Origin of the sequence: Cricetibacter osteomyelitidis, from assembly GCF_004340985.1 — a bacterium.
Classification (GTDB): domain Bacteria; phylum Pseudomonadota; class Gammaproteobacteria; order Enterobacterales; family Pasteurellaceae; genus Cricetibacter; species Cricetibacter osteomyelitidis.
Window position 1 is genome coordinate 1 of sequence record NZ_SLYB01000008.1, and the last position, 57,671, is coordinate 57,671.

Annotated in this window: 59 protein-coding genes and 2 pseudogenes (1 of these 61 running past the window's edge); 23 read left to right on the forward strand and 38 right to left on the reverse strand. The window is 37.8% G+C overall.

Features of this window, described 5'->3' with window-relative positions; translation table 11 throughout:
- Both EDC44_RS05085 and pepP read right to left on the reverse strand, forming a co-directional pair.
- Positions 1–908 (reverse strand): type VI secretion system Vgr family protein (locus EDC44_RS05085; RefSeq protein ID WP_131976038.1); only part of this gene is annotated, 908 nt, incomplete at its 3' end.
- A 131-nt stretch (positions 909–1,039) separates the two neighbouring features.
- On the reverse strand, positions 1,040–2,326 hold the full coding sequence (pepP, locus tag EDC44_RS05090; protein ID WP_131976040.1) for a Xaa-Pro aminopeptidase: 1,287 nt from the start codon (positions 2,324–2,326) through the stop codon (positions 1,040–1,042).
- Positions 2,327–2,642: 316 nt separating this feature from the next.
- Here pepP and EDC44_RS05095 point away from each other — a divergent pair, with 316 nt between their 5' ends.
- Positions 2,643–3,479: a DUF6216 family protein gene (locus tag EDC44_RS05095; RefSeq protein WP_131976042.1), complete on the forward strand. Its 837-nt coding sequence runs from the start codon at positions 2,643–2,645 to the stop codon at positions 3,477–3,479.
- A gap of 114 nt (positions 3,480–3,593) precedes the next feature.
- On the opposite strand, the pseudogene EDC44_RS05100 reads toward EDC44_RS05095, so the two are convergent.
- A pseudogene (locus EDC44_RS05100) lies at positions 3,594–3,804 on the reverse strand (helix-turn-helix domain-containing protein); the annotation flags it as partial.
- A gap of 434 nt (positions 3,805–4,238) precedes the next feature.
- On the opposite strand from EDC44_RS05100, the gene EDC44_RS05105 reads away from it, so the two are divergent.
- Complete coding sequence (locus EDC44_RS05105; RefSeq protein WP_131976044.1) at positions 4,239–5,090, forward strand: class II glutamine amidotransferase; 852 nt, start codon at positions 4,239–4,241, stop codon at positions 5,088–5,090.
- 62 nt (positions 5,091–5,152) lie between these two features.
- Positions 5,153–6,705, forward strand: a pseudogene (locus EDC44_RS05110) (phosphoethanolamine transferase).
- Positions 6,706–6,782: 77 nt separating this feature from the next.
- Here the strand turns inward: EDC44_RS05110 and sodA are convergent.
- The gene (gene sodA, locus EDC44_RS05115) at positions 6,783–7,421 is read right to left on the reverse strand and encodes a superoxide dismutase [Mn] (protein ID WP_131976046.1); all 639 of its coding nucleotides are present in this window, start codon (positions 7,419–7,421) and stop codon (positions 6,783–6,785) included.
- Positions 7,422–7,544: 123 nt separating this feature from the next.
- On the reverse strand, positions 7,545–9,806 hold the full coding sequence (locus tag EDC44_RS05120) for an NADP-dependent malic enzyme (protein ID WP_131976048.1): 2,262 nt from the start codon (positions 9,804–9,806) through the stop codon (positions 7,545–7,547).
- A gap of 119 nt (positions 9,807–9,925) precedes the next feature.
- Between EDC44_RS05120 and rsuA the strand changes: the two genes are divergently transcribed.
- Positions 9,926–10,618 (forward strand): 16S rRNA pseudouridine(516) synthase RsuA, encoded by a 693-nt coding sequence (gene rsuA, locus EDC44_RS05125; protein ID WP_131976050.1) that lies wholly within the window; start codon positions 9,926–9,928, stop codon positions 10,616–10,618.
- A gap of 10 nt (positions 10,619–10,628) precedes the next feature.
- The gene (locus EDC44_RS05130; RefSeq protein ID WP_131976052.1) at positions 10,629–10,859 is read left to right on the forward strand and encodes a zinc ribbon domain-containing protein; all 231 of its coding nucleotides are present in this window, start codon (positions 10,629–10,631) and stop codon (positions 10,857–10,859) included.
- Between the two features lie 46 nt (positions 10,860–10,905).
- Here the strand turns inward: EDC44_RS05130 and nanQ are convergent, their stop codons facing one another.
- On the reverse strand, positions 10,906–11,379 hold the full coding sequence (gene nanQ / locus EDC44_RS05135) for an N-acetylneuraminate anomerase (RefSeq protein ID WP_131976054.1): 474 nt from the start codon (positions 11,377–11,379) through the stop codon (positions 10,906–10,908).
- Positions 11,380–11,422: 43 nt separating this feature from the next.
- The gene (locus EDC44_RS05140; RefSeq protein WP_131976057.1) at positions 11,423–13,405 is read right to left on the reverse strand and encodes a YdgA family protein; all 1,983 of its coding nucleotides are present in this window, start codon (positions 13,403–13,405) and stop codon (positions 11,423–11,425) included.
- Between the two features lie 268 nt (positions 13,406–13,673).
- On the opposite strand from EDC44_RS05140, the gene xerD reads away from it, so the two are divergent.
- The gene (gene xerD, locus EDC44_RS05145; protein WP_131976059.1) at positions 13,674–14,567 is read left to right on the forward strand and encodes a site-specific tyrosine recombinase XerD; all 894 of its coding nucleotides are present in this window, start codon (positions 13,674–13,676) and stop codon (positions 14,565–14,567) included.
- A gap of 23 nt (positions 14,568–14,590) precedes the next feature.
- Positions 14,591–15,184 (forward strand): GDSL-type esterase/lipase family protein, encoded by a 594-nt coding sequence (locus tag EDC44_RS05150; RefSeq protein WP_131976061.1) that lies wholly within the window; start codon positions 14,591–14,593, stop codon positions 15,182–15,184.
- 40 nt (positions 15,185–15,224) lie between these two features.
- Here EDC44_RS05150 and rfbC read toward each other — a convergent pair whose 3' ends face one another.
- From rfbC to EDC44_RS05235, 17 genes are all read right to left on the reverse strand, one after another.
- Positions 15,225–15,767 (reverse strand): dTDP-4-dehydrorhamnose 3,5-epimerase, encoded by a 543-nt coding sequence (gene rfbC / locus EDC44_RS05155; RefSeq protein WP_131976063.1) that lies wholly within the window; start codon positions 15,765–15,767, stop codon positions 15,225–15,227.
- A 16-nt stretch (positions 15,768–15,783) separates the two neighbouring features.
- Complete coding sequence (gene rfbD, locus EDC44_RS05160; RefSeq protein ID WP_131976065.1) at positions 15,784–16,659, reverse strand: dTDP-4-dehydrorhamnose reductase; 876 nt, start codon at positions 16,657–16,659, stop codon at positions 15,784–15,786.
- Complete coding sequence (gene rfbA / locus EDC44_RS05165) at positions 16,659–17,531, reverse strand: glucose-1-phosphate thymidylyltransferase RfbA (RefSeq protein WP_131976067.1); 873 nt, start codon at positions 17,529–17,531, stop codon at positions 16,659–16,661. The genes rfbD and rfbA overlap by 1 nt, the downstream gene beginning before the upstream one ends.
- A 6-nt stretch (positions 17,532–17,537) precedes the next feature.
- Positions 17,538–18,389 (reverse strand): Abi family protein, encoded by an 852-nt coding sequence (locus EDC44_RS05170; protein ID WP_131976069.1) that lies wholly within the window; start codon positions 18,387–18,389, stop codon positions 17,538–17,540.
- A gap of 180 nt (positions 18,390–18,569) precedes the next feature.
- Positions 18,570–19,634 carry a dTDP-glucose 4,6-dehydratase gene (rffG, locus tag EDC44_RS05175; protein WP_131976071.1) on the reverse strand — a complete coding sequence of 355 codons (1,065 nt, stop codon included), beginning with the start codon at positions 19,632–19,634 and terminating at the stop codon, positions 18,570–18,572.
- Positions 19,635–19,700: 66 nt separating this feature from the next.
- Positions 19,701–21,119, reverse strand: a complete 1,419-nt coding sequence (wbaP, locus tag EDC44_RS05180) for an undecaprenyl-phosphate galactose phosphotransferase WbaP (RefSeq protein ID WP_131976073.1) — start codon at positions 21,117–21,119, stop codon at positions 19,701–19,703.
- Between the two features lie 25 nt (positions 21,120–21,144).
- Positions 21,145–22,071 carry a glycosyltransferase family 52 gene (locus EDC44_RS05185; protein WP_131976075.1) on the reverse strand — a complete coding sequence of 309 codons (927 nt, stop codon included), beginning with the start codon at positions 22,069–22,071 and terminating at the stop codon, positions 21,145–21,147.
- Between the two features lie 33 nt (positions 22,072–22,104).
- Positions 22,105–23,202: an EpsG family protein gene (locus EDC44_RS05190; protein ID WP_131976077.1), complete on the reverse strand. Its 1,098-nt coding sequence runs from the start codon at positions 23,200–23,202 to the stop codon at positions 22,105–22,107.
- Positions 23,203–24,093: a glycosyltransferase family 2 protein gene (locus tag EDC44_RS05195; protein WP_131976079.1), complete on the reverse strand. Its 891-nt coding sequence runs from the start codon at positions 24,091–24,093 to the stop codon at positions 23,203–23,205.
- 5 nt (positions 24,094–24,098) lie between these two features.
- Entirely contained in the window at positions 24,099–24,842 is a 744-nt protein-coding gene (locus EDC44_RS05200; RefSeq protein WP_207896724.1) for a glycosyltransferase family 2 protein, read from the reverse strand.
- 75 nt (positions 24,843–24,917) lie between these two features.
- Positions 24,918–25,916 carry a glycosyltransferase family 52 gene (locus EDC44_RS05205; RefSeq protein ID WP_131976081.1) on the reverse strand — a complete coding sequence of 333 codons (999 nt, stop codon included), beginning with the start codon at positions 25,914–25,916 and terminating at the stop codon, positions 24,918–24,920.
- On the reverse strand, positions 25,903–27,120 hold the full coding sequence (locus EDC44_RS05210) for an oligosaccharide flippase family protein (RefSeq protein ID WP_131976083.1): 1,218 nt from the start codon (positions 27,118–27,120) through the stop codon (positions 25,903–25,905). The genes EDC44_RS05205 and EDC44_RS05210 overlap by 14 nt, the downstream gene beginning before the upstream one ends.
- Before the next feature lie 190 nt (positions 27,121–27,310).
- The gene (gene neuC, locus EDC44_RS05215) at positions 27,311–28,462 is read right to left on the reverse strand and encodes a UDP-N-acetylglucosamine 2-epimerase (RefSeq protein ID WP_131976085.1); all 1,152 of its coding nucleotides are present in this window, start codon (positions 28,460–28,462) and stop codon (positions 27,311–27,313) included.
- Positions 28,462–29,724 carry a cytidylyltransferase domain-containing protein gene (locus tag EDC44_RS05220; protein WP_131976087.1) on the reverse strand — a complete coding sequence of 421 codons (1,263 nt, stop codon included), beginning with the start codon at positions 29,722–29,724 and terminating at the stop codon, positions 28,462–28,464. The genes neuC and EDC44_RS05220 overlap by 1 nt, the downstream gene beginning before the upstream one ends.
- 12 nt (positions 29,725–29,736) lie before the next feature.
- Entirely contained in the window at positions 29,737–30,783 is a 1,047-nt protein-coding gene (gene neuB, locus EDC44_RS05225) for an N-acetylneuraminate synthase (protein ID WP_131976089.1), read from the reverse strand.
- The gene (locus EDC44_RS05230) at positions 30,776–31,411 is read right to left on the reverse strand and encodes an acetyltransferase (RefSeq protein ID WP_131976091.1); all 636 of its coding nucleotides are present in this window, start codon (positions 31,409–31,411) and stop codon (positions 30,776–30,778) included. Before EDC44_RS05230 ends, neuB begins: the two co-directional genes overlap by 8 nt.
- A 26-nt stretch (positions 31,412–31,437) precedes the next feature.
- The gene (locus EDC44_RS05235) at positions 31,438–32,577 is read right to left on the reverse strand and encodes an LPS O-antigen chain length determinant protein WzzB (RefSeq protein ID WP_131976093.1); all 1,140 of its coding nucleotides are present in this window, start codon (positions 32,575–32,577) and stop codon (positions 31,438–31,440) included.
- A gap of 452 nt (positions 32,578–33,029) precedes the next feature.
- Here EDC44_RS05235 and infA point away from each other — a divergent pair, with 452 nt between their 5' ends.
- The 13 genes from infA (at position 33,030) to EDC44_RS05300 (ending at position 45,069) form a co-directional block, all read left to right on the forward strand.
- Positions 33,030–33,248 (forward strand): translation initiation factor IF-1, encoded by a 219-nt coding sequence (infA, locus tag EDC44_RS05240; protein WP_065237439.1) that lies wholly within the window; start codon positions 33,030–33,032, stop codon positions 33,246–33,248.
- Positions 33,249–33,333: 85 nt separating this feature from the next.
- On the forward strand, positions 33,334–33,999 hold the full coding sequence (locus EDC44_RS05245) for a trimeric intracellular cation channel family protein (RefSeq protein WP_131976096.1): 666 nt from the start codon (positions 33,334–33,336) through the stop codon (positions 33,997–33,999).
- 11 nt (positions 34,000–34,010) lie between these two features.
- A complete protein-coding gene (gene proA / locus EDC44_RS05250; protein WP_131976098.1) occupies positions 34,011–35,267 on the forward strand; it encodes a glutamate-5-semialdehyde dehydrogenase in 1,257 nt (418 codons plus the stop codon).
- Complete coding sequence (gene priC / locus EDC44_RS05255) at positions 35,260–35,856, forward strand: primosomal replication protein PriC (protein ID WP_279388367.1); 597 nt, start codon at positions 35,260–35,262, stop codon at positions 35,854–35,856. Before proA ends, priC begins: the two co-directional genes overlap by 8 nt.
- 343 nt (positions 35,857–36,199) lie before the next feature.
- Positions 36,200–37,663 carry an ammonia-forming nitrite reductase cytochrome c552 subunit gene (gene nrfA / locus EDC44_RS05260; RefSeq protein WP_424276099.1) on the forward strand — a complete coding sequence of 488 codons (1,464 nt, stop codon included), beginning with the start codon at positions 36,200–36,202 and terminating at the stop codon, positions 37,661–37,663.
- Between the two features lie 87 nt (positions 37,664–37,750).
- On the forward strand, positions 37,751–38,407 hold the full coding sequence (nrfB, locus tag EDC44_RS05265) for a cytochrome c nitrite reductase pentaheme subunit (protein ID WP_131976102.1): 657 nt from the start codon (positions 37,751–37,753) through the stop codon (positions 38,405–38,407).
- Positions 38,404–39,084: a cytochrome c nitrite reductase Fe-S protein gene (gene nrfC, locus EDC44_RS05270; protein ID WP_131976103.1), complete on the forward strand. Its 681-nt coding sequence runs from the start codon at positions 38,404–38,406 to the stop codon at positions 39,082–39,084. The genes nrfB and nrfC overlap by 4 nt, the downstream gene beginning before the upstream one ends.
- Positions 39,084–40,043 (forward strand): cytochrome c nitrite reductase subunit NrfD, encoded by a 960-nt coding sequence (gene nrfD / locus EDC44_RS05275; protein ID WP_165870227.1) that lies wholly within the window; start codon positions 39,084–39,086, stop codon positions 40,041–40,043. The genes nrfC and nrfD overlap by 1 nt, the downstream gene beginning before the upstream one ends.
- 88 nt (positions 40,044–40,131) lie before the next feature.
- The gene (gene nrfE / locus EDC44_RS05280) at positions 40,132–42,066 is read left to right on the forward strand and encodes a heme lyase NrfEFG subunit NrfE (protein ID WP_131976107.1); all 1,935 of its coding nucleotides are present in this window, start codon (positions 40,132–40,134) and stop codon (positions 42,064–42,066) included.
- Entirely contained in the window at positions 42,056–42,583 is a 528-nt protein-coding gene (locus EDC44_RS05285; protein WP_131976109.1) for a DsbE family thiol:disulfide interchange protein, read from the forward strand. The genes nrfE and EDC44_RS05285 overlap by 11 nt, the downstream gene beginning before the upstream one ends.
- Before the next feature lies 1 nt (position 42,584).
- Positions 42,585–43,058, forward strand: a complete 474-nt coding sequence (nrfF, locus tag EDC44_RS05290; RefSeq protein ID WP_131976111.1) for a heme lyase NrfEFG subunit NrfF — start codon at positions 42,585–42,587, stop codon at positions 43,056–43,058.
- Positions 43,058–43,879, forward strand: coding sequence for a TPR domain-containing protein (locus tag EDC44_RS05295; protein ID WP_131976113.1), 822 nt, complete (start codon positions 43,058–43,060; stop codon positions 43,877–43,879). The genes nrfF and EDC44_RS05295 overlap by 1 nt, the downstream gene beginning before the upstream one ends.
- Positions 43,876–45,069 carry a BaiN/RdsA family NAD(P)/FAD-dependent oxidoreductase gene (locus tag EDC44_RS05300; protein ID WP_131976115.1) on the forward strand — a complete coding sequence of 398 codons (1,194 nt, stop codon included), beginning with the start codon at positions 43,876–43,878 and terminating at the stop codon, positions 45,067–45,069. Before EDC44_RS05295 ends, EDC44_RS05300 begins: the two co-directional genes overlap by 4 nt.
- Here the strand turns inward: EDC44_RS05300 and EDC44_RS05305 are convergent.
- The 5 genes from EDC44_RS05305 to EDC44_RS05325 all read right to left on the reverse strand — a co-directional run bounded on the left by EDC44_RS05305 (position 45,058) and on the right by EDC44_RS05325 (position 49,008).
- Positions 45,058–45,627 carry an anthranilate synthase component II gene (locus EDC44_RS05305; protein WP_131976117.1) on the reverse strand — a complete coding sequence of 190 codons (570 nt, stop codon included), beginning with the start codon at positions 45,625–45,627 and terminating at the stop codon, positions 45,058–45,060. The two genes, EDC44_RS05300 and EDC44_RS05305, sit on opposite strands and share 12 nt — an antisense overlap.
- A complete protein-coding gene (locus EDC44_RS05310; RefSeq protein ID WP_131976119.1) occupies positions 45,624–46,196 on the reverse strand; it encodes an aminotransferase class IV family protein in 573 nt (190 codons plus the stop codon). The genes EDC44_RS05305 and EDC44_RS05310 overlap by 4 nt, the downstream gene beginning before the upstream one ends.
- A complete protein-coding gene (locus EDC44_RS05315) occupies positions 46,180–47,109 on the reverse strand; it encodes an aminodeoxychorismate synthase component I (protein ID WP_131976121.1) in 930 nt (309 codons plus the stop codon). The genes EDC44_RS05310 and EDC44_RS05315 overlap by 17 nt, the downstream gene beginning before the upstream one ends.
- A gap of 1 nt (position 47,110) precedes the next feature.
- Positions 47,111–47,650, reverse strand: coding sequence for a methylated-DNA--[protein]-cysteine S-methyltransferase (locus tag EDC44_RS05320; RefSeq protein WP_131976123.1), 540 nt, complete (start codon positions 47,648–47,650; stop codon positions 47,111–47,113).
- Between the two features lie 65 nt (positions 47,651–47,715).
- Positions 47,716–49,008 carry a porin gene (locus EDC44_RS05325; RefSeq protein ID WP_131976125.1) on the reverse strand — a complete coding sequence of 431 codons (1,293 nt, stop codon included), beginning with the start codon at positions 49,006–49,008 and terminating at the stop codon, positions 47,716–47,718.
- Positions 49,009–49,212: 204 nt separating this feature from the next.
- On the opposite strand from EDC44_RS05325, the gene EDC44_RS05330 reads away from it, so the two are divergent.
- A complete protein-coding gene (locus EDC44_RS05330) occupies positions 49,213–49,506 on the forward strand; it encodes a YfcZ/YiiS family protein (protein ID WP_131976127.1) in 294 nt (97 codons plus the stop codon).
- Between the two features lie 68 nt (positions 49,507–49,574).
- On the opposite strand, the gene pfkA is transcribed toward EDC44_RS05330, so the two are convergent.
- From pfkA to ung, 5 genes are all read right to left on the reverse strand, one after another.
- The gene (gene pfkA, locus EDC44_RS05335) at positions 49,575–50,540 is read right to left on the reverse strand and encodes a 6-phosphofructokinase (protein ID WP_131976129.1); all 966 of its coding nucleotides are present in this window, start codon (positions 50,538–50,540) and stop codon (positions 49,575–49,577) included.
- A 132-nt stretch (positions 50,541–50,672) separates the two neighbouring features.
- Positions 50,673–51,572 (reverse strand): cation diffusion facilitator family transporter, encoded by a 900-nt coding sequence (locus EDC44_RS05340; RefSeq protein WP_131976131.1) that lies wholly within the window; start codon positions 51,570–51,572, stop codon positions 50,673–50,675.
- Between the two features lie 15 nt (positions 51,573–51,587).
- Positions 51,588–52,172 (reverse strand): hypothetical protein, encoded by a 585-nt coding sequence (locus EDC44_RS05345; RefSeq protein WP_131976133.1) that lies wholly within the window; start codon positions 52,170–52,172, stop codon positions 51,588–51,590.
- A 3-nt stretch (positions 52,173–52,175) separates the two neighbouring features.
- Positions 52,176–52,952: a peroxide stress protein YaaA gene (gene yaaA / locus EDC44_RS05350; RefSeq protein WP_131976135.1), complete on the reverse strand. Its 777-nt coding sequence runs from the start codon at positions 52,950–52,952 to the stop codon at positions 52,176–52,178.
- Positions 52,953–52,981: 29 nt separating this feature from the next.
- On the reverse strand, positions 52,982–53,656 hold the full coding sequence (ung, locus tag EDC44_RS05355) for a uracil-DNA glycosylase (RefSeq protein ID WP_131976137.1): 675 nt from the start codon (positions 53,654–53,656) through the stop codon (positions 52,982–52,984).
- A gap of 310 nt (positions 53,657–53,966) precedes the next feature.
- Here ung and grcA point away from each other — a divergent pair, with 310 nt between their 5' ends.
- Entirely contained in the window at positions 53,967–54,350 is a 384-nt protein-coding gene (grcA, locus tag EDC44_RS05360; RefSeq protein ID WP_131976139.1) for an autonomous glycyl radical cofactor GrcA, read from the forward strand.
- Between the two features lie 89 nt (positions 54,351–54,439).
- Here grcA and dapA read toward each other — a convergent pair whose 3' ends face one another.
- Positions 54,440–55,333 (reverse strand): 4-hydroxy-tetrahydrodipicolinate synthase, encoded by an 894-nt coding sequence (gene dapA, locus EDC44_RS05365; protein ID WP_131976141.1) that lies wholly within the window; start codon positions 55,331–55,333, stop codon positions 54,440–54,442.
- A gap of 118 nt (positions 55,334–55,451) precedes the next feature.
- Between dapA and bcp the strand changes: the two genes are divergently transcribed.
- Positions 55,452–55,922 carry a thioredoxin-dependent thiol peroxidase gene (gene bcp, locus EDC44_RS05370; RefSeq protein WP_131976143.1) on the forward strand — a complete coding sequence of 157 codons (471 nt, stop codon included), beginning with the start codon at positions 55,452–55,454 and terminating at the stop codon, positions 55,920–55,922.
- A 47-nt stretch (positions 55,923–55,969) separates the two neighbouring features.
- On the opposite strand, the gene rplQ is transcribed toward bcp, so the two are convergent.
- The 3 genes in view from rplQ to rpsD are tightly spaced (at most 46 nt apart) and all read right to left on the reverse strand, a layout consistent with a single transcriptional unit that may run on beyond the window.
- A complete protein-coding gene (gene rplQ / locus EDC44_RS05375) occupies positions 55,970–56,353 on the reverse strand; it encodes a 50S ribosomal protein L17 (RefSeq protein ID WP_131976145.1) in 384 nt (127 codons plus the stop codon).
- 46 nt (positions 56,354–56,399) lie between these two features.
- On the reverse strand, positions 56,400–57,389 hold the full coding sequence (locus EDC44_RS05380; RefSeq protein WP_131976147.1) for a DNA-directed RNA polymerase subunit alpha: 990 nt from the start codon (positions 57,387–57,389) through the stop codon (positions 56,400–56,402).
- Positions 57,390–57,422: 33 nt separating this feature from the next.
- Positions 57,423–57,671 carry the 3' end of a 30S ribosomal protein S4 gene (rpsD, locus tag EDC44_RS05385; protein WP_131976149.1) on the reverse strand. Its footprint extends 372 nt past the window's final position, so only the last 249 of its 621 coding nucleotides appear in the window; the start codon falls outside the window, past its right edge; its stop codon occupies positions 57,423–57,425.

The window sequence follows — 57,671 nt, forward strand, 5'->3', positions numbered from 1 at the left end:
CGATAACCGGGAATCAGGCGTAAATCATCCCCGGTGGCAAGTGCCACTTCCGCTTCGCGCCGTTCGTATTCCAATCGGTAGCGGCTGAACGGTTCTCCCTGTGCGTCTCGTTTATAACGCCCCGGGTAATCGTATTTTTCGTAAATATTGACCGCACTTTCGCCGAGTACGCTAGTTTGCTGCAGGGCATGCCGGTGTTCTTGAGAGTAAGTCGGGTGGGTGAAGGTGTAATCGCGTAGGGTTTGGCGGTTGGTGCCAAGTTTGGCCTGATATGCCCAGTGCCATAAAGCGGCTTCGGGGCGTTCACCGGCAGGGGTGGGGTTATAAAGCAATGTGCCTTTTTCTGGGGCCAATGCGCTATGGTTGCTGAAATGGAGGGTGTGGCCGTCTTCAGTATGCGAAAAATAGTAGTAAGTCCCTTCTTCCGCCGCCAGTCGTTCGATAAAGGCTAAATCCGTTTCCCGGTATTGTACGCAGTATTCCCGTTGCCAATAGCTGTCACTTAAATGAAATTCGACTTGGTTGATATGATTCTTTGAAAGGAGCTGACGCAGGATTTTTTCGCTGTCTTGTTGTTGGAAGATTTTGTTGTCCGATTGATAGGAGGCCCGCACCAAATCCGGCTCGATGACCATGTTATAGCGGGTGCGGGAAAAACCGCTTTCGCCCTGTACCAACTGCGTCACAACCCCGTTAACATAACGCACCGGCTCAATACCTTGCCAGAAAGTCAGTGTGGCCCTGTTGTCCAAAATCTCAGAGAACGACGGTGACGAGTCAAAACTGGCTAATTCCAATTCCAGACGAAAAAGTTGAGAAAGTCCTTCTTTTAATACAAAACTGACGACATCGAATTCGGTAGCGCCGTTCACTTTTAAACTATAGCGGTAGTCGGATTGTTGGGACATTGTATTTTCTTATTTAAGTTCAGTTATTCATAAATTTTTCCAAGTATACATACTCTTTTCGGTGAAAATCCGGACCTCTGCGGACATTTAATTTTTATATTAAAACAGTCAGAAAGTCTAGGTTTTCACGCTTATTGAGCATTCATGATCGCCTCAATATCTGCAATTTCTTTCGGGCAGCCGCTGGTCAGGTTTTTATTGCCATATTCGGTGATCAATAAGTTATCCTCAATTCGTACACCAATGCCTTTGTATTGTTCAGGTACATCCGCATCACTTGCAATATATAGCCCCGGTTCTAATGTGAGCACCATACCAATTTCAAGGGGGCGATCTCGTTCCGTACCGTAATTGCCGACATCATGCACGTCCAGCCCCAGCCAATGTCCTAAACCATGCATATAAAATTGGCGATAAGCTTTTTCAGCAATCAATTGCTCCACATCGCCATTTAAAATGCCCAATCGAACCAAGCCTTCCGTTAATACCTGCACTGCCTTTTCGTTAGCGACTTTGATTGAACTTTGCGGAACCAACCATTTAGTCGCCTCTTTCATTGCATCCAGCACGAGCTGGTAAATTTCGCGTTGCGGCTCGGAAAATTTACCGTTAATCGGAAAAGTACGAGTAATATCACCCGCATAGTGAGCAAACTCCGCCCCTGCGTCAATCAGTAATAAATCGCCGTCTTTTAGGACCTGATCATTTTCGTTATAGTGCAAAATACATGCATTGTCACCGCTAGCCACAATTGAATTATAGGCAGGGAATCTCGCCCCAAAACGGGTAAACTCATGCTGAATTTCACCTTCAATTTCCAGTTCATAACGGTTTGGGCGAGTTTGCTTCATTGCACGAATATGCGCTAAGCCCGAAATATGGCAGGCTTGCTGAATCAAGGCGATTTCGGCAGTCGATTTAATCAAACGCATTTCCGATAACATCGGCTGCCAGTCAATCACTTCTGCAAACTGCTCCGCTACCACGTTATCACCCCATGTTTGCAAACCTTTTGCATAATAACAAGCGGTTAAATTTTGTGTTTTTTCTGCAAAAATACGAGCAATATCCTCAATATCGAACGCCAAATCAACATTCAAGGTTTCGGGCGCTTTTTCCGTTCCCAAGCGGCGGCCGTTCCACGTCTCCATCAGCGGATCTTTTTCGCGCATAAAGATCATACTTTCATTTTTACCCTCTTTTTTAATCAGCAATAATGCTGATTTGGGCTCGGCAAAACCGGTTAAATACCAGAAATAGCTATCCGGACGGAATAAATAATCGCAGTCACTATTACGGCGTTTCTCCGTTTCGGTAAATACCACCAACGCAGAGTTATCCTGCATTTGCTCAAACACGCGATTTCTACGTTCAATAAATTCTTCTCTCGGCAATTTGGCTAGATAGGTAAGATCCATAGTATTCTCCTCTTCAAATGTCCGATTATTCTAACACAAGCAAGCGGTCTGGTTTATTTCAAATTTTATGAAGAAGCTAAAAAAAGTCAGTTTAATTTAAAATACTATCGTAAATTAAACTGACTTTTGGGTGCTTTCTTAATATTTATAAGAAGAGTAAATCTCGCGACTGACCATAAAGTTCTGCCACTTGATAATACCGAGCCATAACGTAATTTCCATTAAAAAAACTTAGGGGTTTAATACTTGTAAAAAATAATTCAGTAAGTAAACTATATACTCTCTTTTTAACATTACTATTTTATTAAGGATTTTTATGCAAGATATTGAAATGATTTTTGGTCTCTTTCAGAAATACTCAAATATAGTTTATTATTTTTTCACTCCATTTATAATATTATTAGTTATTTTTTATTATAAACATCGTGCTAAATCAGCATTTTCTATTATACATAGGATACTTATATTTATAATAGGAAAAGATAGAGTTAATAACGATAAAGAATCTTTGATCAATGATATAATAGAAATTGAAAAATTTAATTTTTATTATAAAACTAATGCGTTAAGCTTAAGGCATAAGCAGGAATTTGAAAGTTGGGTAAGAAAATACGAATTAGATTACAGATTACTATCTAAACTTAAAGAAAATTTTGATATTGAACAACTGAATATTCTTAATATACCAAGCAAAATAAAATTGTTAATTACAATAATAGGATTTAGTATTACTTTTATATGTTTCCTATCTTTTCTACCTATATTAATCAATTTATCCATTGGAAATTTTGCTTTGTTAGAGTTTAAAGACAGCGGAGAAATCTATTGGGTAAGCCATGATGAGGCAAGAAAGTTTAGTTACTCTGACATATTCTATATTTCTAATAATCACAAAAATGAAATAACACCTTATAATTGTGAAGAAAATAAAATAGAAATTAGCATACATTCAAATAATCTAAAAACGCTCTGTGGTTTATTTTTTAATAAAGAAGATAAAGAATTTTTAGATAAGATATTAAGAGAGCAACATATATTCTTTCGTTATTTTATGTTTATATTAACAATTGCTTTATATCTTTTTATTAATTATATATTTAGATTAGCTAATACTAGAGATGCTTACAATATGATAAAAAGAAAAGTTAAATAAAATGTAGAAGATCAAATCTAATCTGACAGTCTGCCATTTAAAACCAAGGTACTGTCAGACTAATTTGAGCTTAACTTATTTCCGACCAAAGGCAAACTTTATAACAGCTTGCTAGATGTTTTCACCCACTCGTTCTTTTATATTCGGTATGTGGCAATTTTAATTAAGTAAGGCTTCGACACCTTCATTTTCAACGGCCTGTTGATAGCGATAGAAGGTATGCGGCTCATTTCCATTACTTTAGCTTGTGAAATATTGTCAAGTTCTTCCGGTAAATTTAATAAACTGATCTCGTGTTTAATCAAAGATTGTTAGAATAAAACATGAGGGTTTCCTTTTTTGTTTAGATTGAATTTCAACACTCATATTCTAAACGGGAAAACTCTCATTTTTTATCATGTAATGGTTTAATCCCCTACAATATTTCAAATACTGTTTTTGATAAACTTTCCCAGAAGACACGCGGCAGATACCCAGTGCGAACGGACGTTGGTCTATCAATCACCGATGCAGTTTGAATTGGAGTAGCCAGTCTTTAATTTGTTGCAGGAACTTGAAGTATTATACCTATTCAACTTTTGGGGGCAGATCACTTTTCTCTCTCCTCTAACCTTGTTCTCCAATTGATAATCAATAGCTATTTTATGTAACATTTTCATCTAAAAATAATCTGCAACTCATATTGAAATTTGCCGATTTATAGTAGAAAATCACCACTAATTATAGGCTTATTTTATTGTTGTAAATTTAGAAGGCATTATGTGTCAGTTATTAGGAATGAATTGTAATACCCCGACGGATATTGTGTTTTCTTTTGAAGGATTCCGCCGCCGTGCGGGGCTGACCGATACCCACACCGACGGGTTCGGAATTGCATTTTTTGAAGGCAAAGGCGTGCGAGTGTTCCGCGACGATAAACCGGGGCATTCGTCAATCATTGCCGATGCGGTAAAACAATATCACATCAAATCATTAAATGTGATAGCCCATATCCGCAAAGCCACCCAAGGCGATGTGAATATCGAGAATACCCATCCGTTTATTCGCGAAATCTGGGGCGAAAACTGGGTGTTTGCTCACAATGGCAACCTAAAAACCCTGCCCGATATGAGCGAATGTTTTTGTCAGCCTATTGGTTCGACAGATTCCGAAGCAGCGTTTTGTTATATTGCAGAACAACTTAAAAATCGTTTCCGTAAAAAACCGACGGAAGAACAACTCTTTGAAACCATTCGTGAAATCACTACGGACTTAGCCAATCGTGGTACCTTTAACTTTATTTTATCCAACGGTGAATGGATGATTGCACACTGCTCAACCAATTTGCATTATCTCACCCGCCAAGCTCCTTTTGGTAAAGCTCAACGCATTGATGACGACGGAGTGATCGATTTCAGCAACTATGCGAAAGACGGCGATAAAGTCACCATTATTTCCACCTTTCCGCTCACAAAAAACGAGCAATGGACCAAAATGGAACACGGCGGTTTCGTATTCTTTAAAGACGGCGTGAAGGTGCGTGAAATCGTGGGCGTGGCAAAAGCAGTGGAAAATGACGGCACATTAGGCGAGGCTGCTTATACTAATTGTAGTCAGGCATTAGCGGCATAATATTTTATTTTCATTAATTTCCTCTATATAATAGCGGCTTATCTGTTTAAGCCGCTATTTTTATGATGAACAAAAACCTAAAACTCGCACTCGGCACAGTGTTGCTGATTTTTATTTTGATAGCATTAAGTTTTCTTATGCTGCAAGGCTCGGGGCTTTACCCTATTCCCGGTCCGCGTGATATTTTACTGCTTGCGATTTTAATCGCCATTTTGTCATCATCTAAAAAAGCCTTCTATTGGCTGTTATTACCCGTAGCGTTACTCAATGCTTTATACACACCGGTAGGATTAAATTTCGGCAAACCAAGCTATTCTTATATTATGTCGCTATTCGCCACCGATGCGATGGAAAGCAAAGAATTTCTGCAACAAATTCCTTTCACTAGCTATTTATCTGCCGTTGCGATTCCGATTTTATTGATTTTATTTAGAAAAATCAGCGAAAAGTGCGGTGTGTTTTTATATAAAAATAAGCTGTTTCTCTGCCTTGCCATTGTGTTCGCAATGTGGGATCTTGCCCCGATGAAATTTATTCAAACCGGGTATAAAGCCAGCGTGGAAGTGGGCACCGAGCTTGATCGGCTCAACAGCTTTAAAATTAATTCGGAATGGGGGCTTTCCGCACTCTCTCACAGCAAATACGATGATTACGTGCTGATTATCGGCGAAAGCGCCCGCAAAGATTATCATCATGCTTATGGTTATCCGGTGAAAAACACACCGTTTATGGACAATGCTAAAGGCGAATTGGTGGACGGTTTCACATCGGCAGGTACAAATACGGTCAGTTCTCTGCATTTAATGCTCACAAAACCGGATACGCAAAACTGGCAGCCGAACTACAACTTAAACGTGGTGGATTTGGTGAAATCCGCCGGAATCCAAACCTATTGGCTGTCAAATCAAGGCGCTTTCGGCGAATATGACACACCGGTTTCGGTGATTGCCAACCAAAGTCAATACCGTGTATTTTTGAAAATCGGTGGCTACGCGTCTAACAATAAAAGCGATATGGAATTATTGCCGGAATTGCAAAAAGTATTGCATAACAATGAATTGGAAAAACGCTTTATTGTGTTGCATTTATACGGTTCGCATCCGATGGCTTGTGATCGATTGAAATCCGACAATTACCCGACTATTTTTGATGAAAATCAATTAGATATCAAACATCATTATATCAACTGCTATATTTCATCCATTAAGAAAACCGATGATTTACTGGCTACGGTTTATGCCATGTTGAAAGAAAATCAAGAAAAAACCGGCAGAACCTTCTCAATGCTGTATTTTTCCGATCACGGAATGGCACATAATTACGAAGGCAAAAGCATTATCATTAATAACAGCTATTTCAGTAAGTTGCATTTTGATGTGCCGTTATTTAAGATTTCATCGGATGATAATCGGCAAAAAATCCACCGCACTTTAAATCCGGTTTGAATTTCACTGACGACATTGCCCGTTGGATCGGCATTGAAAACCCGAAACTGAATCACCAAGCGGATTTATTTAACGGCAAAAATGATCCCGATGATTATGGTTTAAAAGAAAAAATCGAAGGCTTTACCCACCCGATCGATCCTGCGATAGATATTACGCCGACACCTTAAAAATAATAAAAGTACAAAAAAGTGCGGTCTGAAATTAAAAAATTTTCAGACCGCACTTATTTTTTCGTCAGCTTAAATTATTTCGCTAAGCCTTTTGCCAAACGTTCTGCGGCAAAATCCCAGTTTACTACGTTCCAGAATTCTTTGATGTAGTCCGGACGGCGGTTTTGAAATTTCAAGTAGTACGCATGTTCCCAAACGTCTAAACCGATAATCGGGAAACCTTCGCAGCCGGCAATCGCTTTCCCCATTAACGGGGAATCTTGGTTAGCGGTAGAAACAACGACTAATTTACCTTCTTCGGTTAAAATTAACCATGCCCAACCGGAACCGAAACGGGTTGTTGCCGCTTTTTCAAATTCTGCTTTAAAAGCCTCTACCGAACCGAAATCACGTTCAATTAAGGCTTTTAATTCGCCTTGTAATTCAGTGCCTTTTTTCAAACCTTTCCAGAATAAAGTATGATTTGCATGACCGCCTACATTGTTGCGTAATACGGTTAATTTATCTGCAGGCACTTTATCTAATTGTTTCAATAACTTACCTGGGCAACCTGTCGCTAATTCAGCTAACTCAGGTAATGTTTCTAATGCGGCATTTGCATTATTCACATAAGCTTGGTGGTGTTTGCTGTGGTGGATTTCCATGGTTTGTGCATCGAAATGCGGTTCTAACGCATCATAAGCGTAGCCTAATTCAGGTAATTGATACGCCATTTTTATGTCCTCTCGTTATTTAAAAAATTAACATTATCTTAACAAATTCTTGATTAAGATCAAGGAATAATTAGGATATACCAATCGGTATTCCCTATTATTCCTATATGATTTTACCTTGAATTAGGCTTTCACTGCCGCTACTGCAATCATGTTAATGATACGACGCACAGACGCCACCGGAGTCAACACGTGAGCCGGTTTATCCACACCCATTAAGATCGGACCGATCGTAATCGGCGTTTCAACACCTTGCAACAAGTTCAAGCTGATACGGGCCACTTCCATATTCGGCATAATCAACAAGTTTGCCGCACCTTTTAACGGGCTATCCGGCATCATTTGTTTACGGTTTTCTTCCGATAACGCCACATCTGCGTGCATTTCGCCGTCGATAATCAAATCCGGCGCTTTGGCTTTCACAAGCGCTAAAACTTTACGCATTTTCACCGCACTTTCATCTTCCCAAGTGCCGTAATTGGAATGAGAAATCAACGCCACTTGCGCTTCGATACCGAAACGACGCACTTCTTCTGCCGCGGATAAAGTAATATCTGCCAATTCTTCCGCTGTCGGATTCAAGTTCACAAAGGTATCGGCAATAAACAAGTTGCCTTGTTTTAATACTAGGCCGTTTACCGTTGCTAAAGTGGAATGACCGGCTTTTGCACCAATTACTTTGCGGATCACTTTTAAATGCGAACCGTAAGTGCCCATTAAACCGCACAACATCGCATCCACTTTTCCTAAACGCAGTAATGTTGCTCCGATAACTGTCGGATTAGTACGCATATCACGTTGAGCAGACACCGGGGTTACGCCGTTGCGTTTGCCGAGCTTGTAATATTCTTCCCAACATTCCTGATGAAACTCATTGTGTTCTACATCAATAATTTCATAATCCGTGCCGGCTTTAATTTGCAAGCCGAGTGATTTTGCCCGTTGCTCGATAACCGCCGGACGGCCGATCAATACCGGTTTGGCAATACCTAAAGACACCACTTCTTGTACCGCGTGCAATACGCGTGGCTCTTCACCGTCGGTTAATAACACACGTTTTGGATTTTCTTTCGCCTGTTCAAAGACAGGTTTCATAAACAAACTGGTTTTGTACACAAATTGAGAAAGCTGTTCGATATAAGCATTAAAATCCAAAATCGGACGTTGTGCCACACCAGAGTCCATTGCCGCTTTCGCCACTGCCGGTGCAATACGTACGATCAGACGCGGGTCGAACGGTTTTGGAATCACATAATCCGGACCAAAAGTCACTTCTGTATCGCCATAAGCAGAGGACACCACATCACTTTGTTCCGCAAGAGCCAGATCCGCAATAGCACGCACAGCCGCCATTTTCATTTCTTCATTAATCGTGGTTGCCCCCACATCTAAAGCACCGCGGAAAATGAACGGAAAGCAAAGCACGTTGTTTACTTGATTCGGATAATCGGAACGACCTGTACACACGATGGCATCCGGACGTACGGCTTTCGCTTCCGGTGGGGTGATTTCAGGATTTGGATTGGCTAAGGCTAAAATCAACGGACTTGGCCCCATGGTACGCACCATATCTTGCGTTAAGGCACCCGCCGCAGAACAGCCTAAGAAAATATCTGCTCCCTCGATAGCATCGGCTAATTTACGTTGACCGTTGTCATCGATGGCATATAATTTTTTGGTTTCGTCCATACGATTATCACGATTTTTATAAATCACACCTTTCGAGTCACAAACGGTGATATTTTCCCGTTTCATTCCCAAGCTAACCAATAAATTCAAGCAAGCAATCGCCGCAGCTCCCGCACCGGAGGCGACTAAACGTACGTTTTCAATCTGTTTGCCCACAATGCGTAAACCATTTAACACCGCCGCCGCACTAATAATCGCCGTGCCGTGTTGGTCATCGTGGAACACAGGAATATTCATGCGTTCGCGTAGTTTTTGTTCAATATAGAAACATTCCGGTGCTTTAATATCTTCAAGGTTGATACCGCCGAAAGTCGGTTCAAGTGCGGCGACAATTTCCACAAACTTTTCAGGATCCAATTCGTTTACTTCAATATCAAAAACGTCAACACCTGCGAATTTTTTGAATAACACCCCTTTTCCTTCCATTACCGGTTTACCCGCTAATGCACCGATGTTACCCAGACCCAATACCGCAGTGCCGTTTGAGATCACGGCAACCAAGTTTCCGCGTGCGGTATATTTATAAGAATCTTGCGGATTGGTTTGAATGGCTAAACAAGGCTCGGCTACGCCGGGAGAGTAAGCTAGAGCAAGATCACGTTGAGTGGCTAATGATTTGGTTGGTGTTACTTCGATTTTACCCGGTTTTGGAAATTCATGAAAATCCAAAGCGGCTTGATGCAATTTATCGTCCATAAAGAAATCCTCTTTATTTTTGTTAGTGAATGAGCTTTAAATTGAATTACAATATTGCGAATTTACGATAAAATCAACAATCAATTAGAATTATTTTTCAGAACATTTAAAAATTGATTATGCGATTAGACAAATTTTTAGCGGAAAGCACCGGTTTAACCCGCTCGCAAGCAACAAAATTATTACGCCAAAGTGCGGTAACAATTAACGGAAAAATTGAAAAATCCGGTGCAGTGAAAATTACCCCCAATGATGAAATTTATTGCGACAATGAGCGGTTAAGCTGGTTGAGCGAAGGGCAGTATATCATGCTGAACAAACCGCAAGGCTATGTTTGTTCTAATGATGACAGCGATTATCCGACGATTTATCAATTCTTTGATTATCCGTTGTCCGGCAGATTGCACAGTGCGGGAAGATTGGATGTGGACACTACAGGACTCGTATTATTAACCGATGACGGACAGTGGTCGCATCGTGTCACTTCGCCAAAGCATCATTGCGAGAAAACCTATTTGGTAACCTTAGCCGATCCGGTGGAAGCAAATTACCAAAGTGCGGTGGAAAACGGCATTTTATTGCGGGGTGAAAAACTCCCGACTAAGCCCGCTACAATGGAAATATTGGACGATTATAATGTCAATCTCACCATCAGCGAGGGGCGTTATCATCAGGTGAAACGGATGTTTGCAGCGTTGGGGAATAAAGTCGTTGCATTGCATCGCTGGAAAATCGGCGATATTGTACTGGACGAAAACTTGGCTGAAGGTGAATATCGTAATTTAACTGCGGATGAAATCGCTCAGTTTTAAGGAAAAAGAAATGGCAATGAATAAATGTCCCGAATGTAATAAAAAAGTGAGCGAAAGTGCCGTACAATGTCCGAATTGCGGGTTTTCTTTTGATGAAAAAACAGCAGAAAAATACAGACGAGCCATAGAAAACCGACGAATCCGCAATCAGGAAATCAATCGTAAAAGTGCTAAATTGCAACTTATTTGGTTTGTCATTTTTGCTGTGATTATCAGTGCAGTAATGATTTGGAACAGTTAAAAAAAGACGATAAAAAAACCTAGGGTAACCCTAGGTTTTTATATTTTTAGACTAATTCCAGCGGAATTTTCACCACTAATTTTTTCAATGTCACCGCTTGACCATTTACATTACAGCACGGTTTATGGGATTCATAAGGCAAAAACACCACAAATTGTTTTGGTTTCAATGTGAGTGTATTTTTATTTTTTAATACTGTGGTTAAGGTAAGTTGATAATCGTCTTTCTCATCATATTCCGTATAGTCCGTCATATCTGGAAATTCCAAATTGTAATCCATGGACTCTTCGCCGGAAATCAATACCTGCACATCAATATATTGACGGTGAAATTCGGATTTACGCACTTCTGCAGGTTCCGTTGTCAGCTCCATTACATTCATATAAATTTGATCGGTCAGATCGTGACGACCTGTTTCTAATGCCGCCAAATCCATGATTTTCAACTTTTCGCACATATCCACAATCACTTGAGGCAAGCCACGTGCATAATCATCTCGGGTTAAATCACCTAAAAACATCTCTTCATTCCTTTTGTTTATTGTTTACATTGGTTATCAAGTCTTATTGTTCCGTCGGCATTTCGGAAGGTTGAACCGCCGGCTCGGATTCGGTAGGTTGTGGTTGTTCGATTTCATTAGGATCTTTACCGTTTATCAGTATCTTGCCGCCCTGCATTGTTATATGTAAACGATAATTTTCATCTTTCAATGCAAAGCCATCATTACGTTTTAATCCTTTTAACCATAACCAAAAATTTGAGGTCGTTTCTACTTCACTATCTTCAGCATCATTCGCCACTAATTTAGCCGGAATAGCCACTGAAAAATCGAATTCTTTCGCCTCCCATTTAGCGGCTAACATATCTTTCACATTTTTTTCCACCATAGGCAGCTTACCGCTGAATGTTGCATTAATCTTGCTTGCGCGCGAGGCTTTCGGGTACGTATCAATTTCGCTGCTGATTGTGGAATTATTGATTGTAAATATCAGGGCAGCCAAATTGTCATTCAACCATTTTTGTGCGGTTTTCGCTGATAAGTTATGTCCACATAAAGTCGCATAAGCACTTTGCGTGCATAAATATAAAATTTGTAACGACAAAGAAGGTTCCGCTTCCAACGGTAGCGTTAATGCAAGCTCATTAAATGCCACGTTTTCTTTACTCAATGCAACTTGAGCTGCATTGAGTGCAATATTATTGTAAATTTTATTCTCTTGCGATAAATTTTCAAAAATCGTTACTTGCAAATCTTTTACTAGAATATCGGAAAGTTCCAATTGTGCGACACTAAACTTACTGTCTGTTGTCGGTTTATAATTTTTTGCAAAGGCTTCAAACGCTTTAATAAATTTGACATTATCTTTATCTTTTTCCGGAGAAGTTAAGGTGTCTGCAAACTGTTCAGGAAAATAATCCTGAATTAAGACCGCACTTTCCGCCAAATTAAGCTGTTCGGATTTACTGTTAAGTGCCAACTTTTGTAATTGCAGCAATGTCTCGTCGCCTTTATTCGCAACCGCCGAGCTAACATTTGCGGAAAACTCAACATTCGCTGATTGTGCATTCTCTTGAGAAAAATTCACTGCGAAATCACTGCTGCCGACATTCAGCCGATTGGTATCGCGTTGCACGGACAAGGCTTCAAATTTGGTTGTAAACTGCCATTTTTTGTTGTCCAACAAATAATCCAATCCGGCGGTCAATGCTTTTTTAAAGCTAGGGGTTTCTTGATTTAATTTGATTAATTCATCATGAAAAGTCACATCGCGTGAAATGCCTTGCTGCTGTGAATTAATGGCAAAGTTATCAATATTAATTTCTTTGTTATCTGCCAAAACGTTAATTTTTTCACTTTTGACGAATACGTTCAGATCATATTCGTTATCATTAAAACTTTTTTCTAATTGATAATTTAATTTATTAATTTTGTAATGATTATTTTCACCGTCTTTAATATCCACGGAAGCCGCATTCATATCGGCTTTCACCAAATCATAGCTATGATTTCCGAGCGGCTGCAACGTGTAACGGCCTTTCACATCATGAAACTTGGTCACCGCATCATAATTAAAACCGGAAAGTGCGGCCTCAATTTCAATAAAATGTGTTTTTGCGATAAAATTCAAATCGGTGGTTAATGATTGAGTATTATTGGTAATATCGCGAAATTGCGTTTCCATGGTCGATTGCATGTAATCTCCTACCACGGAAAATTGGCTTTTAATCACATTCTGATCAATCGTCACATTAAGTTTTTTATTCAAATCACGCACGACGGAAGCGGTCAACTCTGAACGGGCAACGGCGGCAAAAGGGAAAGAAGTCAAATGGGTGGAAATGATCTCGGTTTTATTATTTTCATCGGTACCAAGACTAAAAACCAAATCGCGAGTAAATAAGTCTTTATCTACTTGTTCTACATAAATAGCAAAATCATCAGTAAAATGATAAGGAAACTGTGCTAAAGTTTGATCAATTTTATGATTAGTATAAAATTGTGCTCCAGTGGCTAACACTAACGTGATCACCGATAAATTTGTCATTATTTTTGCTTTTCTATTCATAGAGTTAATATCTCTTGACGAATTTTATTGTTAGTTGTCAGAAAGTATAACGAATATCCGATTTATGATCTAATGGTTTTTAGAACTAGTAGCCTAATTATTGAATTTCAGTTACACTTTTTACCCTTAAAAGTAAATTTTTGCTCGTCCATTGGGACATTTATTGTTCTCCAATAGAAAGATGAATAAAATCAAAAAAGTGAGTAACAAATACCGACCTTACACATAAAAACCGGTGAAATAATATATGAATGATTCCGCACTGATTGACCAATTTTTAATGGAATTATGGATTGAAAAAGGCTTATCGGAGAATACCATTGCCTCTTATCGTTTGGATTTGACCGCATTGAGCCAGTGGTTGAACGAACAACCAAACGATTTGTTAAATTGTGACAGTATTGATCTGCAAAGTTTCCTTGGCGAACGCTTGGCGAAAGGTTATAAAGCCACCAGCTCCGCCCGAATGTTAAGTGCGGTACGAAAATTATTTCAATATTTATATCGGGAAAAATACCGAGCGGATGATCCCAGTGCGGTATTGACTTCGCCAAAGCTGCCAAGCCGCTTGCCCAAATATTTAACCGAACAGCAAGTCAGTGATTTATTAAACACGCCAAGCACGGATATCGCTTTGGAATTACGCGATAAAGCAATGCTGGAACTGCTTTATGCCACAGGGTTGCGGGTAACCGAGCTCGTTTCGCTGACGATGGATAATATCAGCTTGAATCAAGGCATTGTCAGAGTGATCGGCAAAGGCAACAAAGAACGCCTAGTGCCTATGGGTGAAGAAGCAGTTTATTGGATCAACGAATTTGTGTCCTACGGACGTAGCGAATTATTAAACGGACAAAGTTCCGATGTGTTATTTCCAAGCCGTCGTGCGATGCAAATGACCCGCCAAACGTTTTGGCACAGAATTAAGCATTACGCTATCTTGGCAGAAATCGATACCAACAGCCTATCACCCCACGTGCTACGCCATGCTTTTGCAACACATTTAGTCAATCACGGTGCCGATTTGCGTGTGGTGCAAATGCTGCTTGGCCACAGTGATCTTTCCACTACTCAAATTTATACTCATGTAGCCAAAGAACGCTTAAAACGACTACACGAACGATTCCACCCAAGAGGGTAAAAATAACATTAAGGAATAATCTCATGATTACAAACGAAGAAATTCTACAAAATTTTACATCGCGTAAAACTGAATTAGCCCAATCGGCAGAAATTACACTGCTCGGCCATTCTCTATTCGATTTTTGGCGACAAGATAAGAATTACCCTGCAATGCTAAACGGCAAAAGCTTTAACAACTGGGGATTTGCCGGTATTACCGCCAAACAATATATTGAAGTAATCCTAAATGCCAACATGATCAAACAGTTAGGAAAAGACGTTTTCATTTTTCTCGGTGTTAATGACATCGTCAAAGAACCTGATTACAGCCCGCAAAAATTAGTCGAATGGTTAAATGAAATCTTAACAAAATTACAAAAAATTGCACCGCACTCTCGTTATTATTTACTGGAAGCGACGCCCGTGCGGGATCGTGATACGCTGGAAAACGAACCTATTATTGAACAAAATAATTACATTCGCTCACACTTGCCAAAAGGCATAACATTCATTCCGACTTGGCAAAATTTTATTGATAATTCCGGAAAATTAGACCGCACTTTAACCACAGACGGGTTGCATTTTAGTGAGGCGGGATATCAGGTATTGAAAAAAATTTTGCTTCAATATCTTTAAAAAAGCAAACGGGCAGCCAATAACCGCTACCCGTTTTTTATCAATCAAAAACGACGGCTTCCGCTAAAACCTTACCCGCCAAATCTTTAGCCGATAAGCCCGGTTCCCCTTGCAACGGCCATTCAATGCCGACAGTAGGATCATTCCAAATTAAAGAATGTTCCGCTTTAGGATTATAGTAATCCGTACATTTATATGTGAATTCCGCCGTATCAGTTAACACATAAAAACCGTGTGCAAATCCTTCCGGCACCCATAGTTGACGTTTATTTTCAGCGGACAAAAGCTCGCCGACCCATTGACCAAAAGTCGGAGAATTTTTCCGCATATCCACAGCCACATCAAACACCGCACCTTGTACTACCCGCACTAATTTACCCTGTGTATTTTCTGTTTGATAGTGCAAACCGCGTAATACGCCTTTTGTGGATTTAGAATGATTTTCCTGTACAAATTCACGTTCTGCTACATTTTCTCTAAACCAATTATCACGAAAGGTTTCCATAAAAAATCCGCGATCATCACCAAATACCATTGGTTCTAATAGTTTTACAGCAGGGATTTTTGTATCGATAATTTTCATTTTTTATACCGCTCTTTTAACTATACGCTTTAATATTTTTCAACGCCTTTTGCCAATCACTCGCTTTAATGCCAAAAGTGCGGTCAATTTTATCCAAATTTAAACGTGAATTCGCCGGACGTTTGGCCGACGTCGGATAATCACGGCTGGCAATACAATTAAGTTGCGGAATTTTCGCAATCACACCTTGTGCTTCCGCTTCTGCAAAAATCGCTTTGGCAAATTCAAACCAGCTCACATAAGGCTGCCCGGTGTAGTGATAAATGCCATATTCCACGGGTTTACCCGTCACAATTTGGTTTGCAATATAAATCAATGTTGCCGCAATATCCCCTGCATAAGTTGGCCCACCGAATTGATCGCCGACAATGCCTAATGTGTCACGCACTTTAGCTAAACGCAGCATAGTTTTGACAAAATTATTACCATGCTCGCCGAATACCCAAGCAGTACGCAAAACAATAGATTTAGGATTAGCCTGCTGCACCGCTATTTCGCCCGCCAATTTTGTACGACCGTACACGCCTTGCGGATCAACCGAATCACTTTCTTTATATTCTCCCACACCTTGACCGTCAAACACATAATCCGTGGAAATATGTAAAATCGCCGCACCGACTAAATCGGCTGCTTCGGCTAAATACTTCGCACCGTTAACATTAACGGCTTCGGCCATTTGCACTTCGCTTTCCGCTCGATCCACTGCCGTATATGCTGCCGCATTAATAATCACATCCGGCTGGAAAGCATTAACGGCTTTGATAACTGCAGGACGATTTGTGATATCCAATTGCTCACTGCTTACGGCTAAAATCTCGGCTTTACCGGCAAGCTGTTCGACTAAACTCGTCCCCACTTGCCCTCGGCTACCGGTAATTAAAATTTTTGCCATTATTTTGCCCCTTCAACCAGACGAAGCAAATACTGACCATATTCATTTTTGCTCAGCGATTTGGCCAATTTCACTACTCGTGCTTTGCTCAACCAACCGTTACGCCAAGCAATTTCTTCCAAGCAAGCGACTTGCAAACCTTGAATATTTTGGATGGTGCGAACAAACGCCGCCGCTTCATGCAAACTTTCATGGGTTCCCGTATCAAGCCATGCAAAACCACGACCTAATAATTGTACATTCAACGAACCGTCTTTAAGATACATTTCATTTAATGCGGTAATTTCCAATTCGCCGCGGGCAGACGGTTTTACTTGTTTGGCAAATTCTACCACCCGATTATCATAAAAATATAAACCGGTCACCGCCCAATCAGATTTTGGTTGTATCGGTTTTTCTTCAATAGAAAGTGCGGTGAAATTTTCATCAAATTCGACCACACCAAAACGCTCGGGATCTTTGACTTGATAACCGAACACCGTCGCACCGGTTTGACGATTAACGGCATTTTTCAACATTTGAGTAAAGTGCTGACCATAAAATAAATTATCACCCAATACCAAAGCACAACTTTCGCCATTAATAAATTCTTCACCGATTAAAAATGCCTGAGCCAAACCGTCCGGACTCGGTTGCACGGCATAACTGAGTTGAATACCAAAATCCGAACCGTCTCCAAGCAAGCGTTTAAAGCTCTCGTTATCTTCCGGCGTAGTGATAATTAAAATTTCACAAATCCCCGCCAACATCAAGGTTGAAAGCGGATAATAAATCATCGGTTTATCGTAAACCGGTAGTAACTGCTTTGACACACCGCGGGTTATCGGATAAAGCCGTGTGCCAGAACCACCGGCGAGAATAATACCTTTCATTATGTTCTATATCCTATTTATTTCTAATAAAGATTTTAATTCTGCAAGTTCGCTGGTAAAGGCCTGATGATCAAATAACTGACTTTTCATCTTATTTAAATGATAAGACTTCTCTACCAGAGCAAAACGATATGGTGATAGCTTATTAAGATGTTCTAGAAAATTATTAAATTTAGTTTCTAAATTTTGTAAAGCTTTTAGGGGAGTATTAATATTAGCTCCTTTCCATACAGCTTCTTGATGATAAAGATTATTTCTAAAACGTAATACGTCTTTCATGCGTGTGAATAAATTTAAATTAGTTGAAAACCGTCCCTCAAATAAATCCTCAAAAATATTAGCCCAAAATTGATAATTTGGATTTTTTTGTTTATCTTGTTCAAGTAGATAAACCCAAAATCCAAACGTTAAATGGGAAATAATGTCATTATGATTAGGCGGATTAACTTTATTTGAAATATCTTGAGCGATTGGTTCCGGCAATCCTTTTTTAAGAGCTTTTTGCCTTGCTTTAGTAATTGTTTTTTGGAGTTTATTAGAATAATTTAACTGAACATCACTAAGTGCTTTTTGTAATTGTTTTTGCCCTTCTTTACTTAAATACATAAGCATATGATTTTTAAAAAAATCATATAAATCTGTTGTAGGGCTAGATAAACTATTTTTAAGCCATATCTCAATCTTAGAACTCAATTCATTTCTAAATGCAATTTCAATTTCCTGAATAATCGTAAAATAAAGAGCCGAACGGTGTTGTAATGCAGTGTATACGCAAATAGCCTCTAACTTGTCACCTTTACATAAGAGCATATAGGGAGACAAACGGCTTTCTGAAATACACTGAATATTATTAATCATTCTGCACCTTTATAAAATTATTTACATTTTTTATATCTAGAACTTACCAAATTGTGTTTTTTTAATATATAATGTTGTCACTAGCCAGATGAAAATCTTCTTGGTCTCGAGAGTATCTACTCTTTGTTATAGTATGATGATACAAATGACAGTCTATGGCTGTCATTTGTTTTTTTATACCTATAAATTCGCCCCTAAGCGTTCCAAACTATAAGAACCATCCAACACGCGATTCCACCATGTTTTATTATTCAGATACCATTCCACAGTTTTACGAATTCCTGACTCAAAGGTTTCTTTCGGCTTCCAACCGAGTTCACGGCTTATTTTTGCCGCATCAATGGCATAACGCACATCATGTCCCGGACGATCGGTAACATAAGTGATCAAATCTTCGTATTTGGCTACGCCTGCCGGTTTATTTGGCACTAACTCTTCCAATAATCCGCAGATAGTTTTGACTACTTCAATATTGGCTTTTTCATTGTGACCGCCGATATTATAGGTTTCGCCTATTTCACCTTCGGTAACCACTTTGTACAATGCACGGGCATGATCTTCCACAAATAGCCAATCCCGAATCTGCATACCATTGCCATACACAGGTAATTTCTTGCCGTCTAAAGCATTTAGAATTATTAAGGGAATGAGTTTTTCCGGAAAATGGAACGGACCATAATTATTTGAACAGTTGGTGACGATAGTCGGGAATCCATAAGTACGCAACCACGCACGCACTAAATGATCACTTGATGCCTTTGAAGCGGAATAAGGGCTACTTGGTGCATAAGGTGTCGTTTCCGTAAATAAATCATCCGAACTTTCCAAATCACCATACACTTCATCAGTGGAAATATGATGGAAACGGAATGCCGATTTTTTTATTTCATCTAAACTATTCCAGTAGCGACGAGCCGCTTCCAACAGACAATATGTACCGACAATATTGGTCTCAATAAACGCTGCCGGACCATCAATAGAACGATCTACATGACTTTCTGCCGCCAAATGCATCACTGCATCAGGTTGATGTTGGGCAAACACACGATTAAGTTCCGCATGATCGCAAATATCCACTTGCTCAAAGGCATAACGAGCGTTGTCAGCAACAGATTCAAGTGATTCTAAATTACCCGCATAGGTGAGCTTATCAACGTTTACTACGCTGTCTTGTGTATTATTGATGATGTGGCGAACAACTGCCGAACCGATAAAGCCTGCACCGCCGGTTACAAGAATTTTCATATAAACCTACTTTAAAATATAATATCCCGATTATTCTAACGGCATATTATACAACTGCAAAATTTTTTAGTACGCACCATCACGCTTAAGAACAACATTAACTGTTTTAAATAGAATAACGATATCGTTCCATACTGACCAGTTTTTGACATACCAAGAATCAAAATAAACCCGGGTTTCATAATCGACATCATTACGACCGCTGACTTGCCATAATCCAGTCATCCCAGGTTTTGCCATTAAATAGTAATCCACATCTTCCTCATAACGCTCAAGTTCGTCTTTAACTATCGGGCGAGGGCCGACTAAACTCATTTCTCCCTTAAGAACATTAAATAACTGAGGGAGTTCATCCAAACTGGTTTTACGTAGAAAACGTCCAATTTTTGTAATTCTTGGGTCATTTTTTAGCTTAAAGTCTTTTTCCCATTCGGCACGAGCTTCCGGATCTTTAGCTAATAATTTTTCCAATATTTCTTTTGAATTCATTACCATAGAGCGAAACTTTAAACATTTAAACTCTTTATTATTACGACCAATACGAGGATGTCCATAAATAGCATTACCACCATCTTTCGATACTAAATAATAAAGCGTTAACAGCACCGGAGAAAGCAAAGTAATAATAGCCAGAGAACCAAATATATCCATAGTGCGTTTTAAAAAACGTGAAGAACGCTTAGCTAAGTTATTATTTATACGCAACAAAATAACTTCATGGCTAAATAAGAATGCCATATCAGTACTATATAAAGGCAAACCTCGCAAGCTTGGAACCACAGAGACAGAAGGGCATTGATGGGTTGCAAAATATCGCAACCAATTATTACATTCTTCCGATTGAGAATCTTCCAATGCGATTGTAAATTGTGTATCTCTTCCAACAATAGATAATAAATCTTGAAACTGTGGATCGATAATCGAAATACCTAAATGTTTAACAGTATTTTCTCCGCCTTGATGAACAAAATACTTAATATTAAACCCTAAATACTTTTCATCACTGATTGCTTGATAAGCCTCTAATGCATTTTTGCCTGAACCAATAATAACAAGATCTTTAGCAAATAACCCATTTTTGATAATAAACTGTTTAGTAAGAACTCTAAAAAGTGGCACAAAAATGACCGCACTTACCCAAATAAATCCCCAAAGGTAACGAGAAAAATAGAGTTTAGAAAAAGCAACAATAGCAAGCTCAATTACTGCAAAAATAATAAGTGTGCGTATTACCTCTTTCAATTCAAACCAAAATGGTTTGCGATATGAATAGTGGCGTAAGCGAATCCAAAACCAAGCTACACAAATCACGGAAAGTGTTAAATGAATAAATAACCAACCATTCACTTGCTGACTAGGTAAATAATTAGTTAGATCATTAGGTAAAAGATTTAGCATTAATAAAGACAATGCGAACGATAGACTGATACTTAACAAGTCCATGCTTGCTAAAATTAATTTGCCGTAAAATTCATTCTTTTTCATTTTGTAAATACCCTACTATTTGGCATCAAACATAAATATCTGTAAGTTGAATATTCCCAAATTTACTCAATAACTTAGGATTATTGTACATTCCATAAAAATCTATTTTTTCCTTTGGATATTGTAAAATAGCGGTTGAAAATAAGGTTATTGCTTTTTCAAACTTAATATCAAGTAATTCTAAAATTTCTGATGGGTAATCTTTATCAAAAAGCATAGCTTTGAGAAAAAATAAATTATAATCAGTAACTTCTCTAGGGTGTGGTTTAATAACTAAATCATGGATACTATAATTAGCAATTATATTTTGATACATTTTAACCTTTTCATATTCAGATATAATGCCATCTTCAGATAAAGGCTGAGTGTATAGAATGTATTTTTTCTCATTCAAATTCTGTAATTTATCTTTATCTATATTAAAAAAAGATAGAATAAGCAATTTTTCTTCTTCTGTTTTCCCATTCCAAAGAGAATGAATATCAAAAAACTCTACCTTATCTAAAATTTCCTTAGGTAAGTTTTGTGTTTTTTGTGAAAGAAATATTTTTTTTACATTTCTATATAACCCAAAACTAGGAGTTGAAAATAATTTATTTTTAAAGCTTCTTTCATAAGCATGAAAATGATAGTTACGAACTCCATCTTCAATTAAAAAAAAAGAAAACCGTTTTAAAAAAAACTTCGCTCCCATTATATGATCTGCACCATAAACCCGGCACACTTCTTTTAATGGTAATCGACTGAATTTAAAATAGTATTTTAGTGATTTTATCATAAGATCTATAATATTTTTAGCTTTAGAAACAAAAATCTTATTTATATCTTTTTTTATAATAGATAAGGAATCATCAACGATATATAAGTTTTCATTTATCTGATCTAATTTATTTTCTATCAATAGATAGATTAATAGCATTCTTAAATTACTTATGATAATGATTTTTTTCATCTTTTAATCCCCCATTGATTATAATTATAAAGGTTATTTCTCAAAAATACTTCTATAAGGAATATAATTATATGTCTCATAAATAGGATGGCGCGTGTAGATATCTTTATAAAATATACTTACGTTATACATTAGTAGTAGAAATAATAAACTTAATTTTATAAAAAACATTCTCAAATTACAGAACAATATAGCAAAACAGCATATGTAAGAAACTAAAAACATTGCTGATATTCTTCCCGCAAGAATACCAACATCAGAAAATAAGAAAAATATAGAAATGTATAAAACAGTTAAATTCACAAGCTTAAATGGTATTTTTTTATAAAAATATAATATCACACAACCCCAAAACAATCTATGTATATAAGCTATACTATTTATAATATGTGTAGAATCATGTTTTACAAAATAATAAAAATAAACCCTTCTAATAAATGATAATTGATTTAAATTTTCATTTAAAAATAATATAAACCTTCCAATCAGTGAAAATGATGAAATTAAAAAAGATGATACCAATAAAAACAATAATAATTTCTTAGAATATTCTTTTATAATTAAAGGATAAATAAGAATAGTAATTAATGACACTTTATGAAATAAGCTACCTAAAATACAGAAAGTCAAATATTTAAAAAAATTCTCACTAATAATATTTTTAATATTGTAGAAAAATATGGCTAAAGCCATTCCTTGCCTATGTGCTTCTATAAGATACAACGGGTAAAATAAACAAACCAATAAGAATAATTGTATATTTTTATTTGGATAAGGTTTCATTCCAAGATAAAGGAAATAAAAAATAATAATATTATATAAAAATATAAAAATTTCAAAATTATCTGTTATGTTTTTTATAATTGATGATAAGATAACGTATCCGTACTCAAGTTGATGTTGTTCAGAATAATCAATAAGTTTTTCAAAAGATGTTTCAGAAAAAGGTATAATGCTATCATATATTTCACTATATGATAAATAATCGGCACCAATATTATATCTTAATATAACTGTTAAGAAGATAAGGAATAAAGTGAATATAAAATAATAATTTTTGAAATTTATATTAAAAGTATCTAAAAACACTCCTACTATTAATATTAAAATTAATATATTATATATAATCATCTAAAACAATATCCTTCCATTTAGTTTTTTTATGTTTTTTAATGTGTCATCTGAAATAGTATTTTTCTCTTTCATTATCACTAATTTTAGCGTCTTAAACACTGCTGAAATCCGCCCTTTCTTTTTGATAAAATAAAATAAAGACCAAATAATATTCGACGTCCATCTATAAACGAAAGGCATATAACGATTTAACACAATTAATTGATTGCGATAACGATAATAATCTTCTTCTTCTCTTGGCAGTCTCCCATCCGGAGATACCTTATGGAAAATTACAAGTTCACTGATATATCTAATTCTATATCCCATCTCAAGGATTCTAAAACTTAAATCTCGCTCTTCACCGCCATATATCCCTAAATCATCAGGATATAATCCGGATTTTTGATAAACTTCTTTTTTAATTGCGTGACCTGCGCCAATAAAATAATAAGTATCCATATCTCGAGTGAAATCTAGCTTTTTATTTCCATGAGGTATCTCATGTCGTAAACTTTTCCGTGTATAAAAATTCTTAATATTAAATGCTAATGCTCCAATATCATTGGATAAAGTAAATTCTGATATAATTCTCTCAAGCAATGCAGTAATATTATCAATCTCAACATCATCATCAAGTGTTACTAAAATATCACCTTGGGCTTTTTCAATTAAATAATTTCGTCCAAGTGCCACACCATAATTTTTTCCATCATGAAAATAACTCGTCAGTAATTTAATATTTTTACTTGTAATATCAAGAATACTCTTTTCTAATTGATTGTTTGGATTATTATCTAAAACCAATAATTCGACATTATCTTGTCCGGTATATTTAACAATAGAATCTAATGTTTCTAATAATTCTTTAACTCTACCATAAGTAATAATTAATATTGATATTTTCATAAATTTCATTTCTTGTGTTTAATAAATCCATTATAGGCATAATGGATAAAATAAAAAATTGATTTCAATAAACCCAGTTTTTCATATTTTCGGTAAATATTCCAAGTCCATATTGCACTTTTTATTTTATTAGAAGAAACACTTACTTTCCCAATACGAACAAACGAATCTATACGCTCTGTTTGAGATAAGGAATATTTTATTCTTTTTAAACAATCCAAATAGAAAGCATAATCCTCATGCTTAATTAAGGGAAAACGTAGATCTTTTATACGTTCCCGCTTTATTAAAACAGTCATTATCTTAAATTGATTGCCTTTTAGTAAGCAAGAATAATCAATATATTCATCGGTTATGATTTTTTTTATATTATTTCCGGACAAATCACAAAAATAATAATTTCCATGACTCATATCAAGATCATTGGCAAGCATAAAATTTAATTGTTCTTTTAATTTATCAGGAGAAATAAAGTCATCACTATCTAAAAAAGTAACATATTTTCCGGAAGCATTTTCCAACCCTACATTTCTACTATAAGCGGGCCCTGAATTTTTATTATTTTTAAATACTCGTATTCTGGTATCAGAATAGCTATCAATAAGTTTCAATGTATCATCTGTCGAACAATCATCCACAATAATCAACTCCCAATGAGTATATGATTGTTTTAATATTGATTGTATTGCGTCATTTAGATATTCATATGCATTATAGGTCGGCATAATAATAGAAACCAAATCTTTCATTTTAATCTCTATGGTTAAATAATTTAATCGTTCTATTTATAAAATTCTTTAAACTGGAAAAAATACAAGTTAAGTTTAAAAATCAATTTCTTTAATTTTAATACCTAGATCATTCACCATTCTATAATAATCTCTAATATTTCTTTTATTAAAAAAAACCTCATTAGGTTTAATAGAAAACAAAGTTAACCTAGGGATATTAACCAAATGCAGCAAAGCGGAACTATACAAACTGTAAATTTCAAATATTACCCTAGGGTTTTCATTTAGTTTTTGTATAATATAGTCTTCAATAATTAAATTAGTATTAATATATTTAACACCATAGATAGTATAATTTTCCCGAGGGTGTGGGAAATAATTTTCAATACCAAAATAATTCACAACCTTTTCTGTTAAATTTATACATTTATTAATATCAGGTTCAAAAACAGGTTGTCCAAGATAGATTTTTATTGTTTTTAAATCGGACTCCTCACCATGATTAATTTCCTCTAAAGAAATAAGTTTAATTACTTTTTTAGGAGCCGTGATGATATTTTCATAGTTCGGATATATAGTCCAATGTTTCCTTATTTTACTTTTCAAATTTTTGATATCGACTCTATTACATATGAGGATATCTCGAATAAAATGTTTAAGTGATATTGTGTAATGCTTACTATCGAAAAAGGTATCCTTCATTAAATTAGCAGAACCATCATCAAAACTTTCTATTGCATTAAATTTCAAATGTGATAAAAGTCCTTGTACTTGTGCCATATCAATACTTGAAACAAAGATAGTATCATATTTTTTTCCATAAAATTTAAAAATCATCTTGTATAGCATATAAAGCATTTTCAATTTAGAAAATAATGGAATACATAGCCGGTATGATTTTTCACATTTTTCTTTTAATCTATCAAAATAATATTCGAATTTTTGATTGCTTAACTTGCTATGGGAATGGTGAATCATAATAAGTTCAAAGGTTTCATTTCGGTTATTTTCAATAATTTTCTCAGCAATTAAACTTTGTAAAGGTGTATGAACTATAATTAAATTTGATTTTGATTGATTAGAATCGCTCATTTTTTATCTCACTTTTTTCAATTTTATAATAAAGAATAGGTAATATCAGAATATTTCCAATAATCAATGCAAATGGTATATTCTCTATACCTGTTCCACTAAGAAAAATTAAAGAAAAAATATATACTAATGTGGCAATTAATGAACTAATTGATACAACTCCATTCTTTCCAAGATAAAATAAATTATTAACTAATAATAAATAAGGAATCATCAGACTAAACCCAACTAAAAAAATACTAATATAATAAGATACCCCAATATATTGTTCATCAAGCAACCATAAAAATAATGACTCTGGTAATAAATAACTTATTATAAATATAATAGGTGCAACAAAAAGAGATAATAACGACCATTTTAAAATAGTATTTTTATTTAATCTTTTTTGTTTTAATGCCTCAAAATAATATGGAACAGTTGCTTTATTTATTGCCATAATTAAAATACTAAAAATACTAGCAATCTGAAATCCTGCGGCATACACTCCTAAACTTTCTGCCGAATATTGATGATAAACCAGCCATTTGTCCGCCTGTGCTTTTAATGTATTGCTACCATGATGTAGCATTAAAGGTAATCCAAATGTAAATATATAATTTAAAGAAAGCAATATTTGCTTTTTCTTCCATCTTATTTTTATAACGGCATTGTTTGGAAACAAATAATAAGCCCCTATCACAATCAGACACTGAGTTGCGAGCATTGCTATAAACCGAAATAATACTAATTCCGTATTTACTAATTCTAATATTATAACTGTTAATAATGCTGACAGAATTCCTGTTGCTAATTGGATTTTTACATAACTAATCGCTTGTTTTTGACACTGTCTTACGCTTAATTGTACAGCAAGCATGCTACTTGTTGCTGAAGTTAAAATTAAAACAGCAAAAATAAGCGATTGATAATATGCTGCAACAAGTAAACCGATTAAAGTAATTAAAGCCGTATATAAATAACCTGAAAAAACTAATGTACCTAAGTTACGTTTACCATAAAAATAATAGTAACGAGCCACTGCACCATCTTGGCTTAGCCCGACTATAATAGTGAAAAAACTTAAAAAGGCAGTATAGTAAGACATCTCACCAAAGCCTTCAACCCCTAGTTTTCGTGTTAAGTAAGGCAATAGTAAAAAAGGCAGAGCTTTTGAAAAAAGCTCTCCACCTAAATAAATCACACTGTCTTTAACTACTTTCATTATTTATTTCTGTTATCTATATACTTAATCAATATTAAACACTTTCTCTAAATCAATTTTTAATTCAGGAAATAATATCGAACTGAGTATTTCTTGTTCTGTGTAATATCGTGCTAAAACAAAAAATATATTCACGATTAAAATCAAGACTATTTAAGTTTTCTACATATTACATAATTTTGCCCTGCAATCATAGGTCAAAAAATTCTTTCGGATATGTATTATCTCTCTTTAAAAAATCCTTAATTGCTAAATAAGCTTTTTCCATTGCATTTTCTTGGTAATAAGGATTTTTCATATTTGGTAATTTTTGCTGAAATTCATTACTTAACAGATATTCGATACCTTTTGTTATTGCAATTTCCTTGGTTTCTACATCAATCACGCTATCACCACGCACGCGACCTTGTTGACGATTACCAATATTGATCGTTCCAACGCCAAGAGATGGAGCTTCCAATAAACCGGATGAGCTGTTACCGATAATACCTTTGGAATATTTGATTAAGGCAAGGTATTCTTCAGGTTTGACTGATGTAAAAAATTTAAAATTATTTTCATCCGTATATATTTTTAATCGGCTAAAAATTACATCTGAATGCGTATCGGCATTAGAACCGATGAAAACAAAGTCATACTGAGATTTGAATTTATCTAAAGCATAGATTAGTTCATTTAACTGTGCCAACACTGAAATATTTGTTAGGGTTTCAGGATGAAATACCACCATAAAATAAGTGCGGTCGAAATTACCGAATTTTTTTCTTAATTGTTCTTTTGTTGGTAAAACTAAACTCAACCCATTTTCAGCCCCCAATGAACCAACATTAATCACACTTTCAGGCGGTTCACCAAGCTGTATCACTCGCTTACGATAGGTCTCCGTTGCCGTTAAGTGAAGCTTGCTCATTTTAGTGATATTATGACGGATAAACTCATCATAATTGCCAAGGGTTTGCTCACCTCCGTGCAGATGAATAATAGAGATATTATGCATTGCCGCAGCTGTCGCTACAGAAAGCATCTCATAACGATCACCCAATATAATTACTGCATCAAATTTATTTTGACTAAAAAATTGCCCAAATTTATCCAAACATTCCGCCATTGAGCTAATAATAGTTTGATTATTTTTACTGTCTAAATTTAATTTGATTTTTGCGGCAATCTTAAAACCATCTTGCTCAATAATATTAACGGTATTGCCATATTGTTGCTCTAAGTGCATTGCAGTGACCACTAAAGAAAAATCAATAGTATTATCGTCTTGTAAACGTTTAAGCAAGCGTTTTACAATGCCGTATTCTGCACGTGAACCGGTAATATAAGCAATTTTTTTCATTAAATCACCGCACTTTTTACAATATTTTCTAATAATTGATAGCCATTGTTATTCAAATGCAAACCGTCATTGGTGTAATTTAGGTTTAATTTATGGTATTGATCGCTAAATTCATCATCTAAATCAATCCAATTTGCTTCCGTTAAATGTGTTTTTAAATAGGTATTTAATTGACGAATGTCCTGATTATTACGATCTGCACGGAATGCAACAGGCGTAACCGCTAAAAAATAGATTTCAATATCACTACGAATATTTTTTAACTTCTGAATTAATTCTTGGATATCGGATAATACACTTTCATTAGTCCAATTTGGTTTAACGATGTCATTTGTGCCAGTCATCAGAAGCACTTTTTTAGCTAAGGTTTTAACAATGCCACTATCTAATAACAGTTCAATATATTGACGGGTAGAAATGCCGGAAACCGCAATATTTTGCACAGTCAAGTTTGCTAATTTTTCAATATTCCATTGATCTAAAATAGAATGGCCGACAAAAGTAATATTTGCTTGTCGGTTGAAATTTTCTTTTTTAGCTAAAATACGCTGTTTAATTTGATTCAATAATATGTTTTCTTTATTTCGTTGCTGAATAAGAAAATAAAAATGTTCAAAATCGGTTCTATCATCAATATCAACCGATACTGTTTTATCCATAAAATAAGCTAAAGATTTTTCACCATAAAAATGTTTTTGAGCTAAATATTCTTTTGGCTTCGCCAAAAAAAAAGCACCATTAGGTGAATACTCAGGCGAATAGTTTTGGCGAGCATAATTAGAATAATCAAGCTGAAAATATTTTAAACTTTCATCTTCATCAATTTTACGTGTCAATGTTGTCGGTTTATGAGCATCGGTTACAGATACTAAAAAATCAAATTTATCAAAATTTTTCTCAAACTTTTCGCAGGCTTCTTTAATATGCTGAACCGTTCTTAACGGGGATGTCGGTTGGAGTTGTACAAAGTAATCAAATTCTGTATCTGCATATTTTAATAATACATCTTCAAGTGCAACAAAAGAACTTGCTGTATCGGTTGCTAAATGTGGTGCACGATTTATAAACTCGATCGGATAATGAGAAAGTGCATCAATATATTCTTGTGAATCTGTTGTTACGATGATTTTATCAAAAACGTTGGATTCAATCGCAGCATCGATAGAATATGCCATCAGCGGCTTTCCATCAACTAACAACATATTTTTATTCGGCAAGCCTTTTGAGCCGGCTCTGGCTGTAATAATTGCTATTTTTTTCATAAATAATACCGTTTACACTTGTTGATTTTCAAATCTGTTATCTACAATTAGCTGATCTTCAGCAAAATCATTTTGTGCTTCTTTACCTAAAATATCATACCAATACATCGGACTAATGCCATTTCCGGGGCGTTTAGTTGTAATATTTTCAACTGTAAAAATTTCACCTTTTTTAATCGTACGAGCAGCAATAATGGATTTTCTTGCCACAATTTTATTTTTTGCCTCAGATGGAGTGACAATTTTTTTTGAAGAACCTAAGGCTTTTTCAACCGCCCGAATGCCTTTACATAATAACTCGAGTTCATCAGGAGTCACTGAGGCTTTATGATCCGGCCCTTCAAAATTTTTGTCGAGCGTAAAATGCTTCTCAATAAATGTAATACCATAAGGTACGGCAGCGATACCGGCAAAATAGCCTTCCGAATGATCAGAAAAACCGATATTAAAACCCACAAATTCAGATTTTAATTGATGAATTGCATTTAAGTTTACATCTTCAAATGGTGTAGGATATTCAGTATTACAATGTAAAACAGTTATATCTTTTCTTGCCATACCATCTTTTTCTAAAATATTTAATGACCATTTAATTTCATCAAGCGTTGCCATTCCGGTCGAAATGACAATAGTTTTTCCTTCTATCGGCAGGCGAGCGATTTTTTCTAAATAAGGCAGATTAGTTAATTCACCTGAAGGGATTTTCCACACTTTTTGCTGCTGTAAAGCTAAAAAATCAATAGATTCCATATCAAAAGGCGTAGAAAACACTTCTAATCCCAGTGAACGGGCATAAGCTTCCAATTTAATAAACTCATTATAGGGTAACTCAAGTTTACGTGTCATTTCTAATTGAGAATCAGCTGTGCCGGTAGTGACTTTTTGATATTCTGCTTTTGGTGCATATTTAGAAATCAGTTTATCTGCTTTAAAAGTTTGAAATTTCACAGCATCAACACCGCACTTTTTCGCCACATCAACCATTTTATAAGCTAAGTTGACATCACCGTTGTGATTACAACCAATTTCAGCTACGATAAACACTTTATTTTTAGACATTTTTATTCCTAATGACTCTGGCAGGCACGCCTGCAACAACTAAATTATCCTGAATAGAGCGAATTACAACACTTCCGGAACCGACCGTGACATTTCTACCAATATGAAGTTGCCCGTTAAACACACTGGAACTGCCAATAAAAGAAAGCTCATCGATAGTCACATCGCCATTAATCGTCACATTCGTCGAAATATTGCAATGATTTGCAATTTTGCAACCGTGTTCAATAAGCGTTTTACTATTGATTATGCAATTATCCCCAATTTGACTGTCACCGTTAATAATTGCCATTTTACCAATATACACTGAACGCCCGATTCGGGTAAAACGGGAAATCAATGCACTTTTATCTATAATACTGATTAACTTGCATTGATAGTTCATTAAAATCTGATATTTTTCTAAACGGTGTTCATTATCACCAATACTGATAAAATAATGATATTTATCCCGTTCAACAAAACTTTCAAGATCACTTGCCACTATAGGATAACCTAAATGCTCACTTCCAATGGGTTTAAACTTGTCAATAAATCCACAAAATTCATATTCAGCATGATCCAAGCTATCTAAAGCGGATTTAGCATAGCCACCCGCACCAAGAAAGATGACTTTATTTTTGTTCATTCCTATCATTGATTATTTTTGACCTTTTATGCTTTTTCTTTTTTAAATGCACGAGAAAGCAAAATAACAAAAGAAGATAAAATTAATCCTAATAATAAACCGATGATTAAAATAATCAACTTCTTGGGCTTATCTTTAACTACCGGATAATCCGGCGAAGCCAAATAACTACATGACTGCCCTTCCACACTTTGTGCTTTAGCAAATAAAGGCTCAAGTTGTTTTAATTGATCGGCAATTTGATAATAGCGTGGCGGATAAATTAATTTATCGCTTTTGACGACATCAATTTGTGCTTTCAAATATTTTTCTCCCAGCATAAATAAATATAAGCCTTCATTAAGTTTTGAATCTGCCAATGAAATTTTAGAATCGGCTAATGCCGCATTAGCGGCGGCAATGGTAGCGGCTGCGGTTTCATTGTAATTAAATGATTTATTGTATTCTTTAATACCCGCATGTGCCGCGATATCATAAGCTTTGTTGAGGTTATTAAGCTGAACAATATTCTCTACAATTAAATTTTGTGTAATCTCTTGTTGCTCATGCTTTAAATCCTTGATTTCTTTATCAAAAAGAACCAAGAAATCATTTAAATCCTGTTTATAGGCCTTTTCATTAATAAAGGCAATAAAGGCTTTCAATGTATCTTGTGCTAATGCCGGTGTTTCGGCATAAAAGCTAATACGGTTATCTACTGCATTAGGCTCTTTTTTCGGGTCAGGTTGTGTAAACACTATAGCTTCGTTAACAAGCTTCGCCAATATTTTACGTTGTTCCTGTTCATCCTTGCCTTCCGATTCAATTTTATAAACATCAGAATTAATAAAGAATGCTTCTTTTTCGTCGGCAGATTGTGCTAATTGGGAAAAACGAGCAAAAATTTCTTTTACAATTTCTGTTTCTTTTTTCTCTTTATCATCTTTTATGCCAAGAATACGGGAATATTCATTGCGTAGTTGAAGATAACCGCCTAATTCCGCATAAGTCGGTTCAACTACACGGGCATTAGATGTCCATTGTTCTTTTGCAGTAAAAGCGTACACGGCGGCAAATAGGGTGGTAATAAGTGCGGTTAAAATTATCCGGATTTTCTTATCCCAGAGTAGTGTGATAAGTTCTATCAGATTGATTTCATCATTATGCTGAATGTGAGAGTTTGGCATAAATTTCCTGCTCATAAAGTCCAAAATAGTAAATATTCAACCAGCTATTTATTAACGCATTACTTAGACAGAATAAATCGAAAGTAGTTTACAATTTGTTTTATCTTTATAATGGTTAACACCTCCAAACGACTATCAAAACAAAGCCTCACCTTATTATGAGAATCATTATTATTAGCAATAATTATAATAACTTACGAAATATTGCAGAATCTATTTCATATTATTATCATCACTCCATAAAAAGCAAGATTATTTTATATAACCATTTTTTATAATATAAAAAATAATTAATTTTTAATCATTTACCGGCCCGCTATAACATAGTTGAAATGCAAAAAAGAAAAAGATTACTTTTTCGCCAAAATAACTCTTTAAGAACATCGTCGAAAAAGGTATAATCCGCAGCCGATAATATCTTATATCTGATGAATTAATAAAAAGAGGACTTAATGGCTAAAGAAGATAGCATTGAAATGCAGGGAACAATTTTGGAAACTCTGCCTAATACGATGTTTCGTGTTGAATTAGAAAACGGTCACATAGTGACTGCCCATATTTCAGGTAAAATGCGTAAAAACTATATCCGCATTTTAACCGGGGATAAAGTAACGGTGGAAATGACTCCTTACGATTTAAGCAAGGGACGAATCGTTTTCCGCAGCCGTTAATTATTTCAAGATTCTTAAAATGCACAATTAAACAATACGTTAGTTGTGCATTTTTTGTATTTGATAAAATTTTAGGAAAATTTTTATGTTATTGACCGCACTTTATATTATCGGCATCACTGCCGAGGCGATTACCGGTGCTTTAGCTGCCGGACGAGAAAAAATGGATATTTTCGGTGTAATTATTATCGCCTCAATGACGGCTATCGGTGGCGGCTCAGTACGCGATATGTTGCTTGGACACTATCCGCTCGGCTGGGTAAAACATCCGGAATACATTATGATCGTTGCCAGTGCAGCTATTTTGACCGTGTTTATCGCTCCCTTCATCCGTAATTTTATGCAATATTTTCGTACTATCTTTTTGGTGTTAGATGCACTCGGGCTGATTGTATTTTCTATTATCGGTGCACAAGTTGCCTTAGATATGGGGCACGGTTTTATGATTGCCGGCGTTGCGGCTATTGTTACCGGCGCCTTTGGCGGTGTGTTGCGGGATTTATTATGCAACCGCATTCCGTTGGTTTTTCAAAAAGAGCTGTATGCCAGTATTGCATTACTTGCCACTTGCATTTATATTGGTTTGCAACAACTCGGTATTGAGCATAATGCAGTGGTTATCATCACGTTAATCAGCGGTTTTGTGCTACGATTGCTGGCAATCTATTTTGAGTTAGGGCTGCCTGTTTTTGACTATCAAGAACAGGACACGCCAAAACTTGACGATAAATTACCAAAAAAGACCAAATAGGAACAACGCATATGACAGATTTAATCCAAATGGGCAAAGATGCCAGACAAGCTGCTTTTGCATTGGCACAATTATCACAAAAAGAAAAAAACCGTGCCTTACGAATTATTGCCGAACAGTTAGAAGCACAAAGTGCGGTCATTTTAGCGGAAAATATCAAAGATATTGAAATTGCACGTAAAAACGGGTTATCGGAAGCTATTATCGATCGTTTATTACTGACGGAATCCCGCCTGCAAAGCATCGCCAATGATGTGCGTCACGTCATGTCATTAGCGGATCCTGTGGGACAAATTATGGACGGAAGTTTACTCGACAGCGGTTTACGCATTGAACGAGTGCGTGTACCGGTGGGCGTAATCGGTACAATTTACGAATCCCGCCCTAACGTTACTATTGATGTGGCAAGCCTGTGTTTAAAAACCGGTAATGCCGTAATTTTACGCGGCGGCAAAGAAACTCAATATTCCAATAAAATTTTAGTGGACGTAGTGCAACAAGCGTTGTCTCAAGCAGGTTTGCCGAAAACAGCCGTGCAAGCCATTACCGATCCTGATCGCACATTAATTATGGAATTATTAAAACTTGATCAATATGTGGATATGATTATTCCGCGTGGCGGTGCGGGCTTGCACGATCTTTGCAAACAACATTCTACGATTCCGGTGATTGTCGGCGGTATCGGTATTTGCCATTTATTTATGGAACAAACCGCAGATCAGGAAAAATCCTTATCGGTGATTGAAAACGCCAAAACCCAGCGTCCAAGCACTTGTAACACCTTAGAAACCTTATTAGTGCAAGAATCTATCGCAGCCGAATTTTTGCCGAAATTAGCCAATCACTTAAAAGGCAAAGTGAATTTTCACGCAGATTCGACCGCACTTGCGATTTTGCAGCAAGCGGGAGCGAATGTATCACCGGTTACCGATGAGCAACTACGTAATGAGTGGCTGACTTATGAATTAAATGTGGTAATTGTGAAAGATATAGTTGAAGCAGTGTCACATATTCGCGAATACGGCAGCCAACACTCGGACGGTATTTTAACGGAATCCGCACGATTAGCACGACAATTCGTGCTGCAAGTGGATTCTGCTGCGGTGTATGTGAATGCCAGCACCCGATTCACCGACGGCGGACAATTCGGCTTAGGAGCAGAAGTGGCTGTCAGCACACAAAAGCTGCACGCCCGCGGCCCAATGGGATTAGAAGCACTCACCACTTACAAATGGGTAGGCATGGGAGATTACACCTCTCGTGCCTAACTCAACTCAACTTCAAGCGCTGAAAAATGCGGTTGAAAAAATGTATCAAAAACTTGGATTTGGCATAGCTGCAGAACAAACAATCTATGCCAAATTCGACCGCACTTTATTCAGCGATGATTTTGCTTCCTTTGAATTTTATCAAAATGAAATTCAAGCTACTTTTGAGCAACTGGAACAATTAAACCAGCAAACTGAGCAATGGGAATTTCTTACTGCAAAATTATTAGCGCAATGCACCGCACTTTCGGAAGCAATGAATCGTCAGCAATTTCCCTCTAAATCCGCTCAAAAACCGACGAAAAGTGCGGTAGTTTCTCAACGAAAATTATCAAAATCCGAACAAGTCAAACACGAAATTCATAAACTACCGCCCAGAGAACGTTTGAGCAAATATTATGAAGCCTTGTCCGCATTGAATAATAAAATTACACATCAGGAAAATTTATTACTCACTGCTACCACACAAGACGAAAAAAAGTTTTATCATCAACAAATTACGATCACGCAACAACGTAAAAACCGTTGTTTGGAAGCGATTGAATTATTGGAAGAATATTTGGCATTTAAAGATGAAAAGGATATGTAGCAAAAATCACAATATACCTATTTATAGGTAGTGAATTCACTCTACATTTTTCATCATCAAAAAATAACACTTAACCGTTTGAATTTTAATAAGTTTAACCATACCTAATTAGGGGTATGGCATGCTACATTTTTCCATATAAAAAAACAAATTTCATCAAAAATTTGATCAATCTCAATAAATCATCAAATAATTCTCTTCCCTCCCATAGAAAAGCCTTACATTTTTTGTTACTTTAGCCCTAAATTTAATTTCTATATTTTTATATTCCCTTGTTTTTAATGAGAAATATTTTCATTAAAAACAAATAATTTAGTTAACTAACTTAAGTGGAGTGATTATCGTGAACCTATTTAATAAAAGTCTAATTGCGGCGACTGCAATGATGGGGTTTGCACTTTCTCAAAATGCAATGGCGGAATTCAAATATACGCCGCCTAAACAACCTATTGAAGCCCCGAATCCGAATTTAATTATCCAATCAAATAATGCAAAATTCGCAGATCAATATCCGAAACAATTTAATTCTTGGGCAAAAACGTCCGAATCAACTGATTTGGTTTCAGTAAATGAAGAAGATCCGCGTACCGTTGTATTATGGGCCGGTTATGCCTTTGCTAAAGACTATAAAAAACCGCGTGGTCACTTTTATACCGTAACTGACGTACGTAATATTTTACGTACCGGTGCACCGGGTGTAGAAGGTGGAAAAGATCTTCAACCCATGGCCTGTTGGACTTGTAAAGGTCCTGATGTTCCTCGTTTAATCGCGGAATGGGGTGAGGAAGGCTATTTCAGCGGTCCTTGGTCAAAAGGCGGTGCCGAAGTGGTTAACTCTATCGGTTGTGCCGACTGCCATGACACAACTTCAAAAGCATTCGCTCGCGGTGAACCGGCTTTACGCATTGCTCGTCCGCACGTCTTACGTGCCTTGGAAAAATTAGGTAAACCATTTGACAAAATGGACAACACCGACAAACGTGCTGCCGCATGTGGGAACTGTCACGTTGAATACTACTTCGCCGATAGCTTAAAACAAGTAACTTTCCCTTGGGATAAAGGCGTTGACGCGGATTCAATCGAAAAATACTACGATGAAATCGGCTTTACCGACTGGACACACGCAATTTCTAAAGCACAAATGTTGAAAGCACAACACCCGGACTATGAAACCTGGTCAATGGGTATCCACGGTAAAAACGGTGTAACCTGTATCGACTGTCATATGCCTAAAGTGAAAGATGCCGATGGTAAAGTCTATACCGATCACAAAATCGGGAATCCGTTTGACGCCTTTGAAAGCACTTGTGCGAACTGTCACGATCAAGAAAAAGAAACCTTGAAAAACATCGTAAAAACACGTAAATCCCAAATCAAAGACGTAATGCTCCGTTTAGAAGATCAACTTGTAAAAGCACACTTTGAAGCGAAAGCAGCCTGGGATGCGGGTGCAAACAAAGAAGAAATGAACAACGCATTAGTAGCGATTCGTCATGCTCAATGGCGTTGGGACTACAGTGCTGCAGGCCACGGCGGTCAAATGCACGCACCGGAAGTAATCCTGCACGTATTAGGCACCGGCTTGGATCGTGTAACCGAAGCCCGTACCGAATTAGCACGTATTTTAGCCAAACACGGTGTGAACCAACCGGTACAAATTCCTGATATTTCTACTGCGGATAAAGCGTGGAAAGCCACCGGTGTTGATATCGAAAAAGAACGTAAATTAAAAGCGGAATTTATCAAAACCGTTGTACCTCAATGGGAAAAAGAAGCTCAAGAAAAAGGCTTAATTCCTAAAAACTAAACTTCACAAAAAATGACCGCACTTTTGTGCGAACATCTCCACAATCTAAAGTGCGGTCACTTTTAAAGCTAAATTGAGGTAATAAAAATGAGCTTAAATGCAATTTTCAAACAGAGCTACAAAGCCATTGCGTTAGTTGCCGGTTTATTTGCGGTGTCTTTCCCGGCATTAGCGGAAACCCAAACACCAATGAGCAACAGCAACAGTAGCCAACTAACATATGAGCCGCAATTGGATAACCAACGTAATCCAAACGAATATTGTGCTAAATGTCATAAATTCGACAATGATGCGGATCAGCAAAAAGGGATATTCCATGCAGGTAAATTCCATGGGATTCACTTATCTAAAACTAATCCGAGTACCGGTAATCCGATTACTTGCGTGAGCTGTCACGGTAATATTTCTGAAGAACATCGTCGCGGTGCAAAAGATGTAATGCGTTTCCAAACGGATATTTTCAGCAAAGAAAAACCGATGTATAGCGTTGAGCAGCAAAACCAAGTGTGTTTCTCTTGTCATAAACCGGAACAACTTCGTGAAAAACTTTGGGCTCATGATGTACACGCAATGAAATTGCCTTGTGCAGCTTGCCATACATTGCACCCTGAAAAAGAAGCAATGAAAGATTTACCGAAAAAACAACAAGTTAAGCTTTGCGTTGATTGTCATGGTAAACAACAGGCTTTACAAGCGGAAAAACAAGCCGGATCGGCAAACCCTGAACAAAAGGATAAAAAATAATGAATTGCTCACGCCGAAATTTTGTTTCCGGCATTGGAGCTTTAGCCCTTATGTCCGGAGTGCCAGCGACAGGTTTAGCTAAAGATGAGAAATCAGCACAGGATAAACCGATTCGTTATGCCATGGTACATGATGAAACATCATGTATCGGCTGTACCGCCTGTATGGATGCCTGTCGTGATGTAAACCAAGTTCCTGAAGGCGTTTCCCGTTTAGAGATCCTGCGTAGCGGACCTTACGGTGAGTTTCCTGATCAGGAATATGAATTTTTCCGTCAATCGTGCCAGCACTGTACTAATGCACCTTGCGTTGCAGTGTGTCCGACCGGTGCATCCTTTATTGATGCCTCAACCGGTATTGTGGATGTAAATAAAGATCTATGCGTCGGCTGTCAATACTGTATCGCAGTTTGTCCGTATCGTGTTCGCTTTATTCATCCGGTACACAAAACTGCGGATAAATGTAACTTCTGTCGTGATACCAATCTTGCCGCCGGTAAACAACCGGCTTGTGTAGAAGCCTGTCCGACTAAAGCATTAACTTTCGGTGATATGAATGATCCGAACAGTGCCGTTGCCAAAAAAGTGCGTGATAATTTTGTTTATCGCACCAAATTAGAGCTTGGTACGAAACCGAATTTATATCATATCCCATTTGGAAAGGGAGAACATAGATAATGAACGAATATGTACCATTCCAAAGCCCGAATCTCATCTGGGATTCAAGTATTGCTATCTACTTATTCTTGCTTGGTATTTCATCCGGTGCAGTACAGTTGGCAATCGCCTATAAACGCACGCATAAACTTGAAAATCCAAGTGCCAACTGGATTATCCGAGCGGCGGCAATCCTTGGTCCCTCAACGGTAATCATCGGTTTATTATTGTTGATTTTCCACTTGGCTCGTCCTTGGACATTCTGGTATTTGATGTTCAATTATCAGTTTAATTCCGTGATGTCTATGGGGGTAATGCTATTCCAAGTATATATGCTCGCTCTCGTATTCTGGATGGCGGTAATTTTCAAGGATGACCTTGAAAAACTACTCAATCGTTTTGCCCCTAAACTCACATTCGTTGTGAAATGGATTGCGAAGTTAGAACGCTTAAACGGTCTGGTAGAAGTTATTTTATTTATACTGGCTGCGGTATTAGGGGCTTACACCGGTTTCTTATTATCCGCTTTAATCAGCTATCCGATGTTGAATAATCCGGTATTACCTGCGTTGTTCCTGGCATCAGGTACATCATCCGGTATCGCCGCAACATTCTTAGTGATCTTGATTGCAGGTAAATTAAAAGGGGATTCCCATGAAGTGCATTTTATGCACAAATTTGAAGTGCCGATTATGGTTACCGAGCTTGGTTTAATCGTCTGCTTCTTTGTGGGTCTATACTTTGGCGGCGGTCAAAAAACGGTCTCTTTGTATAATGCACTCAGCGGATTCTGGGGGGCGGTCTTCTGGATCGGAGTAATGCTTATCGGTATTTTAATTCCAATCTTAGCGAATTTAACGGCAAAAGATTCATTAAAATATAACCGCACTTTCATTATTTGGATTTCGATTTTCGACCTAATCGGTGTACTCTGTTTGCGTTACTTTATCCTATACGCGGGACAAATGACCATAGCATAATAATCCATTAATGCTATAATCTTATCAAATCAGGTGGGCACTCGTTGCCCACCTACATTATATAAACCACCAAATTAATTTACGGCTTATGATCCCTGAACTCGGTTTTATTGCACTTCTTTTTGCTACGCTATCCGCCCTATTGCTGGCGGTGGTTCCCCATATCGGGATTAAGCGTAACAATCCCGTTTTAATGGGATTAAGCTGGAATTTCAGTTATTTATTCGGTATTTTCTGCACTATTTCTATCGGCTGTTTAGCCTATTCTTTTGCCGTTGACGATTTTTCATTGGAATATGTAGCATTACATTCCAACTCGCAATTACCCGTATTTTTCAAAATCGCCGCGACCTGGGGCGGACACGAAGGTTCAATGCTGTTTTGGCTGTTCTCGCTTAGTTTATGGTTAATAGCTTTTGCCTTGTGCAGCCGCAAAACAGATCCCATTATTTCTGCCCGTACATTAAATATACTCGGCGTAATCTGCTTGGGATTTGCGATATTTATTCTCTTTTTTTCCAATCCTTTTGTGCGAATGTTTCCAGCTCCTTTTGAAGGACGTGATCTCAACCCAATGTTGCAAGATGTAGGATTAATTTTCCACCCGCCATTGCTCTATCTCGGCTATGTGGGCTTTGCGGTGAATTTTGCAATGACTATTGCCGCATTACTCAGCGGTCACTTAGATGCCGCTCTTGCTCGCTGGATGCGCCCTTGGGTATTGGCATCTTGGTTATTCCTTACGCTCGGCATTGCCCTTGGTTCTTGGTGGGCATACTACGAACTCGGCTGGGGCGGTTGGTGGTTCTGGGATCCGGTGGAAAATGCCTCCCTAATGCCGTGGCTGTTAGCCATTGCGTTGTTACATTCTTTAATTGCCACAGAGCAACGGGGCATTCTCCGTTACTGGACAATTTTGCTGTCGATTTTTGTTTTTTCCCTAAGTATTCTCGGTACCTTTATTGTGCGTTCCGGCGTACTCACTTCCGTTCACGGCTTTGCGGTGGATAATCAGCGGGGAGCCGCACTGCTGGTACTGTTTTTCCTATTGATCGTCACAGCATTAAGCATTTTTGCATTTAAAGTCAACTTAGTGAAAACTAACGCTCGTTTTGCCCTGATTTCTAAAGAAAGTGCGGTGCTTTTTGTAAACGTTTTATTTACCATCTCTACTATCAGCACTTTTTTAGGCACTTTTTACCCGATGCTGTTTTCCGTCTTGGGCTGGGGCTCAATTTCTGTGGGAGCACCTTATTTTAACAGCATTTTCCTACCGTTAATTATTGTCTTGTTGCTCGCAATGATGATCGCCTTGGCAGTAAATTGGCAAAAAATTGACCGCACTTTATTGACTAAGCGGACATTGTTATTATTACCAGCGTTAGTAGTAGCTTATGTGCTGGTTTATATGCAAATAGAAACGGACAACAGCTTAAAATTCAATCTATCTGCATTTATCCTATTAGCACTGTCGATTTGGTTATTGCTGGCAACACTATGGCAGAACTACTTTAAACTCAGCATAAAACGAATGGGGATGCTGTTGGCTCACAGCGGCGTTGCTATCACAGTGCTGGGAGCGGTAATGAGCGGTTATTTCGGTAGTGAAATCGGTGTACGAATGAAACCGCAACAATGCGAAACACTAAGTAATTACGAATTTTGCTACCAAGGCTTCCGTAACGAATTAGGCCCGAACTATACGGCAGAAAAAGCGATATTCCACATTTCACATAAGGGCAAGCCATACACCGAACTGTATCCGGAGCGCCGTTATTACGATGTCCGCACAATGAATATGAGTGAAGTAGGGATTGAATGGGGCGTGCTGGGTGATCTCTATATTGTGATGGGAGATCGGCTCGGCAACGGTGAATTTACCTTCCGTTTGCATTATAAGCCTTTTGTCCGCTGGCTCTGGTTTGGTGGTGTCATTATGGCATTGGGAGCCTTATCGGCAATGTTCGGCTTATATAGAGAAAATAGCGGAGGAAATCCCAAGGAAACCAAAAATGAATCGTAAGTTATTATTTTTACCGCTGATTTTAATCTTAGGCTTATGTCTGTTGCTGGTTGCCGGATTACAGAAAGATCCGAAAAAATTGGCTTCCGCCTTAATCGGTAAACCCGTACCGGAATTTCATTTACCCACGGTGCAAGAAGCCAATCGGATCGTGAATAATACCTCTCTGCCAAAGGAAATACATTTGCTAAATGTGTGGGGCAGTTGGTGCGGTTATTGCAAAGATGAAATGCCGTTTTTAACGGAATTAGCAAAAGAAATTAAAATTATCGGCCTTGATTATCGCGATAAACCGCAAAGTGCGGTGGATTTTCTGAAAAAATTCGGTAATCCTTATTGGTTGAATATTGATGATAGCAAAGGTCAATTGGCAATGCAGTTAGGCGTGGACGGTGCACCGGAAACCTATTTAATCGATCGGCACGGCGTTATTCGCTATCGTTATTCCGGTGCTATTAATCGGGAAATCTGGCGTAAGGAATTTCAACCTTTAATGACTGAACTTAATGCACAATAAAATGAAAAAAGTTAATTTTTATTTATTCGTCATCAGCTTATTTTTTGCTTTTTTTGCTACGGCAGAAATGGTGGATACCCATCAATTTAAAAATAACGATGATCGTCTGCGTGCGGTAGCATTGGCAAAATCCCTGCGTTGTCCGCAGTGTCAAAATCAAAACTTAGTAGAATCCAACTCGCCAATTGCCTATGATTTACGCCTTGAAGTATATAAAATGGTGGACGATGGCAAGTCAAATCAAGAAATTATTGATGTAATGACATCCCGTTTCGGCAATTTTGTGCTTTATAAACCGCCTTTTCAGTGGACAACCGCCCTGCTCTGGCTTGCTCCGTTTTTTCTCTTATTACTCTCAGCCGGCTTAATGTGGCGATATTTACGCCAACGGCAGCAGCAATCAATTCAATCGAACGCGCTTGATCACACACAGCAACAAGCATTGAAAACCTTATTAAATCAACAGGATAAATAATGGCTATCGGTATTCTCGCATTTATTCTTATCACGTTCGGCATAATGGCGATTCCTTTTGCTCACTATTTCGATTGGCAGAAAAATTACCGCCGCCAGACAAATATCGCCTTATATCAGCAACAAATCCGCTACGCAGATCAGCCTTTAGCAGACGAAATGGCTCAGCGATTGTTGCAAGACGAACAATATTCGCAAAATCCCAACATTAAAAGTGCGGTGCATTTTTCCAAAAAATCTGCAATATTTTTTGCTTTACTCCTTATTATTGCGGCACTCGGCTATTATTTTTCCCTTAACCGTCTGACAACTGCCGAACTGGGTTTGCAGCAGTCCGGTGAAAAACTGGCTAAATTTGAACATTCCAGCAGTATGCAAAAAAATGACGATGCAATTTTACATATTCAAAATAAATTACGTCAGGATCCCAATAACGGTGAAAACTGGTTTGAATTAGGTCAGCTTTATATGTACAACAACGAGTTTGAACATGCACTCACCGCTTTCGGCAATGCGGAAGGCTTACTCGGCAGCCGTTCGGATATTCTCAGTGCCGCCGCCGCTTCCTTATATTATCAAAACGGTCAGCGGCTAAATACATTAGCGTTAAACTTACTCAATGCCGCACTGGAAAAAGATCCGAAAAATACTGCTGCATTATCCTTACTCGCATCCGATGCCTTTCTACAAACCGATTACCGCAAAGCCTTGCAAATCTGGCAGCAAATTCTAGACAGCGGCTACACCGATGTAGATCGTCGGGCGATTATTCAAAGTATGCAAATGGCAGAAATGTTGCAAAGTGCGAGAAATAAACAATGAAAACGGATGTACTGATTATCGGAGCCGGTGCAGCCGGTTTATTCTGTGCCGCTCAAATTGCCAAGTGCGGTTGTTCTGTAACTATTTTGGATAACGGTAAAAAAATCGGACGGAAAATTTTAATGTCCGGTGGCGGGTTTTGTAATTTCACCAATATGGATGTGACCTCAAAGCATTATCTCAGCCAAAATCCCCATTTTGTGAAATCGGCACTGGCTCGCTATACCCAATGGAATTTTATCGCTATGGTCGCCGAAAACGATATTCCCTATCATGAAAAAGAACTGGGGCAGCTGTTTTGCGATAACGGTGCGGAAGATATTGTGAATATGCTGAAAAACCAATGTGATCAGCATAATGTAAACATCTGCTTACGCAGTGAAGTCAGTGTAATTGAAAAAACGGAAAACGGTTTTAAGGTGCAAGCGAACAAACAGACTTGGCAATGCGAAAAATTAGTGATCGCTACCGGCGGTTTGTCTATGCCGGGATTAGGAGCAACGCCTTTCGGTTATCAAGTTGCGGAACAATTCGGCATTAACGTGATTGCACCGAGAGCCAGTCTTGTGCCTTTCACCTATCGGGAAAATGACAAATATCTGACCGCACTTGCCGGCGTTTCGTTGTCGGTGTCTGTCAGCACCAATCTGCAAAACTTTCAGCATAATATGCTGTTTACTCACCGCGGCTTGTCAGGCCCTGCCATCTTGCAGATTTCTAACTATTGGCAACCCAATGAAAGTGTGGAAATCAATTTATTACCGACGTACAACATCACAGAATATTTGAATAAACAGCGTCAATCATCGCCGAAAATGCAGCTAAAAACCGCATTAAGCCATTTATTGCCGAAAAAATTAGTAGAATTGTGGCTGGAACAAAAACTAATTCAAGATGATGTACTGGCACAACTAAGCAAAGTGCGGTTAAAAAATTTAGAAAATTTAATCCATCACTGGCAATTCGTCCCAAACGGCACGGAAGGCTATCGCACCGCGGAAGTCACTCAAGGCGGTGTTGACACCACTGAAATTTCATCAAAAACTATGGAAGCCAATAACGTCAAAGGGTTATATTTTATCGGTGAAGTGTTAGATGTCACCGGCTGGCTCGGCGGTTATAACTTCCAATGGGCGTGGTCATCAGCTTATGCTTGTGCAACGAGCATTACCGATAAATTAAGATTGTGATAACCAATTCTCCAGCATTTCCCGTCCGAATTGTGTAATAAACGATTCGGGATGAAATTGTACACCGTAAATCGGCAGCGTTTTGTGTTGCATTGCCATCACAATTTCATCCTGACAAGTGGCGGTGATTTGTAAATCTTGCGGAAAATCGACCGCACTTACCGCCCATGAATGATATAAACCGATATCAAATTGTTTTGGTAATCCTTTAAATAATAAAGAATTTTTGTTTACAGTAAGCAATCCTTCTTGACCATGGCGGACGTGGTTTAAGTTATACAGCACGCCACCGAAAAATTCGCACAGCATTTGATGACCCAAGCACACGCCTAGAATAGATTTTTCTCGGTGATATTTTTCTAATATTTCAAACGTTTGCGGATAGGCTTTCGGCACATCCGGGCCGGGTGAAATTAATAAATGGCTGTAATTCGTCACTTCCGTCACACTCACCAGCTCCACCGCTTTAACAGTAAAATCCACAGATAATTTTCGCAATAAATCCACCAAATTATAAGTGAAAGAATCGTGATTATCGATTAGTAAGAGTTTTTTCATTCATCCAGTCCGTTCATTGCGTTAATTAATCTGATTTCATCAAATAAATCCAATTCTTTCAAAGGGATATGCCGTAATTGAATTTTTTGTTGCTGTAATAATCGTTCCCGTTGCGTACCCTGCAACAAAGGGGTATCCGGTGTAAACCACTCGCCTTGGCGTTTTAAAATCAGATTTCCGATAGTACAATCAGTGATCATTCCTTGTTTGATGAGCATAATTTCATCGGACTGTCCCCGCTTTTCATATAATTGATTTAATAAAGTACGGTCGGAAAATTTTAAATTATAGCGAATCTCGTCGCAAATCACTGGTTGAAAGGTACGAATATACCGTTTTTTATAAGGAAAAAATTGGATTTGTTGACTGTATTGGTTGTAATCAATACGGCAACGTACCAATTCATTGCTCGGAAGTGCGGTGGGATTTGCCAAAATTTCCGCTAGATTCACCGCACTTTCCGCCAAACCGTAAAATTCAAATAAAGACTTTTCATAGCGCGCCTGATGATACGCCAAATTCTGCGGTTTACCATTAATAAAGGCTATGGTTTCAAATAATGGGTACATAAACTTTCTGCAATAATTCCTGATATTCTGCTTCACATTGGCTTTGAGCGGTAATACCGCCGCCACTGCGGAATTGTAAGCCCTGGGCGGTTTGTTCTATGTAGCGGATCGCCACGGCACTGTATAGGTTTTCGCCGTCAAAAATACCGAATATCCCGCTGTAATAACCCCGTGCTTGCTGTTCCGCCTGCCGAATGATTTGTACGGTTTTTTCTTTCGGAGCACCGCTTATTGAACCTGCCGGCAATAAAGGCAGAATAAAGGATAACGGATCATTCCGCCAATTTTCCGGCAGTTCGCCGCGAATTTCCGAACTTGTCTGCAAGATCGAACCATTTTCCGTGTTGATTTTATCGATATAACGAAATTTGGTCACTTCAATATTTTTTGCGGTCATTGCCAGATCGTTTCGCATTAAATCCACAATTGTATTGTGTTCCCACTGCTCTTTTGTTGAATTGATAAGCTGCTCGTAGGCATTCGGCAAATCTGCGTCAATCGTGCCTTTCATTGGGTAAGTGTAAATATGATTTCCTGTCATTTTTACAAAACATTCCGGTGAAAAACAGACAAATTCATTTTTAAACAATAGTTTATAAGGTGCGGTGGTTTTCTGAAAAATTTGTTGTAAATTATAATTGGTGCTAATCGGTGTCGGGTAAGTCAGATTGAGCAAATAAGTATTACCAAAATGCAGATTTTGTTGCACGATTTTAAAGCCTTGCCGATATTGCTCGTAAGGCATTGGATTTTTCTGCAAATAAAATAGCGCTGTCGGTAAATCACATTGCCAGTCAACGTTTGTATTGCCTAAAATATCAAAAAACACACCGCACTTTGCCGCCTCGTTCAGCGGTATGATTTGCGGTTTTTGTTGTTCAAAATCAATAAGAAAGAAAAAGGGTTTTGTCATATTAAGTGCGGTATTTTTTCAATAATTTTTGTTTTACAAATTCCACGCCTTTATCCACAAACGTGATATTCTCCAGTTGTAATAAATAGCGTTTGGCAGGTAATCCTCCGCCAAATCCGGTAAGCTCGCGGGTTTTGCCTAATACGCGGTGGCAAGGAATAATAATGCTGATAGGATTGCTTCCCACGGCTCCGCCTACCGCCCGTACCGCTTTCGGATTTTGAATTTGGTTAGCTAATTCGCCATAGGTGTTGGTTTCGCCGTAAGGAATTTGCAATAATGCCCGCCAGATACGTTGTTGAAATGCTGTGCCTTGCGGTGCTAAAGGAATATCCGCAAAAGTCTCCGGTTCACCGTTAAAATAACGGGTCAAGGCGTTTTTCACAGTTATAAATACTTCCAGTTCATTGTTTTCAATCCATTTAGGATTGAGCGTAGTTTGCTCGGCTTCAAAATCCAAGTTAGTCAGTTTGTTGTCTTTCGCCAACATTAATAACCGCCCCACCGGTGACGGAAAATAGCTATAATAAATTTCGCTCATTGTCATTAATTCCCATTAAAAAAGCACCCGCTCAGGGTGCTTATTATGCGATATTTTTTATGAAATTAGAAACGATAGTTTAGGTTTAAACCGTAAAGGTTTGCATGTGCCCGGCTTGTATAATCGGCTTCAATCGTTAAACCTTCTAAAATAGTTTTACGTTCCTTAAATGTTGTTTTCGACCCTATTAAATGCGCGTAGCCAAAATCGACTGACAGATTCGGGGTAAAGTGGTAAGTTGCCCCTAAACTGTACCAGGTACGATCCGTATCCGGAATAGAAGCACTTTCATATTCGCCTACCGCGGCTTCATCAAAAGCAATACCTGCACGTAATGTTAATTTCTCATTCACATCATAGGTTGCACCTAAAGCAATACGGGTATTATCCGTATAATTTTCGGTTTTTCGGAATGCCGTTAAGCCCGAATCATAAGTACCGTGCAATTCTTTAAAACGAGACCATTCCGTATATTTAATACTATAATGCATGGCGAATTTATCCGTCATTTGGTGATAGCCGGAAAACTCCCAATATGCCGGAAGATTTAAAGTTAATCTGCCTACATCATAATACGCATAAGGGAAGCCCCTTGTTTTTGGCTGATAGCTAAAAGCATTATTATCTTTAAAATCAAGATCAATGTACGAGTGATATGCTAAACCGAAACGGTTACGTTCATTAATTTCATAAACCAAACCGGCATTCCAACCGAATCCCCAGGCATTACCCTTTAAATGAACCATAACATCGGATGGCTTTATTGGAAGTGCTGGAGATAAAATACCGGCCGTTCGTTCAATTTCAGCTTGAGCATAAACCGCATTCAGACCAATACCCGCGCTCCAGCCTTTAGAGATTTTATATGAACCGCTTAAGTTAAAATTAAGCGCGGTCAGATCAGTTTTACCACCAAATATACCGGCTGCATAGGTGCCGTCATATTCGCTTTTTAAACCGAAATTGACATTCATTCCGCCACCGATAGCAAAACGATCATTAATCGGATGAACAATATAGAAATTTGGCACTAAAGCACCGGGGATGACATTATCATTACCAGCATCTCTAGCAGGATATCCTGACCGCTTCAGAACTTTAGTCTTTCCGGATAATTTAATACTCGAATCGACATAAACGCCACCCACAGAAAATTCTGTTTTATCAAATTGAGCCATTAATGCCGGGTTGGTGGCAACCACTGATGCGTTATCTGCGATAGCGGCTTCACCGGAATAAGCCCGACCTAAACCTGAAGTTGAAATCTCTGCCAATTGAAATGCGGAAGCATGAGCTCTGCCCGCTGCACCTATCAATATCCAAGAAAATAATGTTTTACAAAGTAAATTCTTTTTCATAGAAAAATTCCCTAAAAGTTAAAAATTTTTTAAAAACCAAGAAGTTAGGATTCTAGTGAACATCCCAATTTGGAGCAAATAAAATTTAATAAATGATCGCCCTGCTCCGACCAGTTATAGCGATATATACTGAAAAAAGTATAAAACACCGACAATTTTTGTTAGAATAATTCAAATTTTCAATAAAGCCAGAAGGAATAAAATATGAGCAAACCATTACAATGTAAAGCTGAAGAAGCGAAAGTATGCTGTTGTGTCGATGTGGGTACAGTGATTGATAACAGCGATTGTGCGGTCGATTTTGAACAAGTTTATGCCACCGAGCAAGACGCTCAAACCGCATTGGCGTATTTAACCGAGAAAGCAAATGAAGCCGCCGCTGATCCAATCGAAATTAGCAGCACAATTAAAGCAGTTGAAGGCGGTTATCAATTAACGGCAAACTTCGCTTTTGAATATCAGGCGGAAAGTATGATCTTCCAACTTTCCACTCGTTAATTTAAAAATTTTGTAAAAAAATACCGCACTTAAGCAATTAAATGCGGTATTTTTCTTCGTTCATCGGATTAGAATAACTGTTTCGCTTTTTCCAATAATTTATGGTTAAACGGGTGCTTCATGTTATTAATCGCGTCAATGATATCGTGATGCACCAATTCTTCGTTTTGAATACCCACACAATAACCGGCTTTACCTTGCAATAGCAATTCAACGGCGTAGATACCCATGCGGGAAGCTAAAATACGGTCGAAAGCACAAGGCGAACCGCCGCGTTGTACGTGACCTAATACGGTTGCCCGGGTTTCATGTTTAATGCGCTCTTCAATTTCTTTCGCCAGTTCGTTTACATCGGTCATATTTTCAGTAATTGCAATAATCGCATGACGTTTACCTTTAGCAAAACTTTCTTCGATTTCACGAATCAATTCTTCGCGGCTGAAATCCACTTCCGGCACGATGATATATTCGCAACCACCGGCGATACCAGCCGCTAAAGTTAAATCACCGCGATTACGTCCCATAATTTCTACGATAGAAATTCGTTGATGTGAACTACAAGTATCACGTAAACGGTCGATAGCTTCCACTGCCGTGTTTAACGCGGTTTGATAACCGATAGTATAATCCGTGCCCGCAACATCATTATCGATCGTTCCCGGTAATCCGATACAAGGGAAACCGTGTTCTTCCGTTAATAATTTAGCGCCGGTGTATGAACCGTCACCACCAATCACCACTAACGCGTCAATTTCATGAGAACGTAAAACATCCGCACATTTTGACCGCACTTCCGGATTTTTGAACTCCGGGAAACGTGCAGAGCCTAAAAATGTGCCGCCGTGCGTAATCACATCAGAGACGCTAAAACGATTTAATTGTTTGATATTATTATGGTATAAACCGTAATAACCATCGTAAATACCATATACTTCCAAGCCCTTTGACAACGCAGTACGAACCACACCACGGATCGCAGCATTCATCCCCGGAGCATCGCCCCCACTGGTTAACACAGCTATTTTCTTAATCATAATTTATCCTTCGTTGATATATTTTAAAAAATTAAATAAATGCTTATTTATTGTCGCTAAGATTACACCATTATAGTTATCCGTACTAGAAAAAACTAAAAAAATTTACAAAAAAGCCCTGTAACTTTGATCTTATGCAAATTTATGTTTTCCCTCCGCCTTTACGACGCAGGTCGGTTCCTGATGAATCATAATATCCGACATCGGAAAAGCGGTGCTTAATTTACGCTCCACTCTGTCCGTAATATTATGTGCTTCAATAAAAGAAAGATTATCGTCCAATTCCAAATGTAGTTGAATAAAACGGATCGCACCGGCTCGCCGAGTCCGTAAATCATGGATGCCAATCACGCTTTTGTCTTCTTGAGCAATGCGTTCGATCAGACGAATTTCATGTTCAGGTAATGCAACATCCAGCAATAACTGAATGGCTTCAAACAACATTTTTGCCGCGTTTAACAAAATGTAACCCGCTATTAAAATAGCAAAAATGGCATCGGCACAGATAAAGCCCTGCATACTTAAAAGTAGGGAAATCAAAATGGCAAGGTTCATCAATAAGTCGGTTTGATAATGCAGGCGATCCGCTTTAATTGCGGGGCTATCGGTTTGTTTAATCACCTTACGTTGATATATTACCAACACAAAAGTGGCGGCGATAGAAAATAAGGTAACTGCAATTCCCAGTTCGGAGTGCGGCAATTCAACGGGGGCATTTAAGCGATGGATGCCTTGTAATAACAAAAATATTGCCGAACCGGATATAAATGCACTTTGAGCCAAAGAAGCCATTGATTCCGCTTTGCCATGACCGAACGAATGGTTATTATCTGCGGGCATAAGAGCAAAACGCAAGATCAACATACTGGTAAAAGAACTCAGTAAATCCAATAAGGAATCGGTGATAGAGGCCAACATACTCACGGATCCCGTTTTCCACCAAGCGACACCTTTTACCAAAACCAGTAAAAGTGCGGTGCAAATTGCGAAAATTGCAGCTCTGCGGACTTGTTTGGAATAGACTTCTTGCATTGTTTATATCTTTAATTAGGTCTTAGGCTTTACACACTGCCATTTCCAATCGGCTTGTTTTAATTTTGCCAATTCTTTATCGGCCACGTATTTTTTCAAATATCCGACCAATTTGTCCGATGACATTTGGCGGATTTTACCGGTGCGGGCGACTTTTACCGAATACTGATACTGCACATAACCACAGCGATCAACATTTTTACCTTTTAATACATCCACCTGCCAACTTTTGTTCAGTTTGGTCGGTTTATAAATAATATAGCCGTATAAATAATCATTTTCCGTGTAAAGATTGTAGCTGTTTAAACCTGTCGGATGTTCGCCATAAATTTTTTTACGTAATGCAATCCGTTGTTGCAAATCCCGCTTTTGTTTATTTCGATCTAAAAATAATTCCACCGCACTTTGCCAATTTTGGGCGTTTTGCTTCGGCAACCAATACACATAACGAGTCACATCAATCAAATCCCGATGTTTCCCCAAACGATAGGCTTTATTCTCATGAGTGATTTTTTTAGGCGCATCTAATTGTGTCGGTGGTGACTGCAATAGTGTACAACCGCTTAAAAACAATAGGCTTAGTAACAAATATTTTTTCATAAATTACTCTTGTAAATCCCGCTTAAAGACAAATTCCGTATTAGTGGATGCGGTTGCATCAAAATAATAACCGTCTAAATCAAATTCTTTTAGCTGTTCGATTTCCTGCAGGCGATGTTGAATGATATAACGGCACATTAAACCGCGAGCCTTTTTAGCATAAAAACTAATCACTTTATATTTACCGTTCTTATTATCTAAAAAAACCGGTTTGATAATATTTACCGATAATTTATCGGCTTTAACGGATTTATAATATTCATCCGATGCCAGATTCACCAATACATTATCACCTTGTTCGTCAATGGCTTTCTGTAAAGATTGAGTAATGACATTCCCCCAGAAAGCATACAAATCCTTGCCGTTGCGGTTGATTAATTTCGTTCCCATTTCCAAACGGTACGGTTGCATTAAATCCAACGGACGCAGCAGACCATATAATCCTGATAATATACGCAAATGCTGTTGGGCAAACATCACATCTTGCTCCGACAAACTTTCTGCCGCTAATCCGGTATATACATCGCCTTTAAAGGCATAAATCGCAGGACGGGAATTTTGTTGGTTATGCTTTTTTTCCCATTCGGCAAAGCGGGCGACATTAAGTCCTGCTAATTTATCGCTGATACTCATTAATGACGCGATTTGTGCCGGTGATAATTGACGACATAAATCAATTAATTGCTCGCTATAATCCGTTAAGTGCGGTCGTGTTACAGAAAATTTTGGGATTTCGCTTTGATAATCAAGCGTTTTTGCCGGTGAAATAATGGCTAACATTGTTGTTCCTTTCGTTAATTGAAGGCAAATTATAATGAAAGTGCGGTCAATTTCCAATTAATTTCCGCTAACCCTTGCTCCCGCAAATAGTCGTTAGCCTTGGAAAAGTGGCGACAACCGAAAAATCCGCGATGTGCCGATAAAGGGGACGGATGTACCGAAGTCAACACACGGTGTTTATTACGATCAATAAACTGCCCTTTTTTCTGTGCATGACTGCCCCATAATAAAAACACAAGATGTTCGCGATGATTGTTTAATTGTTCGATAACACGGTCGGTAAACGTTTCCCAACCGAATTTCGAATGGGAATGAGCCATGCCCCGCTCTACGGTTAATACCGTATTAAGTAACAGCACCCCCTGTTTCGCCCAATCCACCAAATAACCGTGATTTGGAACCTGAAAACCTTCGATATCCGTGCTGAGTTCTTTATAGATGTTGACCAATGACGGCGGCGGTACAATGCCGGGTTTGACAGAAAAGGCCAATCCGTGTGCCTGATTCGGCCCGTGATAAGGATCTTGTCCTAAAATCACTACTTTTACATCAGCAAATTCGGTCAATTTAAATGCACTGAAAATTTCATTTTGCGGAGGATATATGATTTTACCGCTGGCGCGTGCCGCATGGACTTGTTGCAAAATAGATTTAAAATAAGGTTGTTCTTTTTCTATACCGATAGCATCTTTCCACGTTTCCACAACTCTCTCCCTTTATCACCAATTAAATGTGGCTTATATTATAAACATTGCAAGTTGGCTTGTCACTGACCGCAAATTTACCACTCAAAGAACCATATTCCCAACAAATAACTTTAAATAAATGTTAAATGCAGTTACTTATATGTTAAAATAACCGCCAATACATCATATTTATTTTGATTAAAATCAAATTTAATAAAATATTAATGAAATATCACTTGTTTTAGATCAATTTTATTTGAAAAGATAAAAATTTTTGATAAAATTTGCACCAATTTAGATTAACAAACAGCCAAATGGAGGCATTCATATGATTAAAGGTATTCAAATTACTCAAGCCGCTAACGACAATTTATTGAACTCATTCTGGTTATTGGATAGCGACAAAGGTGAAGCTCGTTGTTTATGTGCTAAAGGAGACTTCGCTGAAGATCAAGTGGTGGCAGTAAACGAATTAGGTCAATTCGAATATCGCGAATTACCGGTTGACATTGCTCCGCGTGTAAAAGTGGAAGGCGGTCAACACTTAAACGTAAACGTTTTACGTCGTGAAACTTTAGAAGATGCCGTTAAAAATCCGGAAAAATATCCGCAATTAACCATCCGTGTTTCCGGTTATGCAGTACGTTTCAACTCGCTAACTCCGGAACAACAACGCGACGTTATTACTCGTACTTTCACTGAAAGTTTATAATTTTCGATTTCACAAAAAAAGTAACATCACTGATGTTACTTTTTTATTGAGTACAATTTATAAAACTTTATAAAAAAAGACCGCACTTATTAAAGCAGCCCTGCCTGTTTTAAGGCCGCTTCTACTTTAGGTTGTGCCTGCTCGCTTAAAACGGTCAGCGGTAAACGTAATACCGGTTCGGCGATCAAACCGATACGATATGCTGCCCATTTCACCGGAATCGGGTTAGACTCCACAAATAAATCTTTATGTAGTGCCATCAAGCGTTCATTGATTACCTCTGCTTCTGCAAAATTACCTTCCAGTGCGAATTTACACATTTTCGCCATATCCGCGGCAGCAACATTATTGGTTACAGAAATCACGCCTTGTCCGCCCAATTTCATTAATTCCAAACCTGTCGCATCATCACCGCTTAAAATAATGAAATCCTCACCGGTTAATGCACGAATTTTGGCTACGCGACTCACATCACCTGTAGCTTCTTTAATTCCCACAATATTAGGAATTTTTGCCAAACGACCTACGGTTTCAGGTTGTAAGTCACTTCCCGTACGCCCCGGCACATTATAAAGAATTTGAGGTAAATCGGTTGATTCCGCAATCGCTTTAAAGTGTTGATACATCCCTTCTTGTGTCGGTTTATTATAGTATGGCACCACAGATAAACATCCTGCTACACCGCTATCACGCAATAATTTAGTCATTGCAATGGCTTCGCTCGTTGCATTAGATCCGGTACCTGCAATCACAGGAATACGTCCGGCTGCAAATTCAACGGTCTTTTGAATTACTTTCACATTTTCATCAATGCTTAAAGTCGCCGACTCACCGGTTGTACCGACCGCTACAATACCGTCCGTGCCGGATTTAATATGATATTCTACGAGTTTTTTCAACTCATCATAATCTACTTCACCGTGATTATTCATTGGGGTGATCATTGCAGTTAAACTGCCTGAAAACAAAAGTGTGTTTGCCATAAATCCTCCGAAGATTTTTTATATTTTATTTATTGAAGTCGATGTTCTTAAAGATCGCTAAAAACGATATAATTTGCAAGTGTTTTTTATGATTTTAAACAAATAAAAGGAAAATAAAATGAATACATTAAAAATTGGCGATATCGCACCGCACTTCACACTGCCAAATCAAGCGAATGAACTCGTTTCATTGACACAATTTCAAGGCAAAAAAGTACTGCTTTATTTCTATCCTAAAGCATTGACACCGGGGTGCACTATGCAAGCCCATGGATTACGCGATGCAAAAACTGAGTTAGACAAATTTGATGTGGTTATTTTAGGCATTAGTCCCGATGCACCAAACAAATTAGCTAATTTTATTGAGAAGAAAGCCTTGAATTTTACCTTGCTTTCTGATGTCGACCACAAGGTTGCAGAACAATTCGGTGTGTGGGGTGAGAAAAAATTTATGGGGAAAACCTATAATGGCATTCATCGTATTAGTTTTTTAATCAATGAACAAGGTATTATCGAACAAGTTTTTGATAAATTTAAAACCAAAGATCATCATCAAGTCGTATTGAACTATTTAGAACAAAATTTATAAAACAAAAACCCGCTAATATAGCGGGTTTTTAATTTTAATTGAATCTATTATTCCGCAGCTGCTTCTGCAACTTCCGGACGATCAACTAACTCAATGTATGCCATTGGCGCGTTATCGCCTGCACGGAATCCGCATTTTAAGATACGGGTATAACCACCTGCACGTTGTGCAAAACGTGGACCTAATTCATTAAATAATTTCGCAACGGTATCTGTGTTACGAGTACGAGCAAAAGCTAAACGGCGATTAGCAACGCTATCTTCTTTAGCTAATGTAATTAACGGCTCAACTACACGACGTAATTCTTTTGCTTTAGGCAAAGTTGTTTTGATGATTTCGTGTTCAACCAAAGAACTTGCCATATTGCGGAACATCGCTTGACGATGACTGCTATTACGGTTTAGTTGACGACCACTCTTACGATGGCGCATGACCTTATCCTTCTCAGAAAAATCTTAACCCAGTGACCAGACTATATTAGTCTTCGGCAATACTTGCCGGTGGCCAGTTTTCAAGGCGCATACCTAATGACAGACCACGTGAAGCGAGTACGTCTTTAATTTCAGTAAGAGATTTCTTACCAAGATTAGGCGTTTTTAATAACTCAACTTCGGTACGTTGTACTAAGTCACCGATATAATGAATTGTTTCTGCTTTCAAACAGTTAGCAGAACGAACTGTCAACTCTAAGTCATCAACAGGACGTAATAAAATCGGATCAAACTCCGGTTTTTCTTCCTTAACTTCAGGTTGACGAACATCACGTAAATCAACGAATGCATCAAGTTGCTCTGCTAAAATTGTTGCTGCACGACGAATCGCTTCTTCCGGATCAATAGTGCCGTTAGTTTCCAGTTCAATCACTAACTTATCTAAGTCAGTACGTTGTTCAACACGTGCTGCTTCTACATTGTAGGCAATACGGTCAACCGGACTATAAGTAGCATCTACCAATAAACGACCGATAGGACGATCTTCATCTTGACTATGCACACGAGCTGAAGCAGGAACATAACCTCTGCCACGTTGTACACGAATACGCATACTAATCGATGCATTCTCGTCTGTTAAATGACAGATTACATGTTCAGGATTTACGATTTCAACATCACCATCGTGGGTGATGTCGGCTGCAACAACAGGGCCAATGCCAGATTTATTCAATGTTAAAATAACATCATCTTTATTCTGAACCTTAACCGCTAGACCTTTAAGGTTTAAAAGCACTTCAAGAATATCTTCTTGAACACCTTCTTTACTACTATATTCGTGCAATACCCCTTCAATTTCTACTTCAGTCACGGCACAACCCGGCATTGAAGATAGAAGAATGCGACGTAAAGCATTACCTAAAGTGTGACCGAAACCACGCTCTAACGGTTCTAAAATCACTTTAGCGTGAGTTGGGCTGATTTGCTCAATATCAACTAAGTGTGGCTTTAAAAATTCTGTAACAGAACCCTGCATTTTATCCTCTCTATTGCTACTAAGCTTTAACTATTATTTAGAGTAAAGCTCGACGATCAGATGTTCGTTAATGTCTGCTGATAAATCAGAACGTTCAGGAACACGTTTGAACACACCTTCCATTTTAGCGGCATCAACTTCTAACCATGTCGGTTTTTCTCTTTGTTCTGCCAATTCCAGTGATGCTTTAATACGTGCTTGTTTTTTCGATTTTTCACGAATAGCAACAACATCATTAACGGAAACTTGGAATGATGGGATATTCACAACACGACCATTTAC

Bases quoted from the DNA above. Each gene is read 5' to 3' on its own strand.
- pepP (WP_131976040.1), bottom strand. From the start codon at position 2,326: ATGGATCTTACCTATCTAGCCAAATTGCCGAGAGAAGAATTTATTGAA.
- EDC44_RS05095 (WP_131976042.1), top strand. From the start codon at position 2,643: ATGCAAGATATTGAAATGATTTTTGGTCTCTTTCAGAAATACTCAAAT.
- EDC44_RS05105 (WP_131976044.1), top strand. From the start codon at position 4,239: ATGTGTCAGTTATTAGGAATGAATTGTAATACCCCGACGGATATTGTG.
- sodA (WP_131976046.1), bottom strand. From the start codon at position 7,421: ATGGCGTATCAATTACCTGAATTAGGCTACGCTTATGATGCGTTAGAA.
- EDC44_RS05120 (WP_131976048.1), bottom strand. From the start codon at position 9,806: ATGGACGATAAATTGCATCAAGCCGCTTTGGATTTTCATGAATTTCCA.
- rsuA (WP_131976050.1), top strand. From the start codon at position 9,926: ATGCGATTAGACAAATTTTTAGCGGAAAGCACCGGTTTAACCCGCTCG.
- EDC44_RS05130 (WP_131976052.1), top strand. From the start codon at position 10,629: ATGGCAATGAATAAATGTCCCGAATGTAATAAAAAAGTGAGCGAAAGT.
- nanQ (WP_131976054.1), bottom strand. From the start codon at position 11,379: ATGTTTTTAGGTGATTTAACCCGAGATGATTATGCACGTGGCTTGCCT.
- EDC44_RS05140 (WP_131976057.1), bottom strand. From the start codon at position 13,405: ATGACAAATTTATCGGTGATCACGTTAGTGTTAGCCACTGGAGCACAA.
- xerD (WP_131976059.1), top strand. From the start codon at position 13,674: ATGAATGATTCCGCACTGATTGACCAATTTTTAATGGAATTATGGATT.
- EDC44_RS05150 (WP_131976061.1), top strand. From the start codon at position 14,591: ATGATTACAAACGAAGAAATTCTACAAAATTTTACATCGCGTAAAACT.
- rfbC (WP_131976063.1), bottom strand. From the start codon at position 15,767: ATGAAAATTATCGATACAAAAATCCCTGCTGTAAAACTATTAGAACCA.
- rfbD (WP_131976065.1), bottom strand. From the start codon at position 16,659: ATGGCAAAAATTTTAATTACCGGTAGCCGAGGGCAAGTGGGGACGAGT.
- rfbA (WP_131976067.1), bottom strand. From the start codon at position 17,531: ATGAAAGGTATTATTCTCGCCGGTGGTTCTGGCACACGGCTTTATCCG.
- EDC44_RS05170 (WP_131976069.1), bottom strand. From the start codon at position 18,389: ATGATTAATAATATTCAGTGTATTTCAGAAAGCCGTTTGTCTCCCTAT.
- rffG (WP_131976071.1), bottom strand. From the start codon at position 19,634: ATGAAAATTCTTGTAACCGGCGGTGCAGGCTTTATCGGTTCGGCAGTT.
- wbaP (WP_131976073.1), bottom strand. From the start codon at position 21,119: ATGAAAAAGAATGAATTTTACGGCAAATTAATTTTAGCAAGCATGGAC.
- EDC44_RS05185 (WP_131976075.1), bottom strand. From the start codon at position 22,071: ATGAAAAAAATCATTATCATAAGTAATTTAAGAATGCTATTAATCTAT.
- EDC44_RS05190 (WP_131976077.1), bottom strand. From the start codon at position 23,202: ATGATTATATATAATATATTAATTTTAATATTAATAGTAGGAGTGTTT.
- EDC44_RS05195 (WP_131976079.1), bottom strand. From the start codon at position 24,093: ATGAAAATATCAATATTAATTATTACTTATGGTAGAGTTAAAGAATTA.
- EDC44_RS05200 (WP_207896724.1), bottom strand. From the start codon at position 24,842: ATGAAAGATTTGGTTTCTATTATTATGCCGACCTATAATGCATATGAA.
- EDC44_RS05205 (WP_131976081.1), bottom strand. From the start codon at position 25,916: ATGAGCGATTCTAATCAATCAAAATCAAATTTAATTATAGTTCATACA.
- EDC44_RS05210 (WP_131976083.1), bottom strand. From the start codon at position 27,120: ATGAAAGTAGTTAAAGACAGTGTGATTTATTTAGGTGGAGAGCTTTTT.
- neuC (WP_131976085.1), bottom strand. From the start codon at position 28,462: ATGAAAAAAATTGCTTATATTACCGGTTCACGTGCAGAATACGGCATT.
- EDC44_RS05220 (WP_131976087.1), bottom strand. From the start codon at position 29,724: ATGAAAAAAATAGCAATTATTACAGCCAGAGCCGGCTCAAAAGGCTTG.
- neuB (WP_131976089.1), bottom strand. From the start codon at position 30,783: ATGTCTAAAAATAAAGTGTTTATCGTAGCTGAAATTGGTTGTAATCAC.
- EDC44_RS05230 (WP_131976091.1), bottom strand. From the start codon at position 31,411: ATGAACAAAAATAAAGTCATCTTTCTTGGTGCGGGTGGCTATGCTAAA.
- EDC44_RS05235 (WP_131976093.1), bottom strand. From the start codon at position 32,577: ATGCCAAACTCTCACATTCAGCATAATGATGAAATCAATCTGATAGAA.
- infA (WP_065237439.1), top strand. From the start codon at position 33,030: ATGGCTAAAGAAGATAGCATTGAAATGCAGGGAACAATTTTGGAAACT.
- EDC44_RS05245 (WP_131976096.1), top strand. From the start codon at position 33,334: ATGTTATTGACCGCACTTTATATTATCGGCATCACTGCCGAGGCGATT.
- proA (WP_131976098.1), top strand. From the start codon at position 34,011: ATGACAGATTTAATCCAAATGGGCAAAGATGCCAGACAAGCTGCTTTT.
- nrfB (WP_131976102.1), top strand. From the start codon at position 37,751: ATGAGCTTAAATGCAATTTTCAAACAGAGCTACAAAGCCATTGCGTTA.
- nrfD (WP_165870227.1), top strand. From the start codon at position 39,084: ATGAACGAATATGTACCATTCCAAAGCCCGAATCTCATCTGGGATTCA.
- nrfE (WP_131976107.1), top strand. From the start codon at position 40,132: ATGATCCCTGAACTCGGTTTTATTGCACTTCTTTTTGCTACGCTATCC.
- EDC44_RS05285 (WP_131976109.1), top strand. From the start codon at position 42,056: ATGAATCGTAAGTTATTATTTTTACCGCTGATTTTAATCTTAGGCTTA.
- nrfF (WP_131976111.1), top strand. From the start codon at position 42,585: ATGAAAAAAGTTAATTTTTATTTATTCGTCATCAGCTTATTTTTTGCT.
- EDC44_RS05295 (WP_131976113.1), top strand. From the start codon at position 43,058: ATGGCTATCGGTATTCTCGCATTTATTCTTATCACGTTCGGCATAATG.
- EDC44_RS05300 (WP_131976115.1), top strand. From the start codon at position 43,876: ATGAAAACGGATGTACTGATTATCGGAGCCGGTGCAGCCGGTTTATTC.
- EDC44_RS05305 (WP_131976117.1), bottom strand. From the start codon at position 45,627: ATGAAAAAACTCTTACTAATCGATAATCACGATTCTTTCACTTATAAT.
- EDC44_RS05310 (WP_131976119.1), bottom strand. From the start codon at position 46,196: ATGTACCCATTATTTGAAACCATAGCCTTTATTAATGGTAAACCGCAG.
- EDC44_RS05315 (WP_131976121.1), bottom strand. From the start codon at position 47,109: ATGACAAAACCCTTTTTCTTTCTTATTGATTTTGAACAACAAAAACCG.
- EDC44_RS05320 (WP_131976123.1), bottom strand. From the start codon at position 47,650: ATGAGCGAAATTTATTATAGCTATTTTCCGTCACCGGTGGGGCGGTTA.
- EDC44_RS05325 (WP_131976125.1), bottom strand. From the start codon at position 49,008: ATGAAAAAGAATTTACTTTGTAAAACATTATTTTCTTGGATATTGATA.
- EDC44_RS05330 (WP_131976127.1), top strand. From the start codon at position 49,213: ATGAGCAAACCATTACAATGTAAAGCTGAAGAAGCGAAAGTATGCTGT.
- pfkA (WP_131976129.1), bottom strand. From the start codon at position 50,540: ATGATTAAGAAAATAGCTGTGTTAACCAGTGGGGGCGATGCTCCGGGG.
- EDC44_RS05340 (WP_131976131.1), bottom strand. From the start codon at position 51,572: ATGCAAGAAGTCTATTCCAAACAAGTCCGCAGAGCTGCAATTTTCGCA.
- EDC44_RS05345 (WP_131976133.1), bottom strand. From the start codon at position 52,172: ATGAAAAAATATTTGTTACTAAGCCTATTGTTTTTAAGCGGTTGTACA.
- yaaA (WP_131976135.1), bottom strand. From the start codon at position 52,952: ATGTTAGCCATTATTTCACCGGCAAAAACGCTTGATTATCAAAGCGAA.
- grcA (WP_131976139.1), top strand. From the start codon at position 53,967: ATGATTAAAGGTATTCAAATTACTCAAGCCGCTAACGACAATTTATTG.
- dapA (WP_131976141.1), bottom strand. From the start codon at position 55,333: ATGGCAAACACACTTTTGTTTTCAGGCAGTTTAACTGCAATGATCACC.
- bcp (WP_131976143.1), top strand. From the start codon at position 55,452: ATGAATACATTAAAAATTGGCGATATCGCACCGCACTTCACACTGCCA.
- rplQ (WP_131976145.1), bottom strand. From the start codon at position 56,353: ATGCGCCATCGTAAGAGTGGTCGTCAACTAAACCGTAATAGCAGTCAT.
- EDC44_RS05380 (WP_131976147.1), bottom strand. From the start codon at position 57,389: ATGCAGGGTTCTGTTACAGAATTTTTAAAGCCACACTTAGTTGATATT.